The sequence below is a fragment of the Citrobacter sp. Colony219 genome (assembly GCF_019382635.1).
Lineage (GTDB): Bacteria > Pseudomonadota > Gammaproteobacteria > Enterobacterales > Enterobacteriaceae > Citrobacter > Citrobacter youngae.
This window is the reverse complement of sequence record NZ_CP080033.1, coordinates 2,996,292-3,053,962: the sequence shown is the minus strand read 5'-3', so window position 1 is coordinate 3,053,962 and position 57,671 is coordinate 2,996,292. Positions and strand designations below refer to the sequence as shown.

The 57,671-nt window shown below is 51.8% G+C and carries 52 protein-coding genes and 1 pseudogene; 37 read left to right on the top strand and 16 right to left on the bottom strand.

Features of this window, described 5'->3' with window-relative positions; genetic code table 11:
• Nucleotides 1–365 precede the first annotated feature (365 nt).
• The 7 genes from flhD (at nt 366) to JTI85_RS13675 (ending at nt 9,651) form a co-directional block, all read left to right on the top strand.
• The gene (flhD, locus tag JTI85_RS13705) at nt 366–707 is read left to right on the top strand and encodes a flagellar transcriptional regulator FlhD (protein WP_040232414.1); all 342 of its coding nucleotides are present in this window, start codon (nt 366–368) and stop codon (nt 705–707) included.
• 2 nt (nt 708–709) lie between these two features.
• Nucleotides 710–1,288 carry a flagellar transcriptional regulator FlhC gene (gene flhC, locus JTI85_RS13700; protein ID WP_005127694.1) on the top strand — a complete coding sequence of 193 codons (579 nt, stop codon included), beginning with the start codon at nt 710–712 and terminating at the stop codon, nt 1,286–1,288.
• 124 nt (nt 1,289–1,412) lie between these two features.
• Nucleotides 1,413–2,300: a flagellar motor stator protein MotA gene (gene motA / locus JTI85_RS13695; protein ID WP_032939611.1), complete on the top strand. Its 888-nt coding sequence runs from the start codon at nt 1,413–1,415 to the stop codon at nt 2,298–2,300.
• The gene (motB, locus tag JTI85_RS13690) at nt 2,297–3,226 is read left to right on the top strand and encodes a flagellar motor protein MotB (protein ID WP_061068090.1); all 930 of its coding nucleotides are present in this window, start codon (nt 2,297–2,299) and stop codon (nt 3,224–3,226) included. Before motA ends, motB begins: the two co-directional genes overlap by 4 nt.
• Before the next feature lie 4 nt (nt 3,227–3,230).
• Complete coding sequence (gene cheA / locus JTI85_RS13685) at nt 3,231–5,276, top strand: chemotaxis protein CheA (RefSeq protein WP_219351638.1); 2,046 nt, start codon at nt 3,231–3,233, stop codon at nt 5,274–5,276.
• Between the two features lie 21 nt (nt 5,277–5,297).
• The gene (cheW, locus tag JTI85_RS13680) at nt 5,298–5,801 is read left to right on the top strand and encodes a chemotaxis protein CheW (RefSeq protein WP_003839146.1); all 504 of its coding nucleotides are present in this window, start codon (nt 5,298–5,300) and stop codon (nt 5,799–5,801) included.
• Between the two features lie 355 nt (nt 5,802–6,156).
• Nucleotides 6,157–9,651 (top strand): autotransporter outer membrane beta-barrel domain-containing protein, encoded by a 3,495-nt coding sequence (locus JTI85_RS13675; protein WP_219351636.1) that lies wholly within the window; start codon nt 6,157–6,159, stop codon nt 9,649–9,651.
• 110 nt (nt 9,652–9,761) lie between these two features.
• On the opposite strand, the gene JTI85_RS13670 is transcribed toward JTI85_RS13675, so the two are convergent.
• The gene (locus JTI85_RS13670) at nt 9,762–11,033 is read right to left on the bottom strand and encodes a dicarboxylate/amino acid:cation symporter (RefSeq protein WP_219351634.1); all 1,272 of its coding nucleotides are present in this window, start codon (nt 11,031–11,033) and stop codon (nt 9,762–9,764) included.
• A gap of 407 nt (nt 11,034–11,440) precedes the next feature.
• Between JTI85_RS13670 and tar the strand changes: the two genes are divergently transcribed.
• From tar to JTI85_RS13620, 10 genes are all read left to right on the top strand, one after another.
• Complete coding sequence (tar, locus tag JTI85_RS13665) at nt 11,441–13,102, top strand: methyl-accepting chemotaxis protein II (RefSeq protein ID WP_061068087.1); 1,662 nt, start codon at nt 11,441–11,443, stop codon at nt 13,100–13,102.
• A 43-nt stretch (nt 13,103–13,145) separates the two neighbouring features.
• Nucleotides 13,146–14,747, top strand: a complete 1,602-nt coding sequence (gene tap, locus JTI85_RS13660) for a methyl-accepting chemotaxis protein IV (protein WP_061068086.1) — start codon at nt 13,146–13,148, stop codon at nt 14,745–14,747.
• A 19-nt stretch (nt 14,748–14,766) separates the two neighbouring features.
• Entirely contained in the window at nt 14,767–15,633 is an 867-nt protein-coding gene (gene cheR, locus JTI85_RS13655; RefSeq protein WP_048211354.1) for a protein-glutamate O-methyltransferase CheR, read from the top strand.
• Nucleotides 15,630–16,679: a chemotaxis response regulator protein-glutamate methylesterase gene (locus tag JTI85_RS13650; protein WP_005127683.1), complete on the top strand. Its 1,050-nt coding sequence runs from the start codon at nt 15,630–15,632 to the stop codon at nt 16,677–16,679. The genes cheR and JTI85_RS13650 overlap by 4 nt, the downstream gene beginning before the upstream one ends.
• Nucleotides 16,680–16,696: 17 nt before the next feature.
• Complete coding sequence (gene cheY, locus JTI85_RS13645; protein ID WP_005127682.1) at nt 16,697–17,086, top strand: chemotaxis response regulator CheY; 390 nt, start codon at nt 16,697–16,699, stop codon at nt 17,084–17,086.
• 10 nt (nt 17,087–17,096) lie between these two features.
• Complete coding sequence (gene cheZ / locus JTI85_RS13640) at nt 17,097–17,741, top strand: protein phosphatase CheZ (RefSeq protein ID WP_040232409.1); 645 nt, start codon at nt 17,097–17,099, stop codon at nt 17,739–17,741.
• Between the two features lie 168 nt (nt 17,742–17,909).
• Nucleotides 17,910–19,061, top strand: a complete 1,152-nt coding sequence (flhB, locus tag JTI85_RS13635) for a flagellar biosynthesis protein FlhB (RefSeq protein ID WP_219351632.1) — start codon at nt 17,910–17,912, stop codon at nt 19,059–19,061.
• Nucleotides 19,054–21,132 (top strand): flagellar biosynthesis protein FlhA, encoded by a 2,079-nt coding sequence (flhA, locus tag JTI85_RS13630; RefSeq protein ID WP_048211356.1) that lies wholly within the window; start codon nt 19,054–19,056, stop codon nt 21,130–21,132. Before flhB ends, flhA begins: the two co-directional genes overlap by 8 nt.
• On the top strand, nt 21,132–21,524 hold the full coding sequence (gene flhe, locus JTI85_RS13625; protein ID WP_199945945.1) for a flagellar protein FlhE: 393 nt from the start codon (nt 21,132–21,134) through the stop codon (nt 21,522–21,524). Before flhA ends, flhe begins: the two co-directional genes overlap by 1 nt.
• A gap of 329 nt (nt 21,525–21,853) precedes the next feature.
• Nucleotides 21,854–22,993 carry a glycoside hydrolase family 105 protein gene (locus tag JTI85_RS13620; protein WP_115601833.1) on the top strand — a complete coding sequence of 380 codons (1,140 nt, stop codon included), beginning with the start codon at nt 21,854–21,856 and terminating at the stop codon, nt 22,991–22,993.
• Here JTI85_RS13620 and mrdA read toward each other — a convergent pair.
• Both mrdA and argS read right to left on the bottom strand, forming a co-directional pair.
• Nucleotides 22,965–24,902, bottom strand: a complete 1,938-nt coding sequence (gene mrdA, locus JTI85_RS13615; RefSeq protein WP_115643243.1) for a penicillin-binding protein 2 — start codon at nt 24,900–24,902, stop codon at nt 22,965–22,967. The two genes, JTI85_RS13620 and mrdA, sit on opposite strands and share 29 nt — an antisense overlap.
• Before the next feature lie 287 nt (nt 24,903–25,189).
• Nucleotides 25,190–26,923 carry an arginine--tRNA ligase gene (argS, locus tag JTI85_RS13610; protein ID WP_219351630.1) on the bottom strand — a complete coding sequence of 578 codons (1,734 nt, stop codon included), beginning with the start codon at nt 26,921–26,923 and terminating at the stop codon, nt 25,190–25,192.
• 238 nt (nt 26,924–27,161) lie between these two features.
• Between argS and JTI85_RS13605 the strand changes: the two genes are divergently transcribed.
• Both JTI85_RS13605 and cutC read left to right on the top strand, forming a co-directional pair.
• Nucleotides 27,162–27,728 carry a VOC family protein gene (locus JTI85_RS13605; RefSeq protein ID WP_048211361.1) on the top strand — a complete coding sequence of 189 codons (567 nt, stop codon included), beginning with the start codon at nt 27,162–27,164 and terminating at the stop codon, nt 27,726–27,728.
• A 2-nt stretch (nt 27,729–27,730) separates the two neighbouring features.
• A complete protein-coding gene (cutC, locus tag JTI85_RS13600; RefSeq protein WP_219351628.1) occupies nt 27,731–28,477 on the top strand; it encodes a copper homeostasis protein CutC in 747 nt (248 codons plus the stop codon).
• A gap of 220 nt (nt 28,478–28,697) precedes the next feature.
• On the opposite strand, the gene cmoB is transcribed toward cutC, so the two are convergent.
• Genes cmoB through JTI85_RS13575 form a run of 5 tightly spaced genes read right to left on the bottom strand, consistent with a single transcriptional unit; the run spans nt 28,698 to nt 32,276 of the window.
• Nucleotides 28,698–29,666 carry a tRNA 5-methoxyuridine(34)/uridine 5-oxyacetic acid(34) synthase CmoB gene (gene cmoB / locus JTI85_RS13595; protein ID WP_048211363.1) on the bottom strand — a complete coding sequence of 323 codons (969 nt, stop codon included), beginning with the start codon at nt 29,664–29,666 and terminating at the stop codon, nt 28,698–28,700.
• Nucleotides 29,663–30,406 carry a carboxy-S-adenosyl-L-methionine synthase CmoA gene (gene cmoA / locus JTI85_RS13590; RefSeq protein ID WP_137376476.1) on the bottom strand — a complete coding sequence of 248 codons (744 nt, stop codon included), beginning with the start codon at nt 30,404–30,406 and terminating at the stop codon, nt 29,663–29,665. Before cmoA ends, cmoB begins: the two co-directional genes overlap by 4 nt.
• Before the next feature lie 40 nt (nt 30,407–30,446).
• On the bottom strand, nt 30,447–30,842 hold the full coding sequence (locus tag JTI85_RS13585) for an MAPEG family protein (RefSeq protein WP_003034689.1): 396 nt from the start codon (nt 30,840–30,842) through the stop codon (nt 30,447–30,449).
• 52 nt (nt 30,843–30,894) lie between these two features.
• Nucleotides 30,895–31,713, bottom strand: coding sequence for a DUF72 domain-containing protein (locus tag JTI85_RS13580; protein ID WP_101742221.1), 819 nt, complete (start codon nt 31,711–31,713; stop codon nt 30,895–30,897).
• A complete protein-coding gene (locus tag JTI85_RS13575; RefSeq protein ID WP_219351626.1) occupies nt 31,710–32,276 on the bottom strand; it encodes a hydrolase in 567 nt (188 codons plus the stop codon). The genes JTI85_RS13580 and JTI85_RS13575 overlap by 4 nt, the downstream gene beginning before the upstream one ends.
• A gap of 287 nt (nt 32,277–32,563) precedes the next feature.
• On the opposite strand from JTI85_RS13575, the gene aspS reads away from it, so the two are divergent.
• From aspS to ruvB, 6 genes are all read left to right on the top strand, one after another.
• Nucleotides 32,564–34,336 (top strand): aspartate--tRNA ligase, encoded by a 1,773-nt coding sequence (aspS, locus tag JTI85_RS13570; RefSeq protein ID WP_061068079.1) that lies wholly within the window; start codon nt 32,564–32,566, stop codon nt 34,334–34,336.
• A gap of 1 nt (nt 34,337) precedes the next feature.
• A complete protein-coding gene (gene nudB / locus JTI85_RS13565; protein ID WP_040232398.1) occupies nt 34,338–34,781 on the top strand; it encodes a dihydroneopterin triphosphate diphosphatase in 444 nt (147 codons plus the stop codon).
• A 28-nt stretch (nt 34,782–34,809) separates the two neighbouring features.
• Complete coding sequence (locus JTI85_RS13560) at nt 34,810–35,553, top strand: YebC/PmpR family DNA-binding transcriptional regulator (RefSeq protein WP_003833836.1); 744 nt, start codon at nt 34,810–34,812, stop codon at nt 35,551–35,553.
• Between the two features lie 34 nt (nt 35,554–35,587).
• Complete coding sequence (gene ruvC / locus JTI85_RS13555; protein WP_003034867.1) at nt 35,588–36,109, top strand: crossover junction endodeoxyribonuclease RuvC; 522 nt, start codon at nt 35,588–35,590, stop codon at nt 36,107–36,109.
• Between the two features lie 80 nt (nt 36,110–36,189).
• Nucleotides 36,190–36,801 carry a Holliday junction branch migration protein RuvA gene (gene ruvA / locus JTI85_RS13550; protein WP_005120694.1) on the top strand — a complete coding sequence of 204 codons (612 nt, stop codon included), beginning with the start codon at nt 36,190–36,192 and terminating at the stop codon, nt 36,799–36,801.
• Between the two features lie 8 nt (nt 36,802–36,809).
• Complete coding sequence (ruvB, locus tag JTI85_RS13545) at nt 36,810–37,820, top strand: Holliday junction branch migration DNA helicase RuvB (protein WP_048211369.1); 1,011 nt, start codon at nt 36,810–36,812, stop codon at nt 37,818–37,820.
• A gap of 91 nt (nt 37,821–37,911) precedes the next feature.
• Here the strand turns inward: ruvB and znuB are convergent, their stop codons facing one another.
• Nucleotides 37,912–38,697 carry a zinc ABC transporter permease subunit ZnuB gene (gene znuB / locus JTI85_RS13540; RefSeq protein ID WP_048211370.1) on the bottom strand — a complete coding sequence of 262 codons (786 nt, stop codon included), beginning with the start codon at nt 38,695–38,697 and terminating at the stop codon, nt 37,912–37,914.
• Nucleotides 38,694–39,449, bottom strand: coding sequence for a zinc ABC transporter ATP-binding protein ZnuC (znuC, locus tag JTI85_RS13535; protein WP_048211371.1), 756 nt, complete (start codon nt 39,447–39,449; stop codon nt 38,694–38,696). Before znuC ends, znuB begins: the two co-directional genes overlap by 4 nt.
• 78 nt (nt 39,450–39,527) lie before the next feature.
• Here znuC and znuA point away from each other — a divergent pair, with 78 nt between their 5' ends.
• The 3 genes from znuA to lpxM all read left to right on the top strand — a co-directional run bounded on the left by znuA (nt 39,528) and on the right by lpxM (nt 42,899).
• The gene (gene znuA / locus JTI85_RS13530) at nt 39,528–40,472 is read left to right on the top strand and encodes a zinc ABC transporter substrate-binding protein ZnuA (protein ID WP_005120703.1); all 945 of its coding nucleotides are present in this window, start codon (nt 39,528–39,530) and stop codon (nt 40,470–40,472) included.
• Nucleotides 40,473–40,487: 15 nt separating this feature from the next.
• The gene (gene mepM / locus JTI85_RS13525; protein ID WP_071887356.1) at nt 40,488–41,807 is read left to right on the top strand and encodes a murein DD-endopeptidase MepM; all 1,320 of its coding nucleotides are present in this window, start codon (nt 40,488–40,490) and stop codon (nt 41,805–41,807) included.
• A 120-nt stretch (nt 41,808–41,927) separates the two neighbouring features.
• A complete protein-coding gene (lpxM, locus tag JTI85_RS13520; protein WP_115643269.1) occupies nt 41,928–42,899 on the top strand; it encodes a lauroyl-Kdo(2)-lipid IV(A) myristoyltransferase in 972 nt (323 codons plus the stop codon).
• An 86-nt stretch (nt 42,900–42,985) separates the two neighbouring features.
• Here lpxM and pyk read toward each other — a convergent pair whose 3' ends face one another.
• Nucleotides 42,986–44,428 carry a pyruvate kinase gene (gene pyk, locus JTI85_RS13515; RefSeq protein ID WP_048211374.1) on the bottom strand — a complete coding sequence of 481 codons (1,443 nt, stop codon included), beginning with the start codon at nt 44,426–44,428 and terminating at the stop codon, nt 42,986–42,988.
• A 119-nt stretch (nt 44,429–44,547) separates the two neighbouring features.
• Nucleotides 44,548–45,417, bottom strand: coding sequence for a MurR/RpiR family transcriptional regulator (locus JTI85_RS13510; RefSeq protein ID WP_003034893.1), 870 nt, complete (start codon nt 45,415–45,417; stop codon nt 44,548–44,550).
• 367 nt (nt 45,418–45,784) lie between these two features.
• Here JTI85_RS13510 and zwf point away from each other — a divergent pair, with 367 nt between their 5' ends.
• The 3 genes from zwf to kdgA all read left to right on the top strand — a co-directional run bounded on the left by zwf (nt 45,785) and on the right by kdgA (nt 49,981).
• A complete protein-coding gene (zwf, locus tag JTI85_RS13505) occupies nt 45,785–47,260 on the top strand; it encodes a glucose-6-phosphate dehydrogenase (RefSeq protein ID WP_061068076.1) in 1,476 nt (491 codons plus the stop codon).
• Nucleotides 47,261–47,493: 233 nt separating this feature from the next.
• A complete protein-coding gene (edd, locus tag JTI85_RS13500; protein ID WP_061068075.1) occupies nt 47,494–49,305 on the top strand; it encodes a phosphogluconate dehydratase in 1,812 nt (603 codons plus the stop codon).
• Between the two features lie 34 nt (nt 49,306–49,339).
• Complete coding sequence (gene kdgA / locus JTI85_RS13495) at nt 49,340–49,981, top strand: bifunctional 4-hydroxy-2-oxoglutarate aldolase/2-dehydro-3-deoxy-phosphogluconate aldolase (RefSeq protein WP_003034901.1); 642 nt, start codon at nt 49,340–49,342, stop codon at nt 49,979–49,981.
• A gap of 102 nt (nt 49,982–50,083) precedes the next feature.
• Here kdgA and purT read toward each other — a convergent pair whose 3' ends face one another.
• Nucleotides 50,084–51,262 (bottom strand): formate-dependent phosphoribosylglycinamide formyltransferase, encoded by a 1,179-nt coding sequence (gene purT / locus JTI85_RS13490; protein ID WP_219351624.1) that lies wholly within the window; start codon nt 51,260–51,262, stop codon nt 50,084–50,086.
• A 131-nt stretch (nt 51,263–51,393) separates the two neighbouring features.
• On the opposite strand from purT, the gene yebG reads away from it, so the two are divergent.
• The 4 genes from yebG (at nt 51,394) to ptrB (ending at nt 55,054) form a co-directional block, all read left to right on the top strand.
• The gene (gene yebG, locus JTI85_RS13485) at nt 51,394–51,684 is read left to right on the top strand and encodes a DNA damage-inducible protein YebG (RefSeq protein WP_048211378.1); all 291 of its coding nucleotides are present in this window, start codon (nt 51,394–51,396) and stop codon (nt 51,682–51,684) included.
• Between the two features lie 121 nt (nt 51,685–51,805).
• The gene (gene yebF / locus JTI85_RS13480) at nt 51,806–52,159 is read left to right on the top strand and encodes a protein YebF (RefSeq protein WP_003034909.1); all 354 of its coding nucleotides are present in this window, start codon (nt 51,806–51,808) and stop codon (nt 52,157–52,159) included.
• Nucleotides 52,160–52,253: 94 nt separating this feature from the next.
• Nucleotides 52,254–52,913: a tellurite resistance TerB family protein gene (locus tag JTI85_RS13475; RefSeq protein WP_199963286.1), complete on the top strand. Its 660-nt coding sequence runs from the start codon at nt 52,254–52,256 to the stop codon at nt 52,911–52,913.
• 86 nt (nt 52,914–52,999) lie between these two features.
• Entirely contained in the window at nt 53,000–55,054 is a 2,055-nt protein-coding gene (gene ptrB, locus JTI85_RS13470; RefSeq protein WP_219351623.1) for an oligopeptidase B, read from the top strand.
• A gap of 2 nt (nt 55,055–55,056) precedes the next feature.
• On the opposite strand, the gene exoX is transcribed toward ptrB, so the two are convergent.
• From exoX to JTI85_RS13455, 3 genes are all read right to left on the bottom strand, one after another.
• A complete protein-coding gene (gene exoX, locus JTI85_RS13465) occupies nt 55,057–55,719 on the bottom strand; it encodes an exodeoxyribonuclease X (protein ID WP_137345917.1) in 663 nt (220 codons plus the stop codon).
• Between the two features lie 22 nt (nt 55,720–55,741).
• A complete protein-coding gene (locus JTI85_RS13460; RefSeq protein WP_061068070.1) occupies nt 55,742–56,398 on the bottom strand; it encodes a carbon-nitrogen hydrolase family protein in 657 nt (218 codons plus the stop codon).
• Between the two features lie 106 nt (nt 56,399–56,504).
• Nucleotides 56,505–56,735, bottom strand: coding sequence for a DNA polymerase III subunit theta (locus JTI85_RS13455; protein ID WP_005120732.1), 231 nt, complete (start codon nt 56,733–56,735; stop codon nt 56,505–56,507).
• A 142-nt stretch (nt 56,736–56,877) separates the two neighbouring features.
• On the opposite strand from JTI85_RS13455, the gene yobA reads away from it, so the two are divergent.
• Together yobA and JTI85_RS21475 are read left to right on the top strand one after the other, a co-directional pair.
• Nucleotides 56,878–57,252, top strand: a complete 375-nt coding sequence (gene yobA / locus JTI85_RS13450; RefSeq protein ID WP_101742227.1) for a CopC domain-containing protein YobA — start codon at nt 56,878–56,880, stop codon at nt 57,250–57,252.
• A 3-nt stretch (nt 57,253–57,255) separates the two neighbouring features.
• Nucleotides 57,256–57,671: pseudogene (locus JTI85_RS21475) on the top strand (hypothetical protein); the annotation flags it as partial.

The following is a 57,671-nucleotide window of genomic DNA, read 5'->3' as shown; positions in this document are numbered from 1 at the left end:
AGATAATGGTGGTTTAAAAAATAGCCAAAATAAAAGCTGTGCTGATGGATTTATGTTAAGTGTTTAGCTTGATTATGTGATCTGCGTCACATATTCTTTAAATTCGCAGCATGGCTACGTTGTATGTGTAACGGGTGGCGGGTAGAGTTGCGTCGAATTAGGAAAAATCTTAGACATTTGTAAGAAATGATGTGAGCTTGTAAGGGACGCGGCATTCTACGAAAGGAATGTTTAGACAACGCGTAAGCGCCATCACGTTGCTATGTATTTGACCTTTTGCTTTTTTTTTACCGGGCCTTCCCGGCGACATCACGGGGTGCGGTTCTGCCGCATGAAAATAATGTTGGTTATTATGGATGCAAATAATGCATACATCCGAGTTGCTGAAACACATTTATGACATCAATTTGTCGTATTTATTGCTAGCACAGCGTTTGATCGTTCAGGACAAAGCGTCTGCAATGTTCCGCTTGGGTATCAGCGAGGAGATGGCAGATACATTGGCAACATTAACACTTCCTCAAATGGTCAAATTGGCTGAAACCAATCAACTGGTATGCCATTTCCGTTTCGACGATCATCAGACTGTAACGCGTTTGACGCAAGATTCCCGCGTTGACGATCTTCAGCAAATTCATACCGGTATTATGCTTTCAACACGCCTGCTTAACGACATCGATGACGCAGCGCGTAAGAAAAGGGCTTGATGATGAGCGAAAAAAGCATTGTTCAGGAAGCGCGTGATATCCAGTTAGCGATGGAATTAATCACATTGGGCGCCCGTTTGCAAATGCTGGAAAGCGAAACGCAATTAAGCCGTGGCCGACTCATCAAGCTGTACAAAGAATTACGCGGTAGTCCTCCGCCAAAAGGGATGCTTCCGTTTTCCACCGACTGGTTTATGACGTGGGAACAAAATATTCATGCATCGATGTTTTGTAATGCATGGCAGTTTCTGCTTAAAACCGGTTTGTGCAGCGGCGTGGATGCCGTGATTAAAGCGTATCGGTTATATCTTGAGCAGTGCCCGCAACCAGAAGAAGGGCCGTTGTTGGCGCTTACTCGTGCGTGGACCCTTGTCCGTTTTGTTGACAGTGGTTTGCTTGAATTGTCCGCCTGTAACTGCTGCGGCGGAAATTTTATTACCCACGCGCACCAACCCGCAGGTAGCTTTGCCTGCAGTTTATGTCAGCCGCCATCGCGAGCCGTAAAAAGACGTAAACTTTCCCAGAATGCTGCCGATATTATTCCACAACTGCTGGATGAACAGATCGAACAGGCTGTTTAACTGAAACGGTGTGGATAAACACTCCAGCAGCGGTAAGCGATTACCGCTGCTTTTTTTTGTCCTGACCATGAGTTAACTGCCCGACTGCGCATCCTGTCATAGTCAATTGCGAAAGGATGATGTCGTGCTTATCTTATTAGGTTACCTGGTTGTTATTGGTACAGTTTTCGGCGGTTACATGATGACCGGCGGACACCTTGGGGCACTCTATCAACCGGCTGAGCTGGTGATCATCGGTGGCGCAGGTATCGGGGCATTCATCGTTGGCAACAACGGAAAAGCCATCAAGGGGACGATGAAAGCGATCCCGATGCTTTTCCGTCGTTCAAAATACACCAAAGCGATGTATATGGATCTGCTGGCGCTGCTGTATCGCCTGATGGCCAAGTCACGTCAGCAGGGCATGTTTTCGCTTGAGCGCGATATCGAAAACCCCAAAGAGAGTGAAATCTTCGCCAGCTATCCACGCATTCTTGCGGATGCGGTGATGCTTGATTTTATTGTTGATTATCTGCGTCTGATTATCAGCGGCAACATGAACACATTTGAAATTGAAGCGTTGATGGACGAAGAAATTGAGACTCACGAAAGTGAAGCTGAAGTCCCGGCCAATAGCCTGGCGATGGTCGGTGACTCATTACCGGCGTTCGGGATCGTGGCAGCCGTTATGGGGGTTGTTCACGCTCTGGCTTCTGCTGACCGTCCGGCGGCTGAACTGGGTTCATTGATTGCGCATGCGATGGTAGGGACATTCCTCGGGATTTTACTGGCCTATGGATTTATTTCCCCACTCGCCAGCGTCCTGCGACAGAAGAGTGCTGAAACCACCAAGATGATGCAGTGTGTGAAGATAACTCTGCTCTCCAATCTGAATGGCTACGCGCCACCGATTGCGGTCGAGTTTGGTCGTAAGACGCTCTATTCCAGCGAACGTCCTTCGTTTATCGAACTGGAAGAGCATGTTCGTGCGGTGAGGAATCCAGCAGCGCAGCAGACGACCGAGGACGCATGAAAAATCAGGCCCATCCCATTATCGTCGTAAAGCGACGCAAACATAAAAATCACGGTGGTGGGGCGCATGGTTCGTGGAAAATTGCCTACGCCGATTTTATGACCGCGATGATGGCCTTCTTTCTGGTGATGTGGCTTATTTCCATCTCCAGCCCTAAAGAACTGATTCAAATTGCCGAATATTTCCGTACTCCGCTGGCCACTGCGGTGACGGGCGGAAATCGGATCTCGAATAGCCAAAGTCCAATTCCTGGTGGGGGTGATGATTACACCCAGCAGCAGGGGGAAGTGAATAAGCAGCCCAACATTGATGATCTGAGAAAGCGCATGGAGCAAAGTCGCTTGAGCAAGCTACGTGGCGATCTTGATCAACTGATTGAATCCGATCCTAAGCTGCGTGCACTACGCCCACATCTGAAAATTGATTTGGTCCAGGAAGGGCTGCGGATACAGATTATCGACAGTCAGAACCGCCCGATGTTTAAAACCGGAAGCGCAGAGGTTGAACCTTACATGCGTGATATTTTGCGGGCGATTGCGCCGGTGCTGAATGGGATCCCAAACCGTATCAGTCTTTCTGGTCATACGGATGATTATCCCTATGCCAACGGTGAGAAGGGATATAGCAACTGGGAACTGTCTGCCGATCGCGCCAATGCATCGCGTCGCGAGTTGGTCAGCGGCGGACTGGATGATGGAAAAGTATTACGGGTGGTAGGTATGGCCGCCACGATGCGTCTGAGCGATCGCGGTCCCGAGGACGCCATCAACCGCCGTATAAGCCTGCTGGTTCTGAATAAGCAGGCCGAAGAGGCCATTTTGCATGAAAACGCTGAAAGCCAGAATGAGCCGGTAAGTGTCTTACAACAGCCAGTGGCGATGCCGCCGGCAAGCGTTCCCACATCGCCACCAGCCAATCCGAGGTGATAGCGTGAGCATGGATATTAGCGATTTTTATCAGACATTTTTTGATGAAGCTGACGAACTGTTGGCTGACATGGAGCAACACCTGCTGGATTTGGTGCCTGAAGCCCCAGACTCCGAACAGCTGAATGCCATTTTTCGTGCAGCGCACTCGATTAAAGGCGGGGCGGGCACTTTCGGCTTTACCATTTTGCAGGAAACGACCCATCTGATGGAAAACCTGCTGGATGAAGCGCGGCGTGGCGAGATGCAGCTCAATGCCGACATTATCAACCTGTTTTTGGAAACGAAAGATATTATGCAGGAACAGCTCGACGCCTATAAAAACTCAGAGGAGCCGGATGCCGCCAGCTTTGAGTACATTTGTAATGCGTTACGACAGTTAGCGCTCGAAGCAAAAGGTGAAACCGCGCCCGCGGTGGTCAATAGCGCCAAACTGAGCGTTGTTGATAGCACGGCGATACCAGACGAGGTGGTTGCACAAGCCGCCCCTGTCACTGAAAAGATCAAAAAGCGGATCATTCTCTCGCGCCTGAAAGCCAGTGAAGTCGATTTACTGGAAGAGGAACTGGGGAATCTGGCGACCTTAAGCGATGTGGTCAAAGGTGCCGATACGCTGTCGGCAACGATCGACGGTAGCCTCGCTGAAGATGACATTATTGCTGTGCTCTGCTTCGTCATTGAAGCGGATCAGATTGAGTTCGAAACTATCACTGTCGCGCCGACTGTTGCAGAAACGCCAGCTGTCGCGGATGTCGTCGAACCACAGCCGCTACCGATTGCTGCGCCTGCGCCGGTGGCCAAAGCGACCGCCAACGAAGCGCCGCATGGACGAGCAGAGCGTGAGAAACCAGCCCGCGCCAGCGAATCGACCAGCATCCGCGTGGCGGTTGAGAAGGTCGATCAGCTGATTAACCTGGTGGGTGAACTGGTCATCACACAGTCAATGCTGGCTCAGCGCTCTAATGAACTGGATCCCGTCAATCATGGCGATCTCATCACCAGCATGGGTCAGTTACAACGTAACGCCCGCGACTTACAAGAGTCGGTGATGTCGATTCGTATGATGCCAATGGAGTATGTGTTCAGCCGTTTCCCACGTCTGGTGCGCGATCTGGCCGGTAAGCTGGGTAAACAGGTCGAACTGACGCAGGTGGGGAGCTCAACCGAACTCGATAAGAGCCTGATTGAACGCATCATTGATCCATTAACGCACCTGGTACGTAACAGCCTCGATCACGGTATTGAATTGCCGGAAAAACGCATCGAATCCGGGAAAAGCCCGATTGGTAATCTGACACTTTCTGCCGAACACCAGGGCGGGAATATTTGTATCGAAGTGACTGATGATGGCGCGGGTCTGAACCGCGAACGTATCCTGGCGAAGGCTATTTCCCAGGGGATGCCGATCCACGAAAATATGAGCGATGACGAAGTCGGCATGCTGATCTTCGCCCCGGGATTCTCAACCGCCGAGCAGGTGACGGATGTTTCCGGGCGCGGTGTCGGTATGGATGTGGTGAAGCGAAATATCCAGGAGATGGGCGGTCATGTTGAGATCCAGTCAAAACAGGGTCAGGGCACAACCATCCGTATCTTACTGCCGCTGACGCTCGCTATCCTTGATGGCATGTCCGTTCGTGTAGCCGATGAAGTGTTTATCCTGCCGCTGAATGCGGTGATGGAATCTCTGCAACCTCGTGAAGAAGATCTCCATCCGCTGGCCGGCGGAGAGCGCGTTCTGGAAGTGCGTGGTGAGTATTTACCGCTGGTTGAGTTGTGGAAAGTCTTTGAAGTTGAAGGTGCAAAAACCGAAGCAACTCAGGGTATTGTAGTGATTTTACAAAGTGCAGGGCGTCGCTACGCGTTGCTGGTCGATCAGCTAATTGGTCAACACCAGGTGGTGGTAAAAAACCTGGAGAGCAACTACCGCAAAGTGCCAGGCATTTCCGCAGCAACGATCCTCGGCGACGGTAGCGTCGCGCTGATTGTCGATGTCTCTGCATTGCAGGGGTTAAACCGCGAACAACGTGTGGCAATCACAGCCGCCTGATTGAGTAAGAAAGGGAAGAATATGACCGGTATGAGTAATGTAACTAAACTGGCCGGCGAACCGTCAGGTCAGGAATTCCTCGTGTTTACGCTGGGGGATGAAGAGTACGGTATCGATATCCTGAAAGTGCAGGAAATCCGCGGCTACGATCAGGTTACGCGTATTGCCAATACGCCAGCCTTTATTAAAGGTGTGACTAACCTGCGCGGCGTGATTGTGCCGATTGTTGATCTGCGTGTGAAATTCAGCCAGAGCGATGTGGATTACAACGAGAACACCGTGGTGATTGTGCTGAATCTGGGACAACGGGTGGTTGGGATTGTCGTGGATGGCGTATCCGATGTGCTGTCGCTGACAACCGATCAAATCCGACCGGCACCGGAATTCGCGGTTACGCTGTCAACGGAATATCTGACGGGGCTGGGCGCGTTGGGAGACCGGATGCTGATTCTGGTTAACATTGAGAAATTGCTGAACAGCGAAGAGATGGCGCTATTGGATATCGCGGCTTCGCATATGGCATAAAAGTAGTCAATATTATCATTCTTTGTAATATTTAGCTGGCAGTTATTAAACGCCCTCCACAATATGGAGGGCGTTTTGCTTTTAATTTTATGTGTAGGGAAGCCAGGTAATAATGGTTGTTTTATTTTGATTTTGAATGTTTATATTTATCTTATTCACTTGGTTTATTTTTATTTTTTTTTCTTTAATTAAAACTGGCGAATCTTTATAGTATCTGTCGTTTGTGGGTACATATAATACAATCTACAAGTGCAATATATAAATAATTTATCTTTTGGAACAATTTATATTGCTAATGAATATGTAATGAAGTTGTGCCTCCTGATTTTTTCTATTGGCGTAGAGGGAACTAAATGTGAATGCTATATATAATATAGTCTGGAGTACGGCGCGTAATATGTTTGTGGTCGCTGGTGAGTTTTCCCGCGGTAATAATGGAATGCGTAATAGCATCAGGGTAACAGGTCTGGCAACATTAATATGCAGTGCTGCTGTCAATGCTACCGGGTTAGGCCCACAAAACGGTGCATCAATTATTTTGAATGATAATGAAGTCGTTACGGCGAGTGGACAAACAAATACCACGGGTGTTGAGAGCATCACTACCGGCGGTGATGGCTTACAGATTAAAGGAAAAGCAACTATCAACGTATCGGGTGAAACTTTGTCTACCGGGGTTTCACTGGATAATGGCACCAAAAATGATTTAGGCACGAATACCGAAATCCATGTCGTCGATACGGATGGCACACAAAATTCAAGTAAAAATACCACCGGAATTTTGATTTCAGGTAATAACCTGGGTACAGAAGTAACAGCATCCGGTATTAATATTGATGTTTCGGGTAAAAATAATGTTTATGGATTTAAAAATATAGGCAAAGACAGTAACGTCGATCTTGGTAGTGGAAGTTCTATTACAGCCATAACTGAAACTGATTATAGTATTGGTGGGATAGGTGATGCCCGCGGTGTCTATTTATTAGGCGGTAGTGGTACTTTCACCATGGATAATGGTTTTATCCATGCTACAAGTATAGATAACACTGCGTGGGGGATTCAAAGTACGGGTAATGCTAAAATTGATTTAGGTAAAAATAGCCAGGTGGTTGTAGAGGGCAATAATATTGCAACCGGTATTGAGATAGGTACTGATGGTGTATTAGATGCCGATCAACTCACTGTCACTGCAACAGGACTGGCAACAGATTATGGTTCTGTGACAGGTTTAAAGCTGGGTAAAAATAATCATGTTGATTTGGGAGATAACAGCAGAGTAACCATCAATGGTGCCTCCGATCTTGCTGAAGGCATCTCCGTTATGGGTCCCGATGCTACGTTAATCGCCAATAATATGGATATTAATATCAGTACGACTCTGGATTGCCGTACAGGGGGGTGTACCACGCGTGGCATCGCTATTAATGGGGCCGGATCACGCATTGATTTGGGCAGCGGATCGACCATCTCAATCACCGGGTTCTATGATGGGGCTGGAGTAACGATAAACCCCGCGGCAAAAGGTTCTGAATTTATTGCTGATAATCTGACGATTGATGTGACTGGGACGCAGGTAAGTGCAATATCAATGAGCACAGGTTTTATGGATTTAGGCCAAAACAGCATCATAAGCGCAGCCGGAGGGGCGACGACCCTCTGGGTGACGGGGGGCGAATTCCACGCGGACGCGCTTACCGTCAATACCGCTCAGTCTGTGGGCATCATTGCGCAGGGGGGCGATGTGATGATTGGCGCAGGCAGCGTTGTTGACGGCAGAAGTTCTGCCATGTCGGGCTCTGCGACCAGCGGTATCGCTGCGACCTCCGGGAGTACTCTTGATTTTAAAGGGGATGCCGACAATCGAAATGTTATTTACGCGATCGATGGTTACGGCGTGTCATCCCAGTTCTACGGCGCAACGGTTAATATCGCGAATACCGATATTCTCATGAGTGGGCAAAATAACCCTTACGGGCTTTGGGCGATAGGAAGTAATAATTTAAACCGTCCGGGAATAATTAATGGTGAAAACCTGACCATTGATGTGACAGCGAGTGGGGCAAATGGTTATGGCGCGGTGGTTCAGCAGGGCGGGGCAATATCGCTGACCGGTGACACTACCATTAAAACCCAGGATGGTGTCGCTATTCTTGTTCCTGTTGTTACCGACAGTGCGGGAAATCTCTTACCCGGCGGGACCGTGACCGGTTCAGGTGTAATGGATATTACGGGCGATATCATTAGCGCGGGTGAAGGCAGTATTTCACTGGATATGGCGTCTGGTTCGCGGTTGGTGGGGGCGACGTTTGTTAACACTGATCCGACGGTAGACTCCTCGCTGAATCTCTCACTGGCTGAACAGACGCAATGGACAATTACCGGTGATTCTTCTTTAACTCAATTAAATAATGCCGGAGATATTGTATTTGATACTCCTTCACAGAACGGACAATTTAAAACGCTGACGATTAATGGGAATTATCATGGCGATAACAGTCATCTTTATCTGAACACGCAGTTAGGGGATGACAATTCACCGACGGATAAAGTGATTATCACTGGTGATACATCCGGTAGCACGACGCTCTATGTCAATAATATCGGGGGGGAAGGGGCGTTAACAACAAAAGGTATTGAAGTGATTGATGTCGGCGGTCAGTCTGATGGCGTTTTTACTCAGGGTAATCAGGTGCAGACAGGTTTGTATGAATACCGATTGTATGAAGACGGCGGTGACTGGTATTTGCGTTCGCAGGCTGTCCCGCCGGTAGATCCGGATGATGGCGACGATGTTACACCGGTAGAYCCGGATGATGGCGACGATGTTACRCCGGTAKACCCGGATGATGGCGACGATGTTACGCCGGTATACCCGGACGATGGTGGTGATAGTAAACCGGTAGATCCGCAATATCGGGCTGATATTGGCGCTTATCTGGGCAACCAGTGGATGGCGCGTAATCTGCAAATGCAGACCCTTTATGACCGCGAAGGGAGTCAATTACGTACCGATGATGGCAGTATGTGGATGCGCTTTAAAGCAGGTGATGCGTCGTCAACAGCGGCAGACGGTCATGTGGATATTGACAACACTTACTCGCAACTGCAAATCGGTGGTGATGTGCTTAGCTGGGATAATGGCGAGCAGAGCCTGAAGGCGGGACTGATGGTGAGTTACATTAACGCCGACACGGACAGCACCGGTAACCGAGGGGCGGATGGGAGCCAGTTCTCTGCCAGTGGTAACGTAGCCGGTTATAATCTCGGCGCTTATGCCACCTGGTTTGCGGATGCGAAGAATCACAGCGGGCTGTATGTGGATAGCTGGTACCAGTACGGCCTCTACAATAACAGCGTCGATAACGGCGATGTCGGGTCAACAGATTATGATTCGGCGGCCAGCGCGGTCTCCTTGGAAACGGGCTATCGGTACGACATCGGACTTGAAAACCTGAATACTGTCAGCCTGACGCCACAGGCTCAGGTGACATGGCAGCAATATAAAGCGGACGCGGTTGTGCAGAATGGAACGCGTATTGACGGACAAAACGGTGACAGCTGGACCACGCGCCTCGGACTGCGGGTAGATGGTAAGCTGCACAAGAATACGACGTCGGTTATCCAGCCATTTGCGGAGGTAAACTGGTTACACACCAGTGATGATGTTGGCGTAGCATTTGATGGTGCTGAGGTGAAGCAGGATCTTCCGGCAGATCGCGCCGAGATGAAAGTGGGTATCCAGGCGAATCTGAATAGCCAGTGGAGTATCACTGGACAAGTGGCGGGTCAAAAAGGACGTAATGACTATGGCGATCTCAGCGGTAGTTTGCTCGTACGTTACAGCTGGTAATTGATGTAAATTATCATCCAGGTGTTGTTGAAATACCCCAGCCTGTGGCTGGGGTAATCTTTGTTGATTTGCTGCTCTTGTTTACTTAGCTCGCTCTTGTCTTAAAAAAGTTAAGCCTTAATCTCTTCTGTAATGTTTTCTGAAGACTCGTTTTCTTCCAGTAAACCTTCATCCTGTGCCAGCATCGCCGTTGCAATCCCGTTACCTAATACGTTGATTGCTGAACGTCCCATATCCAGGAAGTGGTCAATACCCATCAGTAGCAGAATTCCGGCAACCGGAATATTAAAGCTTGGGATGGTTGCCGCCAGCACCACCAGCGCTGAACGCGGCACACCGGCTATCCCTTTTGACGCCAGCATCAATGTCAGCATCAGCACGGTAATTTCCGCGAAGGAAAGGTGGATATTATAAGCCTGTGCGATAAACATGGAGGCGAACGAGCAGTAGACCATGGAACCCACCAGGTTAAACGAATAACCGATAGGCAGTACAAATGACACGATATTGGGCGAGCAACCAAATTTGGTTAATTGCTCCAGCGTTTTCGGATAAGCGGCTTCGGAGCTGCTGGTGGTGAAGGCAACCAGAACCGGGTCTTTGAGCATACTGACCAGGCGGAATACCTCTTTTTTCAGCATCATATAACCCACGGCCAGCAGGACCAGACAGGTCAGCAAAATCGCCACATAATAACCACCAATGAACGATGCGTAGTTGAGCAGGATCCCCAGGCCCTGGGTGGAGATAACGGAAGAGATAGCGGCAAAAATAGCCAGCGGCGCAACATACATCACGTAGCCGGTCACCTTCAGCATAATGTGGGAGACCACATCCAGCGCAGCAACCAGCGGTGCGTTAAATTTTTCGCCGAGCGAAGCACCACCAATTCCGAAGAACATCGAGAATACGACGATTTGCAGGATCTCATTATTCGCCATCGCTTCGGCGATGCTGGTGGGAATGGTATGCGTCAGAAAACCTTTCAGGCTCATACCACCAACGGCCAGGCCGGTATCAGTGGCTTCCAGCGGGATCGCCAGGTTCAGACCGCTGCCGGGTTGTTCGAGGGAGACCACAAACAGGCCGACCAGAATAGACAGAATAGAAGAGCTGATAAACCAGATCATCGCTTTGCCGCCCACGCGCCCGATGGTTGAGGTTTCGCCCAGGCGCATAATACCCACGGTCAGGGTACTGAATACTAAAGGTGCAATTACCATCTTAATCAGGCGCAAAAAGATGTCGGTGAGCAGCGTAATATTATCGGCCCAGGCGGTAACGACGCCGGGGGAGGCATAAGAGTGGATCACCGCACCCGACAGGATCCCCGCCAGCATGAAGATCACAATAAACAACGTGAGTTTGTTTGCATTTGCCACTAAAAAGCCCTCAGTAAGGATTTAACATTTATTGTTCTGTTACTCATTTTTTATACTTATTAAGTGGTAACGAAATATTCATCATATAAATTGGATTAAAGCGTAAGCAGATACAACTTTTTTTAATTTTTTATCCATTTTGTTGTGGTATTTGGCGAGTGATTATGTGATCGGAGTCACACGAAAAAGGGGCGGAGAATACAAATAGCGGCAAAATCAGGCGAGTTGAAAATGTTATTTGCATGATAATTATGATGTTTTTATGTAAATGAGTTGTGGTTTCTGCGCCTCCGGCTTTCCCTCCACCCACCGGGCCTTGCTTTCCTGATGGATTTCCTTTTTGCAAACGTAAAGTTATCTCAGTGAATGCCGATAATGTTGATAACTCGTTTTCAGGAAGGTGCCTTATGTTTAACCGTATCCGCGTTGTCACAATGCTGATGATGGTGCTGGGGGTTTTCGCACTGCTACAGCTTGTTTCCGGTGGTCTGTTGTTTTCTTCATTGCAGCAGAATCAGCAAAGTTTTGTTATTTCTAACGATCTTCGACAGCAGCAAAGCGAACTCACCTCAACATGGGATCTGATGCTGCAAACACGCATCAATTTGAGTCGTTCCTCTGCGCGCATGATGATGGATGCGTCCAACCAGCAAAGCAGCGCGAAAAACGATCTGCTGAAGAATGCGAAAGCGTCATTGGCGCAAGCCGAAGCGCATTACGCTAATTTCAAAAAAATCACGCCGTTGCCTGATATGACGGATGCCAGTGGTAACGTCGATGAAAAATATCAGCAGTACCATGCGGCTCTGGTGGAGCTCATCCAGTTCCTTGAAAACGGCAACATGGATGCCTATTTCGCACAGCCAACTCAGGGCATGCAAAATGCCCTCGGCGCAGCGTTAGGTAAATATGCAGATGTTAGCGAGAAACTCTACCGCCAGGCCTTTGATCAAAGTGCAAGCGATTACCATTTTGCCCAATGGCAACTCGGCATTCTGGCTGTAGTGCTGGTACTGATTCTGGTGGTGGTGTGGTATGGCATTCGTCATGCCTTGCTAAACCCTTTGTCTCGCGTCATTGCGCATATCCGTGAAATTGCCAGCGGTAACTTAACCGCAACTCTGGCTGTCAGCGGTCGTAATGAAATTGGCGAGTTGGCCAGCACGGTCGATCATATGCAGCGTTCGCTAACCGAAACGGTAACCCTGGTGCGCGAAGGTTCGGATGCGATTTATTCCGGTACCAGTGAAATTGCCAGCGGTAACACCGATCTTTCATCCCGTACTGAACAACAGGCTTCCGCGCTGGAAGAAACAGCAGCCAGCATGGAACAGTTGACGGCTACCGTGAAGCAAAATGCGGACAATGCGCGTCAGGCCTCGCAACTGGCGAAAAGCGCCTCCGATACCGCGCAACATGGCGGCAAAGTGGTTGATAGCGTGGTGAATACCATGCACGAAATCGCCGATAGTTCGAAGAAAATTGCCGACATTATTAGCGTTATTGATGGCATTGCATTCCAGACAAACATTCTTGCGCTGAATGCGGCGGTAGAAGCTGCGCGCGCCGGTGAACAAGGCCGTGGTTTTGCCGTCGTTGCCGGTGAAGTGCGTAACCTGGCGAGCCGCAGTGCGCAGGCAGCAAAAGAGATTAAAGCGCTAATTGAGGATTCTGTATCGCGGGTTGATACCGGTTCTGTATTGGTAGAAAGCGCCGGGGAAACCATGCATGACATCGTTAATGCGGTCACGCGTGTGACTGACATCATGGGGGAAATCGCCTCGGCATCCGATGAACAAAGTCGAGGGATAGATCAGGTTGCGCTCGCCGTGTCTGAAATGGACCGGGTTACGCAACAGAACGCCTCGCTGGTGCAGGAGTCGGCCGCTGCCGCTGCCGCACTTGAGGAGCAGGCCAGTCGCCTGACCCAGTCGGTGTCGACATTCCGCCTCGCGTCACGTCCTTCATCATCAAAGACACGAGATACACGACTACCTGCGACAGCGACTCCGGCGTCACAACCGCGCCAGCTAGCCACCGAACAAGATACGCATTGGGAAACATTTTGACTAACAGCTAAACCGCGGCCTGCGCCGCCTGATGGGAGCGTTGATGTTTAATCGTATTCGAATTTCGACCACGCTGTTTTTGATTTTAATCCTCTGCGGTGTTTTGCAGATTGGCAGTAATGGCTTGTCCTTCTGGGCATTTCGGGATGGTTTTCAGAACCTGAACCAGGTCGAACAGAGTAATCAGCAACGCGCTGCGCTGGCGCAAACCCGCGCTGTGTTATTACAGGCCAGTACTGCGCTTAATAAAGCAGGCACGTTGACGGCTCTGAGCTATCCGCCAGAGGATATCAAAGCGCTGATGACGATTGCACAGGACAGCCTGGCCCAGTCCGAATCGATATTTAAACGCTTTATGGCGACGACAGAGACGGCAGAAGAGGGGAAGGCGCTGCAAAGCGCAACCGAGAAAAGTTTCAGTCAATGGCATAGCGATCTGGTTCACCAGGCAACCTGGCTGGAAAATAATCAGCTGTCAGATTTTTTGACCGCCCCGGTGCAGGCTTCACAGGATGCCTTTGATGCAAACTTTACGGCGTGGCAAAACAACATCAACCAGGTATTGCAAAAAGCAGAGGATCACAGCCAGCGTAGTTACCATATGTCCGGGGTGATTTTCGCCACCGTGCTGGTACTGGCGGCGCTATTAACGACTGCAGCGCTGTACTGGTCGCGCAAAATGATTGTACAGCCGCTGGCTATCATCGGTAGCCATTTCGACAGTATTGCGGCGGGTAATTTGGCGCGACCGATAGCGGTTTATGGGCGTAATGAGATTTCAGCCATTTTTGCCAGCCTGAAAGCGATGCAACAGGCACTGCGTGAGACGGTCAGTGAGGTACGCCAGGGGAGCTCGGCAATGCATACCGGGATCTCGGAAATCGCGATGGGTAATAACGACCTGTCCTCGCGAACTGAACAGCAGGCGGCATCGCTGGCGCAAACGGCAGCCAGTATGGAACAGCTTACCGCTACCGTGGGGCAAAATGCGGATAACGCGCGACAAGCCTCAGGCATTGCCAAAAGTGCGGCCGACACGGCGCATAAAGGAGGGGAACAGACGGCTAAGGTTGCCAGCACTATGCATGAGATTTCTGCCAGCTCGCAGAAGATAGGTGACATCACCAGTGTGATTGACAGCATCGCCTTCCAGACCAACATCCTGGCGTTAAACGCTGCGGTAGAAGCTGCCCGTGCCGGTGAGCAGGGGCGCGGTTTCGCCGTGGTCGCCGGAGAGGTCCGTAATCTGGCAAGCCGTAGCGCACAGGCAGCGAAAGAAATTAAAGGACTGATCGAAGAGTCCGTCACCCGCGTTCACCAGGGATCGCAACTGGTGGATATGGCGGCGCGCACGATGACAGAGATTGTTAGCTCGGTTACCCGGGTTAACGACATCATGGGGGAGATTGCCTCGGCCTCCGATGAACAACGCAGAGGCATTGAGCAGGTGGCGCAAGCCGTCAGCCAGATGGATTCTGTCACACAGCAGAACGCCGGGCTGGTGGAAGAAGCGGCAGCCGCCACTGAGCAGTTAGCTACTCAGGCAGATAATCTTTCCGCCTGTGTCGCGTTTTTTAAAATTGAAGAACAAACCGTAACACAACAAGAATTGGCACAGCCGCAGGTTGTGCCCGTTGTATCCTGAATGTGATTGAGAAGGCGCTATGACATCATCTCTGCCCTCCGGGCAAACGTCATTATTGTTACAGATGACACAGCGCCTCGCGCTGTCTGACGCGCATTTTCGTCGGATATGTCAATTAATCTACCAGCGCGCGGGGATCGTGCTGGCCGACCACAAGCGGGACATGGTCTATAACCGCCTGGTTCGCCGGTTGCGTACCCTGGGACTGGATGATTTTGGTCGCTATCTCAGTATGCTGGAAGCCAACCAGAACAGTGCTGAGTGGCAGGCTTTTATTAACTCCCTGACCACCAATCTGACCGCTTTTTTTCGCGAAGGGCATCACTTTCCTGTGCTGTCTGACCACGCCCGTCGACACAGCGGTGAATATCGCGTCTGGAGCGCGGCAGCGTCTACCGGAGAAGAACCTTACAGTATTGCGATTACGCTGGCCGATACCCTGGGTATGGCGCCGGGTCGCTGGCGTGTTTTTGCGAGCGACATTGATACTGAGGTGTTGGAAAAAGCAAGAAGCGGTATTTACCGTCTTGACGAGCTAAAGACGTTGTCGCCACAACAGCTGCAGCGTTATTTCATGCGCGGTACCGGGCCTCATGAAGGGCTGGTGCGCGTACGGCAGGAACTGGCAAGCCATGTTGAGTTTTCCAGCGTGAATTTACTGGACAAAAAATACAACGTGCCAGGCCCGTTCGACGCCATATTCTGTCGTAACGTCATGATCTATTTTGACAAAACGACTCAGCAGGACATTTTACACCGTTTTGTTCCACTCCTTAAACCTGACGGACTGCTGTTTGCAGGTCATTCAGAAAACTTTAGCAACCTCGTGCGCGAGTTTAGCCTGCGCGGGCAGACGGTGTATGCGCTAGGTAAGGATAAAGCATGAGTAAAATCAGGGTATTGTCGGTTGATGATTCTGCATTGATGCGTCAAATCATGACCGAGATTATTAACAGCCACAGCGATATGGAGATGGTTGCGACGGCGCCTGATCCTTTGGTTGCGCGGGATCTCATCAAAAAATTTAATCCCGACGTTCTGACGCTGGATGTTGAAATGCCGCGCATGGATGGCCTCGATTTTCTTGAAAAGTTGATGCGTCTGCGTCCGATGCCCGTGGTGATGGTCTCTTCACTGACTGGCAAAGGGTCTGAGGTCACGCTGCGGGCCCTGGAGTTGGGGGCAATTGACTTTGTCACCAAACCTCAGTTGGGGATCCGCGAAGGAATGCTGGCGTATAGCGAGATGATTGCGGAGAAAATCCGCACTGCATCGCGCGCAAAACTGGCCGCCCACAAACCCACGGCAGCGCCAGCGACCTTGAAAGCAGGACCGTTACTCAGTTCGGAAAAACTGCTGGTTATCGGCGCATCAACCGGAGGAACAGAGGCAATTCGTCATGTACTCCAGCCATTGCCGCTTTCAAGTCCCGGTATCCTTATTACCCAGCATATGCCGCCAGGATTTACCCGTTCGTTCGCCGAACGTCTGAACAAACTGTGTCAGATAACCGTGAAAGAGGCTGAAGACGGAGAACGTGTGCTTCCTGGGCATGCGTATATCGCGCCTGGCGACAAGCATATGGAACTGGCGCGTAGCGGGGCGAACTACCAGATCAAAATTCATGATGGCCCGCCAGTTAACCGGCATCGGCCTTCAGTGGATGTGCTGTTCCATTCGGTGGCGAAACATGCGGGGCGTAATGCCGTCGGGGTGATCCTGACAGGTATGGGCAACGATGGGGCCGCCGGAATGTTAGCAATGAACCAGGCTGGCGCCTGGACTATTGCGCAAAACGAAGCAAGTTGTGTGGTGTTCGGCATGCCGCGCGAGGCCATCAATATGGGTGGCGTAAGCGAAGTGGTCGATCTTAGCCAGGTAAGCCAGCAAATGCTGGCGAAAATCAGTGCCGGACAGGCAATACGTATTTGAATCAGGAGTTTATTTTTATGGCGGATAAAGAGCTTAGGTTTTTGGTTGTGGATGACTTTTCCACCATGCGTCGCATTGTGCGTAACCTGCTGAAAGAACTGGGTTTTAACAACGTTGAAGAAGCTGAAGATGGCGTAGACGCGTTGAACAAACTGCAGGCAGGGGGATTCGGATTTGTGATTTCCGACTGGAACATGCCTAACATGGACGGTCTTGAACTGCTGAAAACCATTCGTGCTGACGGCAGTATGTCTGCCCTGCCGGTGCTGATGGTGACGGCAGAAGCGAAGAAAGAAAACATTATTGCGGCAGCACAAGCGGGTGCCAGTGGTTATGTTGTAAAACCGTTCACCGCGGCGACGCTGGAAGAAAAACTCAATAAGATCTTTGAGAAACTGGGCATGTGAGGATGTGATGATGATGCAACCACAAATTAAACCTGTTGACGAACACTCGGCAGGGGACATCATTGCGCGCATCGGTAGTTTGACCCGAATGCTGCGCGACAGCCTACGTGAACTGGGGCTGGATCAGGCCATTGCCGAAGCGGCGGAAGCCATTCCTGACGCGCGCGATCGCCTGGACTACGTTGTACAAATGACTGCACAGGCGGCAGAGCGTGCGCTGAACAGCGTAGAAGCTTCACAGCCGCACCAGGATGCCATGGAAAAAGGGGCAAAAGACCTGACCAAACGCTGGGATGAATGGTTCGAAAATCCGATTGAACTGTCCGATGCCCGTGAACTGGTCACTGATACCCGCCAGTTCCTTGGTGATGTCCCCGGTCATACCAGCTTTACCAATGCCCAATTGCTGGACATCATGATGGCGCAGGATTTCCAGGATCTCACCGGTCAGGTTATCAAGCGCATGATGGATGTTATCCAGGAGATTGAGCGTCAACTGCTGATGGTGCTGCTGGAAAACATTCCGGAACAGGGCGCTCGTCCAAAACGCGAGAACGAAAGCTTGCTGAACGGTCCGCAGGTTGACACTTCTAAAGCCGGCGTAGTGGCAAGCCAGGATCAGGTCGACGACCTGCTGGATAGCCTCGGTTTCTGATGTGTATTTGCCGGATGCGGAAGGAAACTTCTCATCCGGCTTACATGTTATTCATCGGCAATTGGCGTTAAAGCCATAAATCCCGTCTTTTTTACCGCTTACTCTTCCCATTGTTGCATGGCTGTTCTGGCATCATTCACGCCTATATCTCTATCCAGGGTCTGATGCGTGGCAGAAGAAAGCGACGACGACAAAACAGAAGCCCCCACACCCCACCGACTTGAAAAAGCACGGGAAGAAGGGCAGATACCCCGATCCAAGGAGCTAACCTCACTGCTTATTTTGCTGGTGGGCGTGTGCATCATCTGGATTGGTGGGGAGTCGCTCGCCCGCAGACTGGCCGGTATGCTGTCGGCCGGATTACGTTTTGACCACAGTATGGTCAACGACCCAAACCTGATCCTGAGTCAAATCATTATGTTGATTAAAGACGCCATGATTGCGTTGTTGCCGCTGATTACCGGGGTTGTGCTGGTGGCATTGATCTCCCCGGTGATGCTTGGCGGCTTGATCTTCAGTGGTAAATCGCTGCAACCCAAATTCTCAAAGCTGAATCCGTTACCAGGTATTAAGCGTATGTTCTCGGCGCAAACCGGGGCGGAGCTGCTCAAAGCCATATTAAAATCCACGTTGGTGGGTAGCGTAGCGGGCTTCTATCTCTGGCACAACTGGCCGGAGATGATGCGCCTGATGGCAGAATCCCCGATTACGGCGATGGGTAATGCGCTGGATTTAGTCGGTATGTGCGCATTACTGGTGGTGCTTGGCGTCATCCCGATGGTGGGGTTTGACGTCTTTTTCCAGATTTATAGCCACGTGAAAAAACTGCGGATGTCGCGTCAGGATATCCGTGACGAATTTAAAGAAAGCGAAGGTGACCCGCACGTTAAGGGCAAAATTCGCCAGATGCAGCGTGCGGCCGCACAGCGCCGCATGATGGCGGATGTGCCGAAGGCGGATGTTATTGTGACCAACCCTACGCACTATTCGGTTGCCTTGCAGTACGACGAAAACAAAATGAGCGCGCCAAAAGTTGTGGCTAAAGGGGCCGGGCTGGTGGCATTGCGTATTCGAGAGATTGGCGCGGAGCACCGTGTCCCAACGTTAGAAGCTCCGCCGCTGGCGCGTGCGTTATATCGCCATGCTGAGATCGGTCAGCAAATACCTGGCCAATTGTATGCCGCCGTTGCCGAAGTGTTGGCATGGGTATGGCAGCTAAAACGCTGGCGTCTGGCTGGCGGCACACCGCCACCACAACCTGGAAACCTTCCGGTGCCTGAAGCACTGGATTTTATGAACGAGAAGAATACTGATGGCTAATCTGGTCGCGATGCTGCGTCTGCCCGGCAACCTGAAATCCACGCAATGGCAAATTCTTGCCGGGCCGATCCTCATTCTGCTGATCCTGTCGATGATGGTGTTGCCGCTTCCGGCCTTCATCCTCGATTTACTGTTCACCTTTAACATTGCGCTGTCGATCATGGTGCTGTTGGTGGCGATGTTCACTCAGCGCACGCTTGAATTCGCCGCATTCCCAACGATTCTGCTGTTCACCACTTTGTTGCGCCTGGCACTGAACGTCGCGTCAACGCGTATCATTTTGATGGAAGGACATACCGGTGCCGCGGCGGCAGGTAAGGTGGTGGAAGCCTTTGGTCACTTCCTGGTCGGCGGTAACTTTGCCATCGGTATCGTGGTCTTCGTCATTCTCGTCATCATTAACTTTATGGTTATCACCAAAGGTGCGGGACGTATCGCGGAAGTGGGTGCGCGCTTCGTGCTGGATGGGATGCCGGGTAAACAGATGGCGATTGACGCCGATCTGAATGCGGGATTGATTGGTGAAGATGAAGCCAAAAAACGCCGTTCTGAAGTGACACAGGAAGCCGATTTTTACGGCTCCATGGACGGTGCGAGTAAATTTGTTCGTGGGGATGCCATCGCCGGTATTCTGATCATGGTCATCAACGTGGTGGGCGGTTTGCTGGTTGGGGTGTTGCAGCACGGTATGAGCATGGGCAGTGCGGCAGAAAGCTATACCCTGCTGACCATCGGTGACGGGCTGGTAGCCCAGATCCCTGCGTTGGTTATCTCAACGGCGGCGGGGGTTATCGTAACCCGCGTGAGTACCGATCAGGACGTGGGTGAGCAGATGGTCACCCAGTTGTTCAGCAACCCAAGCGTTATGCTGCTTAGTGCGGCGGTCCTCGGTTTACTGGGGCTGGTACCGGGAATGCCAAACCTGGTGTTTCTGATGTTTACCGCGGCATTGCTGGGGCTGGCCTGGTGGATGCGCGGACGCGAGCAAAAAGCGCCAGAAGAAGCTCAGCCGGTGAAAATGCCGGAAAACAACTCGGTGGTGGAAGCTACGTGGAGTGATGTTCAGTTGGAAGACACGCTGGGAATGGAGGTTGGGTATCGCCTGATTCCGATGGTGGACTTCCAACAGGACGGCGAATTGCTGGGGCGTATTCGCAGCATTCGTAAGAAATTTGCCCAGGATATGGGGTTCCTGCCGCCAGTGGTACACATTCGCGACAATATGGATCTGCAACCTGCCCGCTATCGTATTCTGATGAAAGGGGTCGAGATTGGTAGTGGTGATGCTTACCCTGGGCGCTGGCTGGCTATCAACCCAGGTACCGCGGCCGGATCGCTGCCAGGGGAGAAAACAGTTGATCCTGCTTTTGGTCTGGATGCTATCTGGATTGAAAGCGCGCTAAAAGAGCAGGCGCAAATTCAGGGCTTCACCGTTGTCGAAGCCAGTACGGTCGTTGCCACACATCTGAACCATCTGATTGGCCAGTTTGCCGCAGAGCTTTTTGGTCGCCAGGAGGCGCAACAGTTATTGGATCGAGTTTCACAAGAAATGCCAAAACTGACAGAAGATCTGGTGCCGGGTGTGGTCACACTGACCACACTGCACAAAGTGCTGCAGAACCTGTTGGATGAAAAAGTCCCTATTCGTGATATGCGCACCATTCTTGAAACGTTGGCGGAACATGCCCCCTTACAGAATGATCCGCATGAACTTACCGCAGTGGTGCGTGTGGCGCTTGGACGGGCGATTACTCAGCAGTGGTTCCCGGGTAACGAGGAAGTTCAGGTTATCGGACTTGATACACCGCTTGAGCGTCTGTTGTTGCAGGCGTTACAGGGCGGTGGGGGCCTTGAACCTGGTCTGGCAGACCGGTTGCTGGCACAGACGCAGGAAGCACTGTCGCGTCAGGAAATGTTGGGTGCGCCGCCAGTATTGCTGGTGAATCATGCGCTGCGACCTCTCCTTGCGCGTTTTTTACGCCGCAGTATTCCGCAGTTGGTGGTGTTGTCGAATATGGAGCTTTCCGATAACCGCCATATCCGTATGACCGCGACCATTGGAGGTAAATAATGCGTACATTTCTTTGGCTGTTGCTTTTTCCACTGGCGGTACAGGCCGCCGGGGAAGGGACATGGCAGGCAAGTGGTATGGGGATTACCTTAAATTATCGTGGGGAGTCGGCTTCATCTTCGCCTTTGGTTCCCAGCCAGCCCGTTTCCGGTCTGATGACGCTGGTCGCCTGGCGCTATGAATTAAATGGTCCTACGCCTGCGGGGTTACGTGTGCGCTTATGCTCTCAATCCCGTTGTGTCGAACTGGATGGACAAAGCGGTACCACCAATGGCTTTAATAATGTCCCTGCAATTGAACCAATGCACTTCGTCTGGGAAGTGCCTGGTGGCGGTCGCCTGCTCCCTGCCTTGCAGGTTCAGAGCAATCAGGTGATTGTGAACTACCGTTAATTCCCTTCTTTACGTCGGCCAGCAGGCGAAACTGCTGGCCACCTCGCAGTTCTGATCAACCATCCCGATTAAAAAGAAACGCTGTTTTATAAAATCAGTGACCTGTGTTATCGGACTCTTTGTGCTATTGCCATTTCGCAAAAACCCCTGGCAGAAACAAAAAGGTTTCCCCTGCGGTTAGCTTTTACTGTGGCCCGGTAATGATACCCAATGTTTACGAAGCACTTTAGGGTAACAACACACAGGGTTATCCGAATCGTAATAAACCTGCCGCGCCGAAACTGGAACAGGGTGCAGCATTGAATTCGACACTGACAGAGGTTAAGGAAATGATTGTTTACCCGGTTAAACACAGTCCATTGTTGCGTCAACCAGAACATTTTATTGCCAGGGATGAATTAAAAACGCTCATTAAAAAGGTGACGCATAACCTGGTCAATATTCATGATGAAACGGGCGAGTTCTTGCTGCGGCTGGATGACGGACGTGTTATTGATACCAAAGGCTGGGCCGGATGGGAGTGGACGCACGGCGTTGGCCTATACGGAATGTATCAGTATTATCAGCAAACTGGCGATGCAACGATGCGCGATATCATCGACAGCTGGTTTACCGAACGCTTTGCGGAAGGCGCAACAACCAAAAACGTTAACACCATGGCCCCGTTTTTAACGCTGGCATATCGTTATGAAGAAACGCGTAATCCGGCGTACCTGCCGTGGCTCGACAGCTGGGCGGAGTGGGCAATGCATGATATGCCCCGCACCGAGTTTGGCGGTATGCAACACATCACGCTGGCAGAAGAAAATCATCAACAGATGTGGGATGACACGCTGATGATGACGGTGCTGCCGCTGGCGAAAATTGGCAAGTTGCTCAATCGTCCAGCGTATATCGAAGAGGCCACGTATCAGTTTCTGCTGCATGTACAAAATCTGATGGATAAGAAAACGGGGCTGTGGTTCCACGGCTGGAGCTATGTGGGACGGCATAACTTCGCAAACGCCCGTTGGGCGCGTGGTAATAGTTGGCTTACGATGGTGATCCCGGACTTCCTTGAACTTATCGATTTGCCGGCAAACAGTGCCGTTCACCGTTATCTGGTGCAGGTTCTCAATGCGCAAATTGCAGCTCTGGCGGAATGTCAGGATGAGAGCGGGTTGTGGCACACCTTACTGGACGATCCTCAGTCATATCTGGAAGCCTCCGCAACGGCTGGATTCGCTTACGGTATTCTCAAAGCGGTGCGTAAACGCTATGTCGGGCAGGAATATGCGGGGGTGGCGGAGAAAGCTATCAGAGGTATTGTGCAACACATTTCCCCTGAAGGGGAGTTGCTACAAACCTCGTTTGGCACCGGCATGGGGCACGATCTCGATTTCTACCACAACATCCCACTCACCTCTATGCCTTACGGGCAGGCAATGGCAATGCTGTGCCTTACCGAATACTTGCGTAAGTACTATTAATCGTGTCGTTCGCTGACGCCGTGCTGACCGGGCCTGGTTGTTCTGCGGCATCGGGTTGCCCGCTGTTGTCCTGCGGCGCAAACAGATGGTCCATGATTTGACGCATGACCGGCGCGGCGGTAACCCCGTCGCTGCCGCCGTTTTCCAGAATCAATGCGATGGCGACTTTTGGATTCTTATACGGCGCAAATGCGGTATAGAACACATGGTCACGCAGTCGTATGGGGATCATCTTCGCATTGTAAGTCTGGTTTTCTTTCAGACTAAAGACCTGTGATGTCCCACTTTTGGCTGCGATGCCATAAGGTGCCGTATGGAAAAATTTATACCCGGTACCGTTTGGTGCATTCGCCATGCCGAACATCGCCTGACGCACCAGTCCCCAATAGGGTGATGAAGCAGAAGCAATTTGTGTGGGTGCCTCCGGTGCCTGATAGTGAGTGATTGATTTGCCGCTTTCTTCATCCTGTAGCAGGTGAGGGGCAATAACTTTCCCGTTGTTAATCAGTGCGACCATCGCTTTTACCATCTGAATTGGCGTGGCAATCCAGTAGCCCTGGCCGATGCCGACCGAAATGGTGTCTCCCTGGTACCAGGCTTTTTTATGCACCCGTTGTTTCCAGTCACGGCTTGGCAGCAGGCCGTTGTACTCTTCATCAAGATCGATGCCGGTCGGTTTGCCGTAGCCAAACTGGCTAAGCATGCTGTTAATGCGGTCAATTCCCATCATATACGCCACCTGATAAAAGAACGTGTCGGCAGACTCTTCAATCGCTTTGGTGACATCCAGCATACCGTGGCCGGTTTTCTTCCAGTCCCGGTAATGTCGCTCGGTGCCGGGGAGCGTCCAGGTGGGCGCGCCGAAGAAGCTGGTCTGCGGCGTGATCACGCCGTCCAGTAACGCTGACATCGCCATGTACGGTTTTACCGTTGAGGCAGGAGGATATAACCCCTGGGTGACGCGGTTAATTAATGGCAGGTCTTTATCCTGCAACAGCGTGTTGTAATCCTGGTAGCTGATGCCTTTGACAAACGGGTTCGGATCGTAGCTGGGGTTTGAGACCATTGCCAGCACGGAGCCATCATGGGGATCTTCCACCAACACTGCGGCGCGTTGGCCCACCAGCAGGCTTTCAATGTATTCCTGCAAGTGTAAATCCAGCGTCAGATGGATATCTTTGCCGGCGACAGGGGGAACGTCTTTAATCAAACGTACAATACGCCCGTGATTATCAACTTCCACTTCCTGATAACCCGTTTTGCCGTGCAGATCATTCTCGTAGTAGTGCTCAATGCCCTGTTTACCGATGTTGTGATCGGCGGCGTAGTTCTCTGCCAGTCCTTTTTTATCCAGTGCTTTCAGATCGCTATCGTTGATTTTTGATACGTAGCCAAGTACATGTGCCAGTGCCGCCCCATAAGGATACTGGCGATCTTCGTAGCTATTGATGGTCACGCCGCTGAAATGGAACTGGTTCACAGAAAAACGGGCAATTTCTACATCGGTCAGCGCATTTTTAAGTACTACCGGCCGATAGCGGCTACTGGCCTTCAGTTCATGGCGAAACTGGTCAATATCATCTGGCGTGAGGTCAACAATCGGCGTGAGTTGTTTCAGCAGGGCGTCCATATCGCTGATTTTATAAGGCGTAACAGAAATGTCGTACCAGGTGACATTTCGTACCAGCGGGATACCGTTGCGATCATAAATGATACCGCGCGTTGGGGCGACGGGCAGCATTTTGATGTCGTTTGCATCCGATCGGGTGGTGTAATACTGGTGTTGACGGATTTGTAAGTTGTAGAGGTTATAAATCAGGATGCCAAAACAGATGACGACCAGGCCAAAGGCCACCATTACACGCCGCTGGAAAAGTTTTTCTTCCGCCTCAAAATCTCTGAATGTCATTGACCCGTACCCGATTAATTCGCCGCCTAATGATACGGAGGCGTAAACGGGATGACAGGCAAAAAATGTTCCATCCCTCTACGGAAATGTGTCATTCCTTGTGAGTTGTTACAAATTACAGTGAACGTAGTCGTTTCTCGTAGGCCGGATAAGGCGTTTACGCCGCCATCCGGCAAGGTGCGCCTGACCGCCTGATGGTGCTTCGCTTATCAGGCCTACGAGGGAGGTCATTCGGGAAAATAAAAAAGCCCGCGACATAGCGCAGGCTTTCACATCACTCGAGGTGATTACATGCGTTCTACGGTTTCGATACCCAGCGTATCCAGACCCAGCTTCAGGGTTTTCGCCGTCAGCTGTGCCAGTTTCAGGCGGCTGTTACGAATTTCTTCGTTTTCAGCGCTGAGGATCGGGCAGTGTTCGTAGAAGCCAGAGAACAGGCCGGCAACGTCGTACAGATAAGCGCACATCACGTGCGGTGTACCTTCACGTGCAACAACGGTCAGCGTTTCTTCAAACTGCAGCAGGCGGGCGGCCAACTGAGCTTCGCGATCTTCGTTGATAATCACCTGCGCGCTGCTCAGCGCGCTTTCGTCAATATCCGCTTTACGGAATACGGACAGTACGCGGGTGTAAGCATACTGCATGTACGGCGCGGTATTGCCTTCGAACGCCAGCATGTTGTCCCAGTCGAAGATATAGTCGGTGGTACGGTTTTTGGACAGATCCGCATATTTCACCGCGCCGATACCAACGGCATTCGCCAGTTTTTCCAGCTCATCAGCAGGCATGTCCGGGTTCTTTTCCGCAACCAGACGACGTGCGCGCTCCAGCGCTTCATCCAGCAGATCGGCCAGTTTTACCGTGCCGCCCGCACGCGTTTTGAACGGCTTACCGTCTTTACCCAGCATCATGCCGAACATATGGTGTTCCAGCGGTACGGAGTCCGGCACATAACCGGCTTTACGCACGATGGTCCAGGCCTGCATTAAATGCTGATGCTGACGGGAGTCGATGTAATAGAGGACGCGGTCGGCGTGCAGCGTTTCGTAACGATACTTCGCACAGGCGATATCGGTCGTGGTGTAGAGATAGCCGCCATCTTTCTTCTGAATGATAACGCCCATCGGTTCGCCTTCCTTGTTCTTATACTCATCAAGGAATACGACGGTAGCGCCTTCGCTTTCAACAGCCAGACCTTTGGCTTTGAGATCGGCCACAATGCCCGGCAGCATCGGGTTGTACAGGCTTTCGCCCATCACGTCGTCACGGGTCAGAGTCACGTTCAGACGGTCATAGGTTAACTGGTTCTGCGACATAGTGATGTCGACGAGCTTGCGCCACATCTCGCGGAAATATTCGTCGCCGCCCTGCAGTTTCACCACATAGCTACGGGCGCGCTCGGCGAAGGCTTCATCTTCGTCGTAATGTTTTTTCGCATCACGGTAGAAACCTTCCAGATCGGCCAGCGCCATCTCACCGGCATTTTCCTGCTGCTGTTTTTCCAGCCATGCGATGAGCATACCGAACTGAGTGCCCCAGTCGCCGACGTGGTTAGCGCGGATAACATTGTGACCAAGGAACTCCAGCGTACGTACCGCAGCGTCGCCGATGATGGTGGAGCGCAGGTGACCCACGTGCATTTCTTTCGCGACGTTAGGTGCGGAGTAGTCAACCACAACGGTTTGTTTAGCCGGTTGGGTAACGCCCAGACGATCGGAGGCCAGCGCCTGCTGAACATGCTGCGCCAGAAATGCCGGATCGAGAAAAATGTTAATAAAGCCCGGGCCCGCAATTTCAACTTTGCTGGCGATCCCGTTGAGATCCAGATGAGTCAGCACCTGCTCAGCCAGTTGTCGCGGCGCCATACCCAGTTTTTTCGCGACAGCCATCATGCCGTTAGCCTGATAGTCGCCGAACTGTACTTTTGCTGACTGACGAACCTGCGGTTCGCAATCTGCAGGCGCGCCTGCAGCAATCATGGCCTGACTAACTTTTTCTGAGAGAAGAGCCTGAATATTCACCGGAATACCTTACATTTATGAAGCGGCTTAAAATTGACCGCACCAGTTTAAGAATTAAGGGCGGGAGTATACTGCAAATGCCCGTTGCCGTCAGCATTGCGAGTAGCGCCAGCAGCCTGAAATATAAACATTGTTATTACGTATAATTATTCATATCGCGCTTAAGAAAATCAGCAGTTGGTTGGGGCTGCGCAACAGGGTAAATTAGCCGCTTTGAACATGGATATGAGCTTTCATTATGGCGAACTGGCAAACAGTTGCAGAACTGCATGATATTTCCGCAGATTTACCGCATTTCATTCAGGCGTTAACGGATCTTTCCACTCGCCTTGGGCTGGATGTCTCATCGCTTGAAGCCGATCACATTTCTCTGCGCTGTCATCAAAATACCACCGCAGAGCGTTGGCGTCGGGGATTTGAACAGTGTGGCGAACTGTTGTCAGAAAATATCATTAATGGCCGACCGATTTGCCTGTTCAAGCTTGATGAACCCGTTTGTGTGCAACACTGGCAATTTACCATCGTAGAGCTGCCATGGCCGGGCGAAAAACGCTATCCGCATGAAGGCTGGGAGCATGTTGAAATAGTTCTGCCGGGTGACGTGGAGACGTTGAATGCGCGAGCGCTGGCGCTGCTTTCTGATGAAGGATTGAGTCAGCCGGGGATTTTCGTGAAAACCAGCTCGCCAAAAGGAGAGCGTGAGCGTTTACCGAATCCGACACTGGCGGTCAGTGATGGCAGCGTCACCCTCAAATTTCATCCGTGGTCAATTGAAGCGATTGTCGCAAGCGAGCAACAGGAGTAAATATGACATTGCTGGAAATCTGCTGTTACAGCATGGAGTGCGCGCGCACGGCGCAGCAAAACGGCGCGGATCGTATTGAACTGTGCTCGGCGCCCAAAGAAGGAGGCTTAACGCCGTCGCTGGGGGTGTTGCGCTCTGTACGCCAGCATGTCTCTATTCCCGTTAATCCCATTATCCGTCCGCGTGGGGGCGATTTTTGTTACACCGACGGTGAATTTGCCGCGATGCTTGATGATATCGCGATGGTCAGAGATTTAGGTTTTTCAGGGCTGGTGAGCGGCATTCTCGATGTGGACGGGAATGTCGATATGCCACGTATGGAAAAAATAATGGTTGCTGCGGGCCCGCTAAATGTCACGTTTCATCGGGCCTTCGATATGTGCGCCAACCCATTAAATGCGCTGAATAAATTGTCCGATTTAGGTGTCGCCAGAGTACTAACTTCCGGGCAAAAATCAGATGCAGCGCAAGGTTTAACAAAAATAATGGAACTTATTGAGCAGGTGGATGCTCCAATCATTATGGCCGGAGCGGGGGTTCGCGCCGCGAATTTATCCCTGTTCCTCAACGCTGGAGTGCAGGAAGTCCACAGTTCTGCCGGAGTATGGCTGGCTTCACCCATGCGGTATCGCAATTCGGGGTTGTCGATGTCTTCGGATACGCAGGCGGATGAATATTCCCGCTATGCGGTTGACGGGGCGGCGGTTGCTGAAATGAAGGCAATCATTGCGCACCACCAGGCCAGCTGATTTTTACCGTTGCATCATGTCGCCCAATATGATGCTTGCTCGTACCAGGCCCCTGCCAATTCAACAGGGGCCTTTTTTTCTCCTTCATATTTCAAGCCGCAGCAGCGTTGGCCGCCTTGCTCACCCCGGTCACGTAGTTATCTACGCTCCCGGGGATTTGCTGCGTTGCCGCCTTGCTGCAACTTGAACTATTTTGGAGAAACGGTGCTCCGGCAATCCATTACGGTTTACGTGCAATCAATACCGCGCGCAGTGGGGCGGGGTAGCCTTCCACCGTCTTGCTGTGGTCGTTCGGGTCAAGGAAGTCGGCCAGCGATTCGGTTATCATCCATTCGGTGCGACGTTGTTCTTCGGTAGTGGTCACACACACGTCGGCGATACGAACATCGACAAATCCGCATTTTTCCAGCCAGTTTTTAAGCGCCAGTGCGGATGGAATAAAGTAGACGTTACGCATTTGCGCGTAGCGATCGCCTGGTACCAGAACGGTATTTTCATCACCTTCGACCACCAGCGTTTCCAGCACCAGCTCTCCGTCTTTTACCAGTTGATCTTTCAACTGCCAGAGATGTTCCAGCGGTGAGCGGCGGTGATAAAGCACGCCCATAGAGAATACGGTATCAAAGGCGTTGAGCGCCGGAAGCTGCTCAATACCCAGCGGCAGCAGATGCGCGCGCTGATCGTTACCCAGCAGTTTACGTACCGCTTCAAACTGACACAGGAACAGCTGCGTAGGATCAATGCCAACCGCCAGATGCGCCCCCGCGCCAATCATGCGCCACATGTGATATCCGCTGCCGCAGCCAACATCAAGAATGGTACGTCCGGTGAGGTCAGACAAATGCGGCAGAACGCGATCCCACTTCCAGTCGGAACGCCATTCGGTATCAATATTGACGCCGTACAGCGAATATGGACCTTTGCGCCACGGCATGAGATGACGCATCAGCGTATCAATCCGTTTGATCTGTCCTTCGCTGAGCGGCTCCTCGCTTTCGGCAGTCACGCTATGCAGTAAATCCAGACGATGTGGCGTCAGTTCCGGCAGAAACTCCACGGCATTCGACCACTGCTTAAACAAGCCGTGTTGATCGCGCTGCCAGGTCGCGATTTGCGCTGGCAGCGTTTCCAGCCAATGGGAAAGATGATTTTTGGCAATCAGCTGATAAAAGTTACCAAAGTCGATCATGCGCTAGCCTCAGCTTTCAATGCCACCAGAGAACCAAAGTTGAAGCACTGGAACCATAATTCGCTGTGCTCAAAACCTGCCTGGTGCAGACGTGCTTTGTGCGTTTCAACAGAGTCAGTTAGCATCACATTTTCCAGCATGCTGCGCTTCTGGCTGATTTCCAGTTCGCTGTAGCCATTGGCGCGTTTGAAGTCGTGGTGCATGTTGAACAGCAGCTCGCCAACTTTGGTATCTTCGAAGCTGAACTTCTCTGACAGCACCAACGCGCCGCCGGGGTTTAACCCCTGATAAATCTTATCCAACAACGCCTGGCGCTCAGGTGGCTCAAGGAATTGCAGGGTAAAATTCAGCACCACCATCGAGGCATTTTCGATAGTAATGTTGCGAATATCGCCTTCGACAACCTCAACCGGAGTCGGTGCTTTATAAGCGTCAATATGACGACGGCAGCGTTCAACCATAGCCGGAGAGTTATCGACGGCAATAATTTTGCAATTCTCATGATGGATATTGCGACGTACCGAGAGCGTCGCCGCGCCCAGAGAACAGCCCAGATCGTAGACCTGCGTGTTGGGTTGCACGAAACGTTCGGCCAGCATGCCAATCATCGAAATGATATTGGAATAACCAGGAACGGAACGCTGGATCATATCCGGGAAGACTTCAGCTACCCGTTCATCAAAGGTCCAGTCACCCAGACTGGCGATAGGCGCAGAAAAAAGCGTGTCGCGGTGAGACATAACGTAAAAATCCGGGAAAAATAAAGTGGCGTATTGTGCGCTAATGCAGGGAGAAAACCAACTCCCAGGGCATATACCAAAGATTCGCCAGCACCATTAGCAACAGTGAACACCAGGTGGCGCTCATGCCGGAACGGCGCCAGCGGAAAAGACGGTGGTGGAATCCGTAATAATGCATCAGTCGCCCGGCAATCAACATCAGCCCGCAAAGATGCACCATCCACGTTTCTGCGCCGTTCATTTCCATAAATAACAGCAGCACTAATGCAACGGGAATATATTCCACCGCATTACCGTGAATGCGGATAGCGCTTTGCAGCTCGCTAAAGCCGCCATCACCATAGGCAACGCGATATTGCATGCGCAGGCGAACGACGTCAAAGGAGAACTTTATTAACAATAACGCACCCAGGACGGCATAAAGCGCGCTTACCATACAAACTCCCTTTTAAAATGGCTGCTGGCATTGACTATGATAGGTGGCATTTTCAGAAAAGAGAAGATTGCTGTGGAATCGACGGTGCTGATCCGATCTCTGGCAGGGCACTACGTAAATCTGCCCATAGCGTGTCTACCAGCTCAGGAGCCTGTGCGATATCCGGCGTGTGCAAAAACAGGTATGGCGTGCTGGTCTGTTGCCAGAGTGGTAACTTTGCCAGCCAGGCGGTGAAAAATGCCCGGTTCTGAGCCATATCATCGCTACCGATAAAACGGACCATCGGGTGGGTTGCTGTCACCACCGCATGCACCGGGACCTTAGGTTTCTTACGTTGAGCATCGCGTATCGCTTCCGTGTGTGGGATCGCGGCATGGACCGGACGGCTGTCTAAAATGACCCGATTAATTCCGCGTTCATGCAGACCCCGATTGAGCCGGATCTCTGATTCACCTTTCGCAAAGAAATCCGGATGACGAACCTCGACACCGTAGGTAAACGTTTTAGGGAGGGCATCGAGGAATTGCCACAGGGCAGGGAGGTCACGCGGGCCGAACGTGGCAGGTAGCTGCAACCAGTATTGTCCGATACGGGCATCCAGTGGCGACATGCGCGCGAAAAATTCCTGTACCAGGTCATCACAATTACGCAGCGCAGCCTGATGTGAAATGGTGGCCGGAAACTTAAAACAAAATCGAAACGCATCGGTGGTCTGTGCATGCCAGCGCGCAACAATCTCGGCTTTTGGCAGTGCGTACAGCGTGGTGTTGCCTTCCACACAGTTAAAGTGGCGGGCATATTCTTCCAGACTGGTGATCCCCAGACGCAGCCATTTCGGGTGTGACCACTGGGGTAAGCCGATATAGATCATAGCGCTTGCAGGATCTCGTCCACGCGGCGTACGCGGGCAATACGTGGGAAAATATGCGTCATGCTGCCCTTATGCTGGTCGGTGCTGGCGGCACTACAGGCATTTTCTGCAATGATCAGATTAAAACCCAACTCCCAGGCGTTACGCGCGGTGGATTCGACGCCGATATTGGTGGAGATACCGCACAGGACGATGGTGTCGATACCACGACGGCGCAATTGCAGTTCCAGGTCAGTACCGTAGAATGCTCCCCACTGGCGCTTGGTGACCTCCAGGTCTGTCGCACACTTTCCCAGCGCTTGCGGGTATTCCCACCAGTTGTCGGGTAATGCTTTGGCTGGCGCTTGGGCATCAACCGGTTGTTTTAGCGCGTCGGCATAATCCGCAGACCAGCCGACGCGAACCATCACCACTGGTGAACCGTTAGTACGGAATTTTTCCGCCAGTTGTGCCGCGCGGGCGACGACGTCGTTTGCCGAATGAGGCCCACCCGCGAAAGGCAGGATCCCTTCCTGTAGATCGATGACGACAAGAGCGGTTGTTTTTGCGTTCAGTTCCAGCATGGTGACTCCAGTAAAAAAAGATTTCCGTTACACCTTAATCGCGAATCTGTGTGAAAGGGGTGACAATTTTTGTTATTTTTTGTGAGATTACGCAATACCCGCTTAGGAAACACGCGTACAGTCAGTACCGGACTGAGAGTCTATCCCAGTAGGCTCTTATCGTGCGGCAGAATTTCCAGTATAATAGCCGCCTTTTTTCATTCAGTTGTGACATTCAGCTAAAGCTGCGACTTCGTCATCTGCCGGGCAGATGACAATCCGCCTGCGGCAAAGTTAAGGGATATCTCATGCGTACAGAATATTGCGGACAGCTACGTCTGTCCCACGAGGGGCAGCAGGTGACTCTGTGTGGTTGGGTCAACCGTCGTCGTGATCTTGGTAGCCTGATCTTTATCGATATGCGCGACCGCGAAGGTATCGTGCAGGTATTTTTCGATCCGGACCGTGCGGACGCGTTAAAGCTGGCCTCCGAACTGCGTAATGAGTTCTGCATTCAGGTAACGGGCACCGTGCGTGCGCGTGACGCGAAAAACGTCAACGCTGATATGGCGACTGGCGAAATTGAAGTGCTGGCCTCCGATCTGGTCATTATCAACCGTTCAGATTCACTGCCGCTCGACTCTAACCACGTAAATACTGAAGAAGCTCGTCTGAAGTACCGCTACCTCGATCTGCGTCGCCCTGAAATGGCGCAACGCTTGAAAACGCGTGCCAAAATTACCAGCCTGGTGCGTCGTTTCATGGACGACCATGGCTTCCTCGACATCGAAACGCCGATGCTGACGAAAGCGACGCCAGAAGGTGCGCGTGACTACCTGGTACCGTCTCGCGTACATAAAGGTAAATTCTACGCGCTGCCACAGTCTCCTCAGTTGTTCAAACAGCTGCTGATGATGTCTGGCTTCGACCGCTACTACCAGATTGTAAAATGCTTCCGTGATGAAGACTTACGTGCTGACCGCCAGCCTGAATTTACTCAGATCGATGTTGAGACCTCCTTCATGACCGCACCGCAAGTGCGTGAAGTGATGGAAGCGCTGGTGCGTAATCTGTGGCTGGAAGTAAAAGGTGTGGACCTGGGCGATTTCCCGATCATGACCTTTGCTGAAGCTGAGCGTCGTTACGGTTCCGATAAGCCGGATCTGCGTAACCCGATGGAGCTGGTGGACGTTGCTGATTTGCTGAAATCTGTTGAATTCGCCGTGTTCTCTGGTCCGGCTAACGATCCGAAAGGGCGTGTAGCGGCTCTGCGCGTACCTGGCGGCGCTGCACTTAGCCGTAAGCAGATCGACGATTACGGTAACTTCATTAAGATCTACGGCGCGAAAGGTTTGGCATACATTAAAGTCACCGAGCGTGCGAAAGGTCTGGAAGGGGTAACCAGCCCGGTGGCCAAGTTCCTGAATGCTGAAATCATTGAAGCCATTCTGGAACGTACTGGCGCGCAAGACGGTGATATGATCTTCTTCGGCGCCGACAACAAGAAAGTGGTTGCCGACGCGATGGGGGCTCTGCGCCTGAAACTGGGTAAAGACCTGAACCTGACCGACGAATCCAAATGGGCGCCGTTGTGGGTTATCGACTTCCCAATGTTTGAAGACGATGGTGAAGGCGGTCTGACCGCGATGCACCACCCGTTCACCTCGCCGAAAGACATGACGGCAGCTGAGCTGAAAGCTGCGCCGGAAGATGCGGTTGCCAATGCGTACGATATGGTTATCAACGGCTACGAAGTAGGCGGCGGTTCTGTACGTATCCATAACGGTGATATGCAGCAGACCGTATTCGGTATTCTGGGTATCAACGAACAAGAGCAGCGCGAGAAATTCGGCTTCCTGTTGGATGCGTTAAAATACGGTACACCGCCGCACGCGGGCCTGGCGTTTGGTCTGGATCGTCTGACCATGCTGCTGACCGGTACTGATAACATCCGTGACGTTATTGCTTTCCCGAAAACGACGGCTGCCGCGTGTCTGATGACTGAAGCGCCGAGCCTGGCCAATGAAGCTGCGCTGGCGGAACTGAGCATTCAGGTTGTTAAGAAGGCCGAGAATAACTGATATGGCATATAAACAGCCTGTCTCGGTGTTAGTCGTGATTTATGCAAAGGACACCGGGAGAGTGCTGATGTTACAGCGACGCGACGATCCTGATTTTTGGCAGTCGGTCACCGGCAGCCTTGAAGAAGGTGAAACTGCGTCGCAAGCCGCCCTGCGCGAAGTAAAGGAAGAGGTCGCCATTGATGTTGCGCGTGAGCAACTGACCTTAATTGACTGCCAGCGCACGGTGGAGTTTGAGATTTTTAGTCATTTACGTCATCGCTATGCGCCAGGAATTGTACGTAATACGGAGTCCTGGTTTTGCCTGGCACTGCCCACTGAACGAGAGATCGTGTTCACCGAACATTTGACCTACCGTTGGGTTAATGCGCATGAGGCGGCACAGTTAACCAAGTCGTGGAGTAACCGGCAGGCGATTGAAGAGTTTGTAATTAACGTCGCCTGAGAAGGCGCGCTTTTTGGAGAGATTATTTATGGCAGGTCATAGTAAATGGGCCAACACCAGACATCGTAAAGCAGCGCAGGATGCTAAGCGCGGTAAGATCTTCACCAAAATCATTCGTGAGCTGGTGACGGCGGCTAAATTGGGTGGTGGCGATCCAGATGCTAACCCGCGTCTGCGCGCAGCGGTTGATAAAGCGCTGGCAAACAACATGACACGTGACACTCTGAACCGTGCAATCGCGCGCGGTGTGGGTGGTGATGAAGATTCCAATATGGAAACCATCATCTATGAAGGTTACGGTCCTGGCGGTACAGCCGTTATGATTGAATGTCTGTCTGACAACCGTAACCGTACCGTTGCGGAAGTGCGCCACGCATTCACTAAAACAGGTGGCAACCTCGGTACCGACGGTTCTGTCGCATACCTGTTCAGCAAGAAAGGCGTGATCTCCTTTGAGCAAGGCGACGAAGACGCCATCATGGAAGCGGCACTGGAAGCCGGTGCTGAAGACGTTGTAACCTTCGACGACGGCGCGATTGACGTTTACACCGCGTGGGAAGAGATGGGTAAAGTTCGTGATGCACTGGAAGCGGCAGGTCTGAAAGCGGACGCGGCTGAAGTTTCTATGATCCCATCCACCAAAGCGGATATGGATGCAGAAACAGCGCCGAAACTGATGCGTCTGATCGATATGCTGGAAGATTGCGATGACGTGCAGGAAGTTTACCACAACGGCGAAATCTCCGATGAGGTTGCAGCTACGTTAGAATGATGTGGTTAAGCCATAAAATAACAGGAGATGCGTGATGTCTATCATTCTCGGCATTGATCCGGGGTCGCGCATTACCGGTTATGGCGTAATCCGTCAGGTCGGCAGACAGTTGACCTACCTCGGCAGTGGTTGTATTCGCACCAAAGTTGACGATCTCCCGTCACGCCTGAAATTGATATACGCGGGGGTGACGGAAATCATCACCCAGTTCCAGCCGGATTATTTTGCCATCGAGCAGGTCTTTATGGCGAAAAACGCCGATTCGGCGCTTAAGCTGGGGCAGGCGCGCGGCGTGGCGATTGTTGCTGCGACCAATCAGGATCTTCCGGTGTTTGAGTATGCTGCCCGACAGGTTAAACAAACCGTCGTCGGTATCGGCAGCGCGGAAAAAAGCCAGGTACAACACATGGTGCGTACGCTGCTCAAACTCCCGGCTAACCCTCAGGCGGATGCTGCGGATGCGCTGGCGATTGCCATTACCCACTGCCATGTCAGCCAGAACGCCATGCAAATGAGTGAGTCGAGGTTGAATCTAGCGCGCGGTAGGTTACGTTAGTGACAAATGAGGCTGGATATCTATCCAGCCTTTTTTTATGATAGCGCATTACCTTTTAGCCCTTAACGCAGGAGCGTCATGTGATAGGCAGACTCAGAGGCATCATTCTTGAAAAACAACCCCCACTGGTCCTTCTGGAAACGGGCGGGGTAGGCTATGAAGTGCATATGCCGATGACCTGTTTCTACGAGCTGCCGGAAGCCGGGCAGGAAGCGATCATCTTCACGCATTTTGTGGTGCGCGAAGACGCACAGCTGCTGTATGGCTTTAACAATAAGCAAGAGCGCACGCTGTTTAAAGAGCTAATTAAAACCAACGGTGTGGGGCCGAAGCTGGCGCTGGCGATCCTCTCCGGTATGTCTGCGCAGCAATTTGTCAATGCCGTTGAGCGCGAAGAGCTTGGCGCACTGGTGAAATTACCGGGCATCGGTAAGAAAACGGCAGAGCGATTGATCGTCGAAATGAAAGACCGCTTTAAAGGACTGCATGGCGATCTCTTTACCCCGGCGGCAGATCTGGTTCTGACCTCGCCGGCAAGTCCGGTAACGGACGATGCCGAGCAGGAAGCGGTTGCTGCGCTGGTGGCGTTGGGCTATAAACCACAGGAAGCCAGCCGCATGGTGAGCAAAATTGCCCGCCCTGATGCCAGCAGTGAAACCCTGATTCGTGAAGCGCTTCGCGCGGCGCTGTGAGGTAGAGGATGATTGAAGCAGACCGTCTGATTTCGGCTGTCAGCACGACCCCTGAAGATCTGGTGGATCGTGCGATCCGCCCTAAATTGCTGGAAGAGTACATTGGTCAGCCGCAGGTGCGTTCGCAAATGGAGATTTTTATCCAGGCGGCGAAGCTGCGCGGTGACGCGCTCGACCATCTGCTGATTTTCGGTCCTCCGGGTCTCGGTAAAACCACGCTTGCCAATATTGTTGCCAATGAAATGGGCGTTAATCTGCGTACTACGTCCGGTCCGGTACTGGAAAAAGCAGGCGACCTGGCGGCAATGCTCACCAACCTTGAACCACACGATGTGTTGTTTATCGATGAAATCCATCGTCTGTCACCGGTCGTGGAAGAAGTATTGTATCCGGCAATGGAAGACTATCAGCTGGATATCATGATTGGCGAAGGCCCGGCAGCACGTTCAATTAAAATCGACCTGCCGCCGTTTACGCTAATCGGCGCAACAACCCGCGCGGGGTCGTTAACGTCTCCACTGCGTGATCGCTTTGGGATTGTGCAGCGCCTGGAGTTCTATCAGGTGGCTGACCTGCAGCATATTGTTGGACGCAGTGCCCGCTTTATGGGGCTGGAGATGAGTGACGAAGGCGCGCTGGAAGTGGCGCGGCGGGCACGTGGTACGCCGCGTATTGCCAACCGTTTATTGCGTCGGGTACGCGATTTTGCTGAAGTGAAGCATGACGGCACCATCTCGGCGGATATCGCCGCCCAGGCACTGGATATGCTCAATGTGGATGCGGAAGGCTTCGATTATATGGACCGTAAGCTGCTGCTGGCGGTTATCGATAAATTCTTCGGTGGTCCGGTAGGACTGGATAACCTGGCGGCGGCAATCGGCGAAGAACGTGAAACCATTGAGGACGTGCTGGAACCGTATCTGATTCAGCAAGGTTTTCTGCAGCGTACGCCGCGCGGAAGAATGGCAACGGTACGGGCCTGGAACCATTTCGGGATCACGCCGCCGGCAATGCCTTAAGCCCCAATAATGCCGGATGGCGCTACGCTAATCAGGCCTACGGTATGATGTAGGCAGGATTAGGTGAAACCGCCATCCGGCGAAATACCACTCAGCTCGCTTGCTTCTTCATCATACTGAAGATAAACAGCAGTGCAGCACAAAGCACCACGGATGGTCCTGCTGGCGTATCATAGAACGCTGAGAAGGTCAGCCCGCCTGTAACCGCTATCATCCCAACGCCCACGGCAACACCGGCCATCTGTTCGGGTGTACGGGCGAAACGACGTGCGGTAGCCGCAGGAATTATCAGCAGTGAGGTGATAATCAGTGCCCCGACGAATTTCATCGCCACACCAATAGTGAGTGCAGTGACCAGCATCAGCAATAGCTTGACACGTTGCAGCTTCACGCCATCGACAAATGCCAGATCCGGGCTGATAGTCATCGACAACAGGTTACGCCACTGCCAGAACAATATCGCCAGAACGATAACCACGCCAATGGCAATGGCCACCAGATCTTCTGGGGTGACGGCGAGCAGATCGCCAAACAGATAGGCCATCAGATCCACACGGATGTTGGACATCAGGCTAACAACAACCAGCCCTAATGACAGCGCACTGTGCGCCATAATACCGAGCAGGGTATCAATCGCGAGATGCGGGCGTTTCTCCAGCCATACAAGGCCTGCGGCCAGCAACAGGGTGACGGCGATAACCGCATAGAAAGGGTTTACATCCAGCAGCAGGCCAAAGGCGACCCCCAGCAGCGACGCATGAGCCAGCGTATCGCCGAAATAAGACATTCGACGCCAGACTACAAACGAGCCAAGCGGGCCAGCAGCACAGGCCAGCATGATCCCGGCTAACCAACCGGGTAATAATAATTCAATCATGAGTGACCATTTCCCCGGCGTAAAACAATGCGACCCTGTAAATCGTGGCGATGATTATGGTTGTGACGGTAAATTCCGAGTTGTTCAGCGCCGCGTTGCCCGAACATAGAAATGAATTCAGGGTGCATAGAAACCACCTCTGGCGTGCCGGAGCAGCAAATGTGGTGGTTCAGACACAGGACTTCGTCGGTTTTTGCCATGACCAGATGCAGGTCATGGGATACCATCAGCACGGCGCAATCCAGCTCACGTCGCAACTGATCGATAAGATCGTACAGTGCAACCTGACCATTCACATCCACGCCCTGAGTCGGTTCATCGAGCACCAGGAGCTGCGGTTTATTTAGCAACGCACGGGCCAGCAAGACACGCTGTGTTTCCCCGCCGGACAGTTTTTGCATCGGCGCATCCATCAGATGCCCGGCCTGAACACGCTTCAGCGCAGGGAGAATGTCGGTTTTCTTTGTGCCAGGACGTAAGCGCAAAAAGCGACTCACCGTCAGCGGAAGTGTTGTATCGAGGTAGAGTTTTTGCGGTACATAGCCAATCCGCAAATGCCCGTTGCGCTTGATAACCCCTTCATCAGCCGCTACCAGCCCCAATACAACGCGCACCAGCGTAGACTTTCCGGCCCCATTCGGGCCAAGAAGCGTTAAAATTTTGCCGGGTCGAAGTTCAAGCGATACGTCAGAAAGGACGCGGCGTTGACCATAAGAGACCGAGACATTTTCCAGTGAAACCAAAGTCGTCATATCAATTTTAGTCTTGCAGAAGTTATAGAATGTTATAATATCACATTTCTCACATTCGTTACGATGATTGGTCGCATTATGTTACATAAAAATACGCTTCTTTTCGCAGCATTATCCGCTGCTCTTTGGGGTAGTGCAACTCAGGCAGCAAATGCTGCTGTAGTGGCGTCACTTAAGCCGTTGGGCTTTATTGCTTCAGCGATTGCAGATGGGGTTACAGACACCCAGGTTCTGTTGCCTGACGGGGCTTCCGAACACGATTATTCGCTGCGTCCTTCAGACGTAAAACGCTTACAGAACGCGGACTTAGTTGTTTGGATAGGTCCGGAAATGGAGGCGTTTATGGAAAAGTCAGTCAAGAATATTCCTAACGCAAAACAGGTAACGATTGCGCAGCTCAATGACGTGAAACCGTTACTCATGAAAGGCGCCGACGATGATGATGACGATCATGGGCATAACGACGCTCACGGCGAAAAAAGTGACGAGCATCACCATCATGGTGATTACAACATGCATCTTTGGCTTTCCCCAGAGATAGCGCGGGCCTCAGCGGTTGCAATCCATGATAAATTAGTGGAACTTATGCCGCAAAGTCGAGCCAAACTTGACGCCAACCTGAAGGATTTTGAGGCACAATTAGCCGCAACCGATAAGCAGGTAGGTAACGAGCTCGCACCGCTCAAGGGTAAAGGGTATTTCGTTTTTCATGACGCCTATGGCTACTACGAAAAACACTACGGGCTAACACCGCTTGGTCACTTTACCGTGAACCCTGAGATTCAACCTGGTGCGCAGCGTTTACATGAAATAAGAACACAGTTGGTTGAGCAAAAAGCAACCTGCGTTTTTGCTGAGCCACAGTTCAGGCCAGCGGTCGTTGAAGCCGTAGCGAGAGGGACATCCGTTCGAATGGGAACGTTGGATCCCCTCGGAACGAATATCAAACTGGGTAAAACAAGCTATTCAGCGTTTCTGAACCAATTAGCCAACCAGTATGCGAGCTGCCTGAAAGGAGATTAATGAGGAAGTGAATACGTGCAACAGATAGCCCGCTCTGTCGCTCTGGCGTTTAATAATTTGCCGCGACCCCATCGTGTTATGTTGGGGTCGCTTACTGTTCTGACATTGGCCGTCGCAGTCTGGCGGCCTTATGTATACCATCCCGACTCTGCACCCATCGTTAAAACCATTGAGCTGGAAAAAAGCGAGATACGTTCACTGTTGCCAGAGGCCAGCGAACCTATCGATCAAGCCGCTCAGGAAGATGAAGCTATCCCTCAGGACGAACTTGATGACAAGACCTCTGGCGAGGCCGGGGTTCACGAGTATGTTGTCTCTACCGGCGATACGCTGAGCAGTATTCTGAACCAGTACGGCATTGATATGGGCGATATCAGCCAGCTTGCCGCATCTGATAAAGATCTACGTAATCTGAAAATTGGCCAGCAACTTTCCTGGACACTGTCTTCGGAAGGTGATTTGCAGCGCCTGACCTGGGAAGTCTCCCGCCGTGAAACTCGTACTTATGATCGTACAGCAACGGGTTTCAAAATGAGCAGCGAAATGCAGCAGGGCGACTGGGTCAACAGCCGAATCAACGGTACGGTGGGCGGTAGTTTTGTCGCCAGTGCAAGAGATGCCGGCCTGACCAGCTCTGAAATCAGCGCAGTGATTAAAGCGATGCAATGGCAGATGGACTTTCGCAAGCTGAAGAAAGGCGATGAGTTCTCCGTTTTGATGTCTCGCGAGATGCTGGACGGTAAACGCGAACAAAGCCAACTGCTGGGCGTTCGTTTGCGCTCTGAAGGCAAGGATTATTACGCGATCCGTGCTGAAGACGGTAAATTCTATGACCGTAACGGGACCGGGCTTGCTAAAGGGTTTATGCGTTTCCCTACGGCGAAGCAGTTCCGTATTTCGTCAAACTTCAATCCGCGTCGCCTGAATCCGGTAACCGGGCGCGTTGCACCGCACAAAGGTGTCGACTTTGCGATGCCGCAAGGCACGCCGGTACTGTCAGTCGGTGATGGTGAGGTGGTTGTCGCGAAACGGAGTGGCGCGGCCGGATACTATGTTGCTGTTCGTCACGGTCGTACTTACACCACCCGTTACATGCACCTGCGTAAGCTGCTGGTTAAACCGGGGCAAAAAGTGAAACGTGGCGATCGCATTGCGCTGTCAGGTAACACCGGGCGTTCTACGGGCCCGCACCTGCACTACGAAGTATGGGTCAACCAGCAGGCTGTGAACCCGTTGACGGCAAAACTGCCGCGTACGGAAGGGTTGAGCGGTTCGGATCGTACCGAGTACCTGGCTCAGGTGAAAGAGGTTCTGCCTCAGTTACGCTTCGATTAATAAATACACTGACAGAGCCGGTACGCTATGCGTGCCGGCTTTTTTATTTTGTACGGGACACGGTGCGCCGCTACACTATCAGCAGATTTACTTTTTCGCGGCCCCCGATACTGGAAGAGCATGGAAACGAAAAAAAAGAGTATTGAGTATATCCCTGAGTTTCAAAAATCATTCCGTCACCCGCGCTACTGGGGCGCCTGGCTTGGCGTGGCAGCGATTGCAGGGATTGCATTAACGCCCGCGTCATTTCGCGATCCCGTTCTGGCGAAACTGGGGCGGCTTGCCGGACGACTGGGGAAAAGTTCGCGTCGTAGAGCGCTTATTAATTTATCCCTCTGTTTTCCAGAGCGCAGCGAAGCCGAGCGTGAGGCCATCGTTGATGAGATGTTTGCGACTGCGCCTCAGGCGATGGTTATGATGGCAGAATTAGCCATGCGTGGCCCGGAGAAAATTCAGCACCGCGTTGACTGGCAGGGCCTGGAAATTATCGATGAGATGCGACGTAATGAGGAAAAGGTGATTTTTCTCGTCCCTCACGGCTGGGGTGTTGATATTCCGGCAATGCTGATGGCATCTCAAGGCCAGAAAATGGCAGCGATGTTCCATAACCAGGGCAATCCGGTATTTGACTATGTCTGGAATACGGTACGTCGACGTTTCGGCGGTCGTTTACATGCACGTAACGACGGTATTAAACCTTTTATTCAGTCGGTACGGCAGGGATACTGGGGATATTACTTACCGGATCAGGACCACGGCCCGGAGCACAGCGAGTTTGTCGATTTCTTCGCGACCTATAAGGCAACGTTACCGGCGATTGGCCGCCTGATGAAGGTTTGTCATGCACGCGTAATACCGCTATTCCCGGTGTACGATGGTAAAACGCATCGCCTGACGATTCAGGTACGCCCACCCATGGATGACATTCTGACGGCCGATGACCATACAATCGCCAGACGGATGAATGAAGAAGTGGAGATTTTTGTCACCCCACATCTTGAACAATACACCTGGATTCTGAAACTGCTAAAGACCCGCAAACCCGGCGAGATTGAGCCCTATAAGCGCAAAGATCTCTATCCGAAGAAATAAAAAAAGCCTCTCGTTCGAGAGGCTTTTTTGTATCAGGCGACCTGTGCGCCTGATAAGTGAGTAATATCAGGCAGTCAGCAGCGTCGTTATTCTACAGTCAGAATACGTGTGGTGTTGGTGGAGCCGATGGTGCTCATGACATCACCCTGGGTCACAATCACCAGATCGCCTGACACCAGGTAGCCTTTGTCGCGCAGCAGATTGACCGCTTCGTTGGCAGCCATTACACCGTCAGTTTCGCTGTCAAAGTGGACCGGCGTAACGCCACGATACAGAGAGGTCAGATTCAGCGTACGCTCATGACGAGACATCGCGAAAATTGGCAGACCAGAACTGATGCGTGATGTCATCAGCGCAGTACGACCGGACTCGGTCATGGCGATGATAGCGGTAACGCCTTTCAGATGGTTCGCGGCATACATCGCTGACATGGCGATAGCTTCTTCGACATTATCAAACTGTACGTCAAGACGGTGTTTAGAAACGTTGATGCTCGGGATTTTCTCTGCACCCAGACATACGCGAGCCATAGCTGCGACGGTTTCCGCCGGGTACTGGCCTGCCGCAGTTTCGGCAGACAGCATGACGGCATCAGTCCCATCCAGCACGGCGTTTGCCACGTCCATGACTTCCGCACGTGTCGGCATTGGGTTAGTGATCATTGACTCCATCATCTGCGTTGCGGTAATAACCGCACGGTTCAGCTGACGTGCGCGACGGATCAACGCTTTCTGAATACCAACCAGCTCCGGGTCGCCAATTTCCACGCCCAGGTCGCCACGCGCGACCATTACCACGTCAGAGGCAAGGATGATGTCATCCATCGCATTCTGGTCGCAGACAGCTTCAGCACGCTCTACCTTGGCAACAATTTTCGCATCGCAGCCAGCGTCGCGCGCCAGGCGGCGGGCATAATTCAGATCTTCGCCACAGCGAGGGAAAGAAACCGCCAGATAGTCAACGCTGATTTGCGCTGCAGTAATGATGTCTGCTTTGTCTTTTTCCGTCAGAGCTTCAGCAGAAAGGCCACCGCCAAGTTTGTTGATACCTTTGTTGTTGGAGAGCGGGCCACCGACAGTGACTTCGGTGAAGACTTTCATACCCTGAACTTCCAGCACTTTGAGCTGTACGCGACCATCATCCAGCAGCAGGATATCGCCCGGCACGACGTCAGCAGGCAGGCCTTTGTAATCGATGCCGACTTTTTCTTTGTCGCCTTCACCTTTACCGAGGTTGGCGTCTAACAGGAATTTGTCGCCAACATTGAGAAATACCTTACCTTCTTTAAAGGTCGATACGCGGATTTTAGGTCCCTGCAGGTCACCCAAAATAGCTACATGACGTCCCAGTTTGGCGGCAATCTCACGGACTTTATCCGCCCGCAATTTGTGATCTTCTGGAGAGCCGTGCGAAAAGTTCATACGTACAACGTTCGCCCCAGCGGCGATAATTTTTTCAAGGTTGTTATCGCGGTCAGTTGCCGGGCCTAAGGTGGTAACGATTTTGGTTCTGCGAAGCCTTCTGGACATGTAATACTCCGTTGACTGAAACAACTTGGTGTTGCGTGAACATTAATCCGGCCGTTCTCGAACATAAATGGTAAAATGAACGACCCGGATGATAAAAGGGTAGAACATTGTTATTGCTTTTAGCGGTCATCACTCTTGATGAGTAATTCTTTATCAAAACGCGATTCCTTGAGCGCTTCCTTGACACGCTTCAAGTTATCTCTAAATTTTGCCCCACGGCGCAAAGTAAATCCCGTAGCCAGCACATCTATCACGGTAAGTTGAGCAAGTCGAGAGACCATAGGCATATAAATGTCAGTATCTTCCGGTACATCGAGGGTAATTGCCAGCGTTGCTTCACGTGCCAGCGGCGTACCAGGAGATGTCAGGGCAATCACCATGGCATCGTTTTCTCTTGCCAGTTGTGCCAGTTCCACCAGACTTTTGGTTCTTCCGGTGTGTGAAATGAGCACAATGACATCGTCATCACTACAATTCATACAGCTCATGCGTTGCAGTACGATGTCGTCGGAATAGATAACCGGTACGTTAAAGCGGAAAAATTTATTCATCGCGTCATGTGCTACCGCGGCGGAAGAACCTAAACCAAAGAAGGCAATTTTCTTCGCCTGGGTTAATAAATCTACTGCCCGGTTTACCGCCGCGTTATCCAGCGACTGGCGAACGTGGTCGAGGCTTGCCATCGCTGACTCGAAGATTTTCCCCGTGTAAGATTCAACGCTGTCATCCTCATCTACATTGCGATTAACATAAGGGGTACCATTTGCCAGACTTTGCGCCAGATGCAGTTTAAAATCAGGAAAGCCGCGGGTGTCCATGCTGCGACAGAAACGGTTCACCGTTGGCTCGCTGACATTCGCTTCTACAGCAAGTGCGGCGATACTTGAATGGATTGCCCGCTCGGGAGAGGCAAGAATAATGTCGGCGACTTTACGCTCTGACTTGCTCAAATGTTCCAGTTTTAACTGGATTTTTTCCAGCATATTCATGATGTAGGTAGACTCATGGGTCATGGGCAAAAACGATTTCAGCGATACGGGGAAACCGATACACAATTTAGTGTATAGATATTACCCCTGCTAATGCAGCAACGGGGCAAAATGGACAGAATAGTTGTTGTTTTTTTTCATTACATGATCGGAGTCGGATTTTCATACTTCGTCATGGGTACGAAAAATACGACTTTTTTATCCATTTTGATGGGTTATACGCCAATAAAGCGGCTGTTCGCGGTAACAGCACGGCTGGATAAGCGTTTACGGTTTCCGGATTCACGTAAAAGCAGTACAGTGCACTGTAATAAAATTACAACCAGTGTCTGGCAAAAGCACCAGGCACTTAATTGAGGAGAATGACATGGCGGTAACGCAAACAGCCCAGGCATGTGACCTGGTCATTTTCGGTGCGAAGGGTGACCTGGCGCGACGGAAATTGCTGCCTTCCCTGTATCAACTGGAAAAGGCCGGTCAGATTAACCCGGAAACCCGTATCATTGGGGTTGGGCGTGCTGATTGGGACAAAGCTGCCTATACCAAGGTTGTACGCGAAGCGCTCGAAACTTTCATGAAAGAAAAAATTGATGAAAGTTTATGGGAAACTCTCAGTGGCCGTCTGGAGTTTTGTAACCTGGACGTCAATGACACCGCCGCATTTAGCCGTCTGGGCGAGATGCTGGATCAAAAATCACGTACCACGATTAACTATTTCGCTATGCCGCCAAGCACCTTTGGCGCGATCTGCAAAGGCTTGGGTGAAGCAAAGCTGAATGCTAAACCCGCTCGCGTGGTGATGGAAAAACCGCTGGGCACGTCTCTGGCGACATCCCGTGAAATCAACGATCAGGTTGGCGAGTACTTCGAAGAGTGCCAGGTTTATCGTATTGACCACTATCTCGGGAAAGAGACGGTCCTGAACCTGTTGGCACTGCGTTTTGCCAACTCCCTGTTTGTGAACAACTGGGATAACCGCACTATCGATCACGTAGAAATTACCGTGGCTGAAGAGGTCGGTATTGAAGGCCGCTGGGGCTATTTTGACCAGGCCGGTCAAATGCGCGATATGATCCAGAACCACTTGCTGCAAATCCTCTGCATGATCGCAATGTCCCCTCCGGCTGATCTGAGCGCCGACAGCATTCGCGATGAGAAAGTGAAGGTCCTGAAATCGCTGCGTCGCATCGATCGCTCGAACGTGCGTGAAAAAACGGTTCGCGGCCAGTACACCACTGGTTTTGCCCAGGGTAAAAAGGTACCGGGTTACCTGGAAGAAGAGGGCGCGAATAAGAGCAGCAATACGGAAACGTTTGTGGCGATCCGCGTCGATATCGATAACTGGCGTTGGACGGGTGTACCGTTCTACCTGCGTACCGGTAAACGTTTACCAACCAAGTGCTCTGAAGTGGTGGTTTATTTCAAAACACCTGAGCTGAATCTGTTTAAAGAATCCTGGCAGGATCTGCCGCAGAACAAGTTGACTATTCGTTTGCAGCCTGATGAAGGGGTTGATATCCAGGTACTGAACAAAGTGCCGGGTCTGGACCACAAACATAATCTGCAGATCACTAAGCTGGATCTGAGCTACTCAGAAACCTTCAACCAAACGCACCTGGCCGACGCCTATGAGCGCCTGCTGTTGGAAACCATGCGCGGTATTCAGGCTCTGTTTGTGCGTCGCGATGAAGTCGAAGAAGCCTGGAAGTGGGTGGATTCAATTACTGAAGCCTGGGCGATGGATAACGAGTCGCCGAAGCCTTATCAGGCAGGAACCTGGGGACCAGTTGCGTCTGTGGCCATGATTACCCGTGACGGTCGTTCCTGGAACGAATTCGAGTAAAAGATCATCTAGCCATTAGGTGTTATTTTACCGGTAACATGATCTAACACAGATTGTAGAATAATTTTTGCACTTTTAAACCTCGCGTGGATTCACCCGCGAGGTTTTTTTTATTACACTGCCTGAAACGATTTTGCCCCTGAGCTACGGCTAACAAGCGATTCAGCTATATTTAGTAATGCTGAATACATTGTTTACCCAACCGCTCTGACAGATAAATTTTAGGAGCCTCTATGAATCCGAATTTGTTACGCGTAACACAACGTATCGTCGAACGTTCCCGGGACACGCGTTCCGCCTACCTCGCTCGAATCGAACAGGCTAAAACGACTACCGTCCATCGTTCACAGCTGGCATGCGGCAATCTGGCGCATGGTTTTGCCGCCTGTCAGCCGGAGGATAAAGCCTCGCTCAAAAGCATGTTGCGTAACAATATCGCGATCATTACCTCCTATAACGACATGCTTTCCGCACACCAGCCGTATGAACACTATCCGGCCATCATTCGCAAAGCACTACATGAAGCCAATGCGGTGGGCCAGGTTGCTGGTGGCGTACCTGCGATGTGCGACGGTGTGACCCAGGGCCAGGACGGTATGGAGCTTTCTCTGCTAAGTCGTGAAGTCATTGCGATGTCAGCGGCTGTAGGGCTCTCACACAATATGTTCGACGGTGCGTTGTTCCTCGGTGTATGTGACAAGATTGTCCCGGGCCTGGTCATGGCGGCGCTTTCCTTCGGTCATCTGCCTTCAATCTTCATCCCTTCAGGCCCGATGACGAGTGGTCTGGCGAACAAAGAGAAAGTGCGTATTCGTCAACTGTATGCCGAAGGCAAAGTGGATCGTATGGCACTGCTCGAATCCGAGGCTGCGTCTTATCATGCGCCGGGTACCTGTACGTTCTACGGCACCGCTAACACCAACCAGATGGTAGTGGAGTTCATGGGCATGCAGTTGCCAGGCTCCTCTTTTGTTCACCCGGATGCACCACTGCGTGAAGCATTGACCGCAGCGGCGGCCCGTCAGGTAACACGTCTGACCGGTAACGGTAATGAGTGGATGCCGATCGGGAAAATGATCGATGAAAAAGTGGTTGTGAACGGTATTGTGGCACTGCTGGCGACCGGCGGTTCAACCAACCATACGATGCACCTGGTAGCCATGGCGCGTGCAGCCGGTATTCTGATTAACTGGGATGACTTCTCCGATCTATCCGATATCGTGCCGCTGATGGCGCGTCTGTACCCGAATGGCCCGGCAGACATTAACCATTTCCAGGCTGCTGGCGGTGTGCCTGTATTAATGCGTGAACTGCTGAATGCGGGTCTGTTACATGAAGATGTGAACACTGTCGCTGGATTCGGTTTATCGCGCTACACCCTGGAGCCGTGGCTCAACAATGGTGAACTGGACTGGCGCGAAGGTGCGGAAAAATCACTGGACAGCAATGTGATTGCCGCCTTTGAACAGCCATTCTCCCATCACGGCGGCACTAAAGTACTGAGCGGTAACCTGGGGCGTGCGGTGATGAAAACCTCAGCTGTTCCAGTTGAAAATCAGGTGATTGAAGCGCCTGCAGTTGTTTTCGAAAGTCAGCATGATGTGTTACCGGCGTTTGATGCGGGTCTGCTTGACCGGGATTGTGTGGTCGTTGTGCGCCATCAGGGACCAAAAGCGAACGGAATGCCAGAATTACATAAACTCATGCCGCCACTTGGTGTATTATTGGACCGTTGTTTCAAAATTGCGTTAGTTACCGATGGACGACTTTCAGGTGCTTCAGGTAAAGTGCCTTCAGCAATCCATGTAACTCCAGAAGCTTACGATGGCGGGCTGCTGGCGAAAGTGCGCGATGGCGACATCATTCGTGTGAATGGACAGACAGGTGAATTAACGCTGCTGGTTGATGAAGAGGAACTTGCTTCCCGTCAGCCTCACATCCCTGACCTTAGCGCTTCGCGCGTGGGTACCGGGCGTGAAATGTTCAGCGCGTTGCGTGAAAAGCTGTCCGGTGCGGAGCAGGGCGCAACCTGTATCACTTTTTAAGACTTAATTTGTAATCAGGCGAGAGAAAACTCTGATGAAAAACTGGAAGACAAGTGCAGAAGCAATCCTGACCACTGGCCCGGTTGTACCGGTTATTGTGGTTAACAAACTGGAACACGCTGTGCCGATGGCAAAAGCGTTAGTTGCAGGGGGCGTGCGCGTTCTGGAAGTGACGTTACGTACCGCATGTGCGATGGATGCCATTCGCGCGATCGCCAAAGAAGTTCCGGATGCTATCGTTGGTGCGGGTACCGTACTGAATCCACAACAGCTGGCTGAAGTCACCGAAGCGGGTGCACAGTTCGCCATCAGCCCGGGTCTGACCGAGCCGCTGCTGAAAGCCGCAACTGAAGGCACTATTCCGTTGATCCCGGGTATCAGCACCGTTTCTGAACTGATGCTGGGTATGGACTACGGTTTGAAAGAGTTCAAATTCTTCCCGGCTGAAGCGAACGGTGGTACTAAAGCGCTGCAGGCGATTGCGGGTCCGTTCTCACAGGTCCGTTTCTGCCCAACCGGTGGTATCTCTCCAGCGAATTACCGCGACTACCTGGCACTGAAAAGCGTGCTGTGCATCGGCGGTTCCTGGCTGGTTCCGGCGGATGCGCTGGAAGCGGGTGATTACGATCGTATCACCAAACTGGCTCGCGAAGCGGTTGAAGGCGCGAAGCAGTAAGCTATCAACGTGTAAACCGAAGGCCCGATAAGAGGCGTTAGCGCCGATATCGGGCTTTGCCGGATGGGGTTTTACTGCCTCATCCGGTCTACGGCTCCGGTTTTAACCTGTCACTTTTACCTGTGAAGCCGCGTTTTTTGCGCGATCAACAGCTTCTTCAACACTTTCTGCAGTTGCCAGTACGACACCTAAACGACGCGTACCGTCGATTTCGGGTTTACCAAACAGACGTATCTGCAAACCCGCGCCAACGGCAGCATCCACATTATCAAAGGTAACGTTTTGGCTGCTTAGCTTCGGCAGGATCACCGCTGATGCTGACGGCCCATACTGGCGGATTGCGCCAACGGGAAGACCAAGGAATGCACGCACGTGCAGGGCAAACTCGGACAGATCCTGAGAAATCAGCGTCACCATACCCGTGTCGTGAGGGCGAGGGGAGACTTCGCTGAAAATCACTTCATCACCGCAGATAAACAGTTCGACCCCAAACAGTCCGTGGCCTCCCAGCGCCAGCACCACCTTACGGGCAATCTCCTGCGCGCGCGCCAGTGCCAGTTCACTCATCTGCTGCGGCTGCCAGGATTCACGATAGTCGCCGTCTTCCTGGCGATGACCTACCGGCGCGCAAAAATGTACGCCGTCAATGGCGCTGACGGTAAGCAGTGTGATTTCAAAATCGAAATTCACCACGCCTTCGACGATAACACGCCCGGCGCCAGCTCGCCCGCCCTGTTGGGCATAGTTCCAGGCTTCGGTTAGCTGTTCGGCGGAGCGGATAAAGCTCTGGCCTTTACCGGAAGAACTCATTACCGGTTTTACGATGCAGGGATAGCCGATTTCAGCGACGGCCTCGCGAAAGCGGACTTCACTGTCAGCAAAGCGGTAAGAAGAGGTCGGTAGAGACAATTCTTCGGCGGCGAGGCGACGGATTCCTTCCCGGTTCATGGTCAGTTGCGTTGCTCTTGCACATGGCACAACACGCTGGCCTTCCTGCTCCAGTTTTACCAGCATATCCGTGGCGATCGCCTCAATTTCCGGCACGATATAATGTGGTTTTTCACGCTCGACGAGCTGGCGTAATGCTTCGCCATCCAGCATGTTGATAACGTAGGAACGATGAGCAACGTGCATCGCTGGCGCGTCGGGGTAACGATCCACGGCAATGACTTCCACACCCAGGCGTTGACATTCAATTGCCACCTCTTTACCCAGTTCTCCCGAACCTAATAACATCACTCGCGTTGCTGCTGGACGCAGCGCTGTGCCTAATAACGTCATAAATCAATCCCCTGTTTTATCTGGGCGTAGTATATACGAAAACGTTTGCGTCTGTCTTTATTACCAGGTTGATTTCAGTGATGAAAAAGAATATGCTGTATATAAATACAGGTAATTTAAGAGGCTGCAAAATGGCGGTTGAAGTTAAATACGTAGTCATTCGGGAAGGTGAGGAAAAAATGTCGTTTACCAGCAAAAAGGAAGCCGATGCGTATGACAAGATGCTTGATACAGCCGATCTGCTCGACACATGGCTGGAGCAATCGCCAGTAGCGCTTGAAGACGAGCAGCGCGAAGCGCTTTCTCTGTGGCTGGCTGAGCAAAAAGATGTGCTAAGCGCCATCCTCAAAAACGGCAAGCTGCCTTCTCCACAGGTGGTCGACAACGACGCGCACGCTGAGGATGATACCCAGGCGGCCTGAAGCGACTTGCGCTCCTGATATTTTGTACCATGCTTTTCCCTGAATCATTGTGCAATCCCTGACGTTATTTCCCGTTGCTACAGGCAATCTGAATGACGAAGGGGAGATTAAGGAGAAAAGAATGTATAAAAAAAGAACGTTATTGAGCCTGCTGCTGCTGTCTGCCAGCGTATCTGTATTTGCGGCAAATATGGAAAGCAAAAACGTCCAGTTCCCCAAGTGTGAGGGACTGGACGCTAACGGTATTGCGGCGAGCGTGAAACGTGATTATCAACAAAATCGCATCGCGCGCTGGGCTGACGATCAAAAGCGCGTCGGGCAAGCCGATCCTGTCGCCTGGGTAAACACGCCCGATATTACGGGCAAAGACGGGAAATGGTCAGTCCCCCTGACTGTTCGCGGTAAAAGTGCGGATATTCACTATCAGGTAAAAGTCGACTGCAAAGCCGGAACGGCGGAGTATCAGCCGCAGTAACGGAGGTATTTGCACATCTTTTGATGACCTGAACACTTCCTGACATCCCCTCGGGTACGCTTTGATGATTATTCGTCTGTACTTGAGGGGCAAAATGGCTAACTGGCTAAATCAACTACAATCTCTTCTTGGGCAAAAGGGTTCCTCCGCGTCATCTTCTGGCGAGCAAGGGCTGAGTAAACTTCTCGTTCCAGGCGCGTTAGGCGGTCTGGCAGGATTACTGGTTGCTAACAAATCCTCACGAAAATTACTCAGTAAATACGGCACCAGCGCGCTTTTGGTTGGTGGTGGGGCGGTTGCCGGTACGGTTTTATGGAACAAGTACAAAGATAAGGTCCGTGCGGCGCATCAGGATGAGCCGCAGTTTGGTGCACAAAGCTCACCGCTGGATGAGCGAACCGAACGCCTGATTCTGGCGCTGGTTTTTGCGGCGAAAAGCGATGGCCATATTGATGCCAAAGAACGTAGCGCTATTGAGCAGCAGCTCCGTGAAGCGGGCGTGGAAGAGCAGGGCCGCATTCTGATTGAACGTGCGATTGAACAACCACTCGATCCTCAGCGTCTGGCTCAGGGGATCCGTAACGAAGAAGAAGCGCTAGAAATTTACTTCCTGAGCTGTGCGGCGATTGATATCGACCACTTTATGGAACGCAGTTATCTGAATGCATTGGGTGATGCGTTGAAGATCCCGCAGGATGTTCGTGAAGGGATTGAGCAGGATCTTAAGGAACAAAAACAGGCCCTGCCGGGTTAAATAGTTACCGCCAAGGCGCATGTTTCGCTTGCATCATTGCTGACTTTTGCCACCCTTATAGGATGATTAAGCAAAAGAACAATGACATGCTACCTAAAGCTCCTCGTATTCCCCACGCCATGACGCAGCATGGCGACACCCGCGTTGATAATTATTACTGGTTGCGAGATGACACCCGCTCGCAACCAGAAGTACTGAATTACCTGCAACAAGAAAATGCATATGGCCGCCAGGTGATGGCTTCGCAGCAAGCTTTGCAGGATCGTGTTCTGAAAGAGATTATCGACCGTATTCCCCCTCAGGATGTGTCTGCACCGTATGTGAAAAATGGGTACCGCTATCGCCATCTCTATGAACCGGGGTGCGAATATGCCATTTATCAACGTCAGTCTGCCTTCAGTGAAGAGTGGGATGAATGGGACACCTTGTTGGATGGTAACCAGCGCGCGGCCCACAGTGAGTTTTATACGCTGGGAGGACTGGCGATATCCCCGGATAACACCATTATGGCGCTGGCTGAGGATTATCTGTCCCGCCGGCAATATGGCGTGCGTTTTCGCAACTTACAAACGGGTAACTGGTACCCGGAGGTACTTGAAAACGTCGAGCCGGAATTAGTCTGGGCCAACGACTCGCAGACTTTCTATTATGTCCGCAAGCATGAAACCACATTGCTGCCGTATCAGGTCTGGCGGCATACCGTAGGCTCGCCATCATCACTGGATGAGCTGGTATATGAAGAAGCCGATGATATGTTTTATGTCAGTCTGCATAAAACCACCTCACAGCACTATGTTGTTATTCATATTGCGAGTGCAACCACCAGTGAGGTTCTGCTCATTGATGCAGAACTGGCTGATGCAGAGCCACTGGTCTTTTTAGCGCGACGCAAAGACCACGAATACAGTCTCGATCACTATCAGCACAATTTTTATCTGCGCTCCAACCGTCAGGGGAAAAATTTCGGCCTGTACCGTACCCGTGTTCGTGATGAGCAAGTCTGGGAGACGCTGATCCCTCCGCGTGACAACGTGATGCTGGAGGGCTTTACGCTGTTCACAGACTGGCTGGTGGTGGAAGAGCGCCAGCGGGGCTTAACCAGTCCGCGTCAGATCAATCGTAAAACGCGCGAAGTGGTCGGTATCGCCTTTGACGATCCGGCGTATGTGACATGGCTTGCCTATAACCCTGAGCCGGAGACCTCGCGCCTGCGTTATGGCTATTCCTCCATGACCACCCCGGATACGCTGTTTGAACTGGATATGGACACCGGAGAGCGTCGCGTGCTCAAGCAGACGGAGGTTCCCGGATTTGATGCGGCGAACTACCGTAGCGAACACGTATGGATCACCGCGCGGGATGGTACCGAGGTTCCGGTTTCGCTGGTTTACCATCAAAAGTACTTCCTGAAAGGAAAAAATCCGTTACTGGTTTACGGCTATGGCTCGTATGGCGCCAGCATGGACGCCGATTTCAGCAGCAGCCGCTTGAGCCTGCTGGATCGCGGCTTTGTTTATGCCATTGCCCATGTCCGTGGCGGCGGTGAGTTAGGGCAACAGTGGTACGAAGACGGTAAGTTTCTGCATAAGAAAAATACCTTCAATGATTATCTCGACGTCTGCGATGCACTGCTAAAAATGGGCTATGGCGCGCCTTCGCTATGTTATGGCATGGGAGGAAGCGCCGGAGGAATGTTAATGGGTGTTGCCATCAATGAGCGCCCCGAACTGTTTCATGGCGTCATTGCACAGGTGCCATTTGTCGATGTGCTGACCACAATGCTGGATGAGTCAATTCCACTGACGACCGGTGAGTTTGAAGAGTGGGGTAATCCGCAGGAGGAAGAGTATTACACCTACATGAAAAGCTACAGTCCGTATGACAATGTTACCGCGCAGGCTTATCCGCATCTGCTGGTGACAACGGGCTTGCACGACTCCCAGGTGCAATACTGGGAACCGGCAAAGTGGGTGGCAAAACTGCGTGAGCTGAAAACGGACGACCATCTGCTGTTACTCTGCACGGATATGGATTCCGGGCACGGCGGTAAATCCGGACGTTATAAATCTTACGAAGGTGTGGCCCTGGAATACGCGTTTTTGATTGGGCTGGCGCAGGGCACACTGCCTGGACAAGCGTAAACTCAGGCGTTATCCAGATAGTGTTTCAGCGTTAGGCGCAATTCCGGGCTCATATTGTCAAGGTTGTTAAACAGCCAGCGCAAATAGCCCGGATCGCGTTCAGCGACTTCAGATACCGGTTTCCCGCGGTATTTTCCGAAGGTAAATGTGGTTAGCAACGCAGGACGACCGGTGACATCGGCCATTTGCTCCGGGGTCCAGCCGGACGTCTTCATAATGTCGATCAGCAGTGCCGCTGTGATGTAGCAGTCATAAAGCGCGCGGTGGTGGTGCAGACCAGACGGCGTCTGGACGCTCAGCTTGCGGGATTTATAGAGCGCCATATTGCTGTATTTGATCCCCGGCCACAGACGGCGGGAAAGCTTCATGGTGCAAATCCATTCTCCTGGCATTTCGGGCAGCACACGCCGATCAAAACTGGCGTTATGCGCCACGTACCACTCGCTGCCGTAATAGTGCGGGATGACATCTTCAATCCACGGTTTATCCGCTACCATCGCTTCAGTGATGTGATGGATAGCCATGGCTTGTGGACTGATGGGACGGTCAGGACGCACCAGATGGCTCATGGGATTGACGATCGTTCCGTCAACGACATCGACAGACGCAATCTCAACAATGCCTCCCTGCAGACCACAGGTTTCTGTATCTATTATGCGCAACATGCCGGGCTCCAGACCAAAACGACTAGCGTAATGGAATGATATCACCTTGCCAACCCCGTGGCGTGCGTTGTCCGGTTAACAGTAACGAACCGCTGTCGGCGCGTACAATTAACCGACCACCTTCATCCCACAACGCGCTGCTTCCACGTGCATTGGCCATCAGCACCGCAATGGCGAATTTATGTGAAAAACTTTGCAGGCGCGAAGCGGAAGAGAGCAGTTCTGGTTCGCTGACGGACTGACAGGTTGTGAACAGCGAAAATGTCGGGTCGATATCAATACCTTCCGGCTGACTGTCGACTACGCTGATGGCATTTTGTTGCCTGGCGATACAGGCGCCATGGCTTTGATGAAACATTAACGGCGAGGTCATCCAGGGAGAGAAAAGCGCTATTCCTTTCACAAAGCGATCGTGATGCTCTACCGACAACCCGGCAATGATGGTCATACGATACGTGGCCGCAGCGTGGGCGAGGGGTTGCAATAACTCTTCATCAGGTGGGGCTGGGAGAGCGTCGTCTTCGTCCACACATCCCAACAGGGACAATGATGGAAAAACCAACAATTCGCATTGGCATTTAGCCGCTGCCTGAATGAACTGCAAATGATGGGCGACGTGTTCGCTTAATGATCGTTGAAGTGGTTCGTACTGCGCTGCAGCAATTTTCCAGTGTGACATAATGATTTCCTTTTCATAGTGTCTACAACCATCCTTAAATAGTAGATTAAGAATGTACTTATACTGTAGCAGGCATCATGTAAGGAATTGTAACTTAATATAAGGTTTATTTAACTTTAGGCTCGTAAGGTAAACGTGACAGGGAAACAGAAGCTAAACGGTGCGCGATCAGGCGTTCACGGAACCAGTCGCGTAAATGTGCAGGCTGTTCACGCTCGACTACTTCAGCAACGACAGGCATGTTGTAGCGCTCTTTAAATGCGACACCTGCCGCAGCGAGATCGACGTTAACCTTATCCATTTCTGCTTGCTCAAGTTTGGCCAGATTAATATTCATACGTTTTTCCTCATCTCTCCATTAGCGCGCAAAAGTTACTAAGAGTGCGCATTAATGGCAAGCCTGAAATGATGATTCTCGACTCGATCATTGTAGAAGGTTATTCTCTATAGATTAGACATAACAAAAAGGAATAGTTGAAATGGCTTCATCTGCATCTATGCTTCGCAGCGCTCTCATCGTACTCGCCAGCGTGCTGGCAACGCCCGCCGCCCTGGCGCATGCCCACCTCACAAAACAAAGCCCGGCGGCTAATGCCGAGGTTGCGGCATCTCCTCAGGCGTTGACGCTGAATTTTTCTGAAGGCGTAGAGCCGGGATTCAGCGGCGCAACGCTGACAGGTCCAAACAAAGAACAGATCAAAACGGGCAAGGCGTCACGCAGTGAGCAGGACAAAACACAGCTGATTGTTCCGCTTGATCAAACACTTGAAGCAGGAAAATATACGGTCGACTGGCACGTTGTTTCCGTGGATGGGCACAAGACGAAAGGACAATATAGCTTTAGCGTGAAATAACCGATGCTGGCGTTTACCTGGGTTGTACTGCGTTTTATCCATTTTACCACTTTGATGCTGGTGTTTGGTTGTGCGCTTTACGGCGCATGGCTGGCTCCCGTTTCGGTTCGTCGTTTGATGATGCGTCGTTTCTTGCATCTGCAACGGCATGCCGCAACGTGGAGCTTTATCAGCGCGACGCTGATGCTGGCGGTTCAGGGGGGATTAATGGGCGCGGGTTGGCAGGATGTCCTCTCCATCACCGTTTGGGGAGCTGTCCTGCAAACACAATTCGGGGGCGTCTGGCTGTGGCAAATTATCCTTGCGCTGGTCACTCTGGCGGTGACTATTATCGTACCGCGTAGTATGCCGCGACGACTGCTAATGCTGACGATTGCGCAGTTTATTCTGCTGGCGGGCGTTGGGCATGCGACATTGCA

Coding starts and splice junctions, on each gene's coding strand:
- flhD (WP_040232414.1), top strand. CDS start 366: ATGCATACATCCGAGTTGCTGAAACACATTTATGACATCAATTTGTCG.
- flhC (WP_005127694.1), top strand. CDS start 710: ATGAGCGAAAAAAGCATTGTTCAGGAAGCGCGTGATATCCAGTTAGCG.
- motB (WP_061068090.1), top strand. CDS start 2,297: ATGAAAAATCAGGCCCATCCCATTATCGTCGTAAAGCGACGCAAACAT.
- cheW (WP_003839146.1), top strand. CDS start 5,298: ATGACCGGTATGAGTAATGTAACTAAACTGGCCGGCGAACCGTCAGGT.
- tar (WP_061068087.1), top strand. CDS start 11,441: ATGTTTAACCGTATCCGCGTTGTCACAATGCTGATGATGGTGCTGGGG.
- tap (WP_061068086.1), top strand. CDS start 13,146: ATGTTTAATCGTATTCGAATTTCGACCACGCTGTTTTTGATTTTAATC.
- cheR (WP_048211354.1), top strand. CDS start 14,767: ATGACATCATCTCTGCCCTCCGGGCAAACGTCATTATTGTTACAGATG.
- JTI85_RS13650 (WP_005127683.1), top strand. CDS start 15,630: ATGAGTAAAATCAGGGTATTGTCGGTTGATGATTCTGCATTGATGCGT.
- cheY (WP_005127682.1), top strand. CDS start 16,697: ATGGCGGATAAAGAGCTTAGGTTTTTGGTTGTGGATGACTTTTCCACC.
- cheZ (WP_040232409.1), top strand. CDS start 17,097: ATGATGCAACCACAAATTAAACCTGTTGACGAACACTCGGCAGGGGAC.
- flhA (WP_048211356.1), top strand. CDS start 19,054: ATGGCTAATCTGGTCGCGATGCTGCGTCTGCCCGGCAACCTGAAATCC.
- flhe (WP_199945945.1), top strand. CDS start 21,132: ATGCGTACATTTCTTTGGCTGTTGCTTTTTCCACTGGCGGTACAGGCC.
- JTI85_RS13620 (WP_115601833.1), top strand. CDS start 21,854: ATGATTGTTTACCCGGTTAAACACAGTCCATTGTTGCGTCAACCAGAA.
- mrdA (WP_115643243.1), bottom strand. CDS start 24,902: ATGACATTCAGAGATTTTGAGGCGGAAGAAAAACTTTTCCAGCGGCGT.
- JTI85_RS13605 (WP_048211361.1), top strand. CDS start 27,162: ATGGCGAACTGGCAAACAGTTGCAGAACTGCATGATATTTCCGCAGAT.
- cutC (WP_219351628.1), top strand. CDS start 27,731: ATGACATTGCTGGAAATCTGCTGTTACAGCATGGAGTGCGCGCGCACG.
- cmoB (WP_048211363.1), bottom strand. CDS start 29,666: ATGATCGACTTTGGTAACTTTTATCAGCTGATTGCCAAAAATCATCTT.
- cmoA (WP_137376476.1), bottom strand. CDS start 30,406: ATGTCTCACCGCGACACGCTTTTTTCTGCGCCTATCGCCAGTCTGGGT.
- JTI85_RS13585 (WP_003034689.1), bottom strand. CDS start 30,842: ATGGTAAGCGCGCTTTATGCCGTCCTGGGTGCGTTATTGTTAATAAAG.
- JTI85_RS13580 (WP_101742221.1), bottom strand. CDS start 31,713: ATGATCTATATCGGCTTACCCCAGTGGTCACACCCGAAATGGCTGCGT.
- JTI85_RS13575 (WP_219351626.1), bottom strand. CDS start 32,276: ATGCTGGAACTGAACGCAAAAACAACCGCTCTTGTCGTCATCGATCTA.
- aspS (WP_061068079.1), top strand. CDS start 32,564: ATGCGTACAGAATATTGCGGACAGCTACGTCTGTCCCACGAGGGGCAG.
- nudB (WP_040232398.1), top strand. CDS start 34,338: ATGGCATATAAACAGCCTGTCTCGGTGTTAGTCGTGATTTATGCAAAG.
- JTI85_RS13560 (WP_003833836.1), top strand. CDS start 34,810: ATGGCAGGTCATAGTAAATGGGCCAACACCAGACATCGTAAAGCAGCG.
- ruvC (WP_003034867.1), top strand. CDS start 35,588: ATGTCTATCATTCTCGGCATTGATCCGGGGTCGCGCATTACCGGTTAT.
- ruvB (WP_048211369.1), top strand. CDS start 36,810: ATGATTGAAGCAGACCGTCTGATTTCGGCTGTCAGCACGACCCCTGAA.
- znuB (WP_048211370.1), bottom strand. CDS start 38,697: ATGATTGAATTATTATTACCCGGTTGGTTAGCCGGGATCATGCTGGCC.
- znuC (WP_048211371.1), bottom strand. CDS start 39,449: ATGACGACTTTGGTTTCACTGGAAAATGTCTCGGTCTCTTATGGTCAA.
- znuA (WP_005120703.1), top strand. CDS start 39,528: ATGTTACATAAAAATACGCTTCTTTTCGCAGCATTATCCGCTGCTCTT.
- lpxM (WP_115643269.1), top strand. CDS start 41,928: ATGGAAACGAAAAAAAAGAGTATTGAGTATATCCCTGAGTTTCAAAAA.
- pyk (WP_048211374.1), bottom strand. CDS start 44,428: ATGTCCAGAAGGCTTCGCAGAACCAAAATCGTTACCACCTTAGGCCCG.
- JTI85_RS13510 (WP_003034893.1), bottom strand. CDS start 45,417: ATGAATATGCTGGAAAAAATCCAGTTAAAACTGGAACATTTGAGCAAG.
- zwf (WP_061068076.1), top strand. CDS start 45,785: ATGGCGGTAACGCAAACAGCCCAGGCATGTGACCTGGTCATTTTCGGT.
- edd (WP_061068075.1), top strand. CDS start 47,494: ATGAATCCGAATTTGTTACGCGTAACACAACGTATCGTCGAACGTTCC.
- kdgA (WP_003034901.1), top strand. CDS start 49,340: ATGAAAAACTGGAAGACAAGTGCAGAAGCAATCCTGACCACTGGCCCG.
- purT (WP_219351624.1), bottom strand. CDS start 51,262: ATGACGTTATTAGGCACAGCGCTGCGTCCAGCAGCAACGCGAGTGATG.
- yebG (WP_048211378.1), top strand. CDS start 51,394: ATGGCGGTTGAAGTTAAATACGTAGTCATTCGGGAAGGTGAGGAAAAA.
- yebF (WP_003034909.1), top strand. CDS start 51,806: ATGTATAAAAAAAGAACGTTATTGAGCCTGCTGCTGCTGTCTGCCAGC.
- JTI85_RS13475 (WP_199963286.1), top strand. CDS start 52,254: ATGGCTAACTGGCTAAATCAACTACAATCTCTTCTTGGGCAAAAGGGT.
- ptrB (WP_219351623.1), top strand. CDS start 53,000: ATGCTACCTAAAGCTCCTCGTATTCCCCACGCCATGACGCAGCATGGC.
- exoX (WP_137345917.1), bottom strand. CDS start 55,719: ATGTTGCGCATAATAGATACAGAAACCTGTGGTCTGCAGGGAGGCATT.
- JTI85_RS13460 (WP_061068070.1), bottom strand. CDS start 56,398: ATGTCACACTGGAAAATTGCTGCAGCGCAGTACGAACCACTTCAACGA.
- JTI85_RS13455 (WP_005120732.1), bottom strand. CDS start 56,735: ATGAATATTAATCTGGCCAAACTTGAGCAAGCAGAAATGGATAAGGTT.
- yobA (WP_101742227.1), top strand. CDS start 56,878: ATGGCTTCATCTGCATCTATGCTTCGCAGCGCTCTCATCGTACTCGCC.